Raw genomic sequence first — 53,531 nt, 5'->3', positions numbered from 1 at the left:
GGCAGGCCTGCAGCGGACTGGCAATCATTGACTATAAAGAAGTAGTACAAACACACTCTTGAGTTCTCAAACCACCACACACATCAACAAGCTGAATCACAATTCTTGATTTGAATCAGACCGCCGTGCTGAGTGGCAACAGATGAGTAACTTACACGCCTCGCCGCGATCATGCAAACCGGCATGCAAAAATGCGCCGTAAACCCTTGGAAATACAGCGTTCCATCGGCGTGTCGCAACGGCACCACATCGCCTCGCATTGCCCTGACGACGATCTGTCCGCGCGTCACTTCCTGTACCCAAGGATACGCTCGCCAGCATCACATGCAGGGAACCGAAAGTGACGAACAGTCGAACAAACGGAATTGCCGCGACTTCTTCCGGCGTACACCGCAGCGACACGCAGAGCGCGTATACCTGTAGCTATGACAAAGAAAATCGCAGTACTGACCGGCGCCGGCATCTCCACCTCCGCCGGAATCCCCGACTTCCGCGGCCCCGACGGCGTGTGGACCAAGCACCCCGATCAGATGAGCGTGTACGACATCGACGCGTTCCTCAACGACAAGGAGGCGCGCGAATACTCGTGGCGCTGGCAGAAGGAATCGCCCGTGTGGAACGCGCAACCCGGCGTCGCGCACAAGGCACTGGTCAAGCTCGAGAAGGCGGGCATGCTCACGCTGCTCGCCACGCAGAACTTCGACGCGCTGCATGAGAAGGCCGGCAACAACCCGGACATCATCGTCAACCTGCACGGCACGATCGGCACATCGCACTGCATGAAGTGCCACGCCGAATACAACACCGCTGACATCATGGCGAAGCTGGACGAGGAGCCGGATCCGCGCTGCCATCGCCTGCTCAAGTACAAGGGCGACATGCCCTGCAACGGCATGATCAAGACCGACGTCGTGTACTTCGGCGAAGCGCTGCCGGACGGCGCGATGGAGAAGTCGTACAGCCTCGCGACCAAGGCCGACGAACTGTGGGTCATCGGATCGACGCTCGAAGTGTTCCCGGCCGCCAGCATCGTGCCGGTCGCCGCTCAGGCCGGCGTTCCGATCACGATCATGAACATGGGCCGCACCCAGTACGATCGCCTCGCCACCCGCCTCATCCACGACGACATCGCCGTCGCCCTGCCGAAGCTCGTCGACGAAACCATCGCCGAGAACAGCTGACGCCCAGTCAGACACATTCCAGGGGGTTCCGCCGAAGACCAAGCCCGGCGGAACCCCCTACCTATTGCTCGCTGTTGGCTCATTTGCTACATATCATCAGTCGGCGCGCACTATCGGTTTTTGAAGTATGTGAACAACTGCCGTTCGTGAGTCAGAAGCACAGCGACAAGACCCCCGACAAGCAGACCGGCATAACCGGCTGCCGGTACGCGCAGCAGTGAATCATATAGCGCAGTCATATTCGACGCATCGACGGCCAACGTCACCCATACGATCAATGGCGTGCACAGCAGCATCGCTCCGACTGCCGCTGCAGACAATTCGATCAACACCTGCAGGATAAGTATTCCCTTGGGGACTCCCGCATGCAGCGCGGACGCAAATTCCAGTCGGCGCATGCGGATCATCACAAGACCAAGAATGAAAGCGACTACTAGCGCCACCCATGGAGCGAACGCGGTAAGACGTTCGCTGAACAGCGTTTGCGACGGCGGCGTACTGCCGAGTCGCGAATTGAGTTGGCTGATCTGTGGATGCTGGTCCTTGCCGGTGACACGTGCCGACAGGTACATGAGCATTTCGATGTCGTTCGGAACCGGCCATGTACGTACTAGACACGCATCGAACGGCCGATCTGAGTTGACCGGTTCAAGTACCGCATATGAGTACTGGCTGTCGCGTCCATCATCCGGGTATTGGTAGATTCCTCGCACACGAGCGTCTCCGGAATGGTTCATCGCGATTGTCCGGCCGATCTGCGCTCCAAGCGTGTCCGCCACCGTGGATGACAGTATGATGCCCATACCGTCAGCGTCCGTTCCATCGTCTGATAATGTCGGAGAAAACACGCGGACCGCTCCCGGCGTCACCTCGTACGTGGGGATGCCGGTGGATGGCAGCGTTGCAAAGGCGATCTTTCGATCCGACTGGCGTATCGCCCCAACCGCCTGCACACCATCGACACCGGACAGCCCTTCACACGCCACACCGTCAATGCCGTCTTGCAGGGAGATCGTGTACGTGGCGGCACCAGATTGCGCGTATTGTCGCGAATCATCGATCAATCGGTTGATCTGCATAAGATCCATGCCAAACAGCATCGCGATGCATACAGCCAAAGCGACAGTAACAGCGAAGGTATGACTGGTCCCGGAGACGATGCTACGGTGCGCTTCTCGCGCTGCAACGCGTATCTTTACTCGCGATATTTGCCGCAATGGTCGACCAGCATCACCATATCCACGGCACTCACGATGTTGATGCCTCATTGTCATTCACGCCCTACTTGCCCTACTGATAACGTTCTAGATCGATGACATCGGTGGCGGCGTCACGCGTGCGATGATCATGCGTGGCGACGACGACGATCGTTCCCGATCGAGACAGCGCCCCCAGATACTGGTCGACCGCATCAGCGGTACGCATGTCAAGCTGTGCAGTCGGCTCATCAACGAGCAGTAGATCCGCGTTTGATGCGACGCCACGCGCGAGCATCAGTCGTTGCGCCTCTCCGCCGGAAAGCTCACCGAATCGTTTGTCGGCCGCATCCCCCAACCCGAAACGTTCCAACTGCTCACGCGCCAAACGTTCGGCATCCGCGGCGGCATAGCCCTGGCCCAAATACGGGAGAGCGACATGATCAAGCGCAGTTCGACGTGCCACGCCAATCGGATTTTGGAACACCCAACTGGTCTTGCATATCCCGTGACGCACCACTTTGCCAGTACTTGGTTGCTGCCAACCAGCGATGATCGACAGCAACGTGCTTTTGCCTGAACCAGATGGTCCGACAAGCGCATATACTCGTTCCGGCAATAACGTCAATGAAATACCGTGGAACAGCTGTGTACGCTCATTAAATGCATGCCCGACATTGTCAAGTTCGACGCTCACCATAGTCATCACCGGCACTTCTGCGTACCGCTGGGCGCAATATTGACACGTCCGAGCGTATCTGATGCACCGGCGATCATCGTTTTCCCGAGTTCGGATGCAACGATGGTAATCACGACCGGTTTACCATCCGCCGCAATGCAGCCCTGATTACCGGCTACATCATATACCGCGGATGGCGGCACCTCCCATACGTTTATCGGTGTCTTCAACACCCATTTGAACGTAACTATCAACGCTTCATTCACACCACCGGTTGCGCTATCCAAACTTCCACCGGATACGGATCCGGCACCTGTGCCACCGGTCAACACACCCGTACCGGAAGCAGTCTGCGATTTTGCCGACTTGTACTCATTACTTGACATGATTGCATTAATCTCATCCGCATTCGTAATTTCTGCTGTACCTGCGGCCATGTCGAATCGTTTATTCCCAATAACCATCATGCGGTCACCGGCAATAATCTGCGTTTTCGGCAAACTGACCGTCATACTGGTAGGCAATGCCCCAGTACTCATCAGTTCCATGCCTTCGGTCACATTCTGTCCTGTCTCAGCCGCGCATGAGGCTATCGGAGCCGCGGTTTGGCTGAGCCATACGAAACTCGACGGCGTGATCTGCCAGCCATTATCACGAGTCAGCTGCTTTGCTCCAACCGAATGAGCAAGACCATTGAAGGCAACGACCGTCGCCCACGTCATCGTGTCACCATTGGGAGCAGCATACCCGAGTCGAATCAGTTCGGTGTTCAACGCGGCGATATCGCGCCCTCGCATACCCGACCTGAAAGCGCGATACATGGGAACATCCGTATGCAGCATAAGTTGTCCGACCTCGTTGATGGAGAACAGACTGGTGCCGGATTGCGCGGTCATGCCAGACACACAGGTAGTGCCGGTAACGGTGCCAGCCACTACAGAGGAAACCGACTGACTCACGCCGGATGGAATCGTGACGGAGATATCACGTGGATCATCATATCGACTGGATGCTGGCGCAATACTGCCACCTCTTGTTGTCGATACGAGAGTAGGTGGAATCATGCTTTTCGTAAGCAGAAAACCGACAGCAACACCGCACGATGCCACAATCAATCCGATAAGGACAATGACGGAAATCGATACTGACGTAATTCGTTTCGTCCTACCGTTGTCAAGCATCATCGTCACTTCCTTTATGATCTGGTTTACATAAGTGAATAGTTCAATTATGGGTCGGATCGGTCATGCAAGCCTGCCACTTTGCTCCATTGGAGTCGGTATAACGAGGATCCGACGCATCCTCATACTGCTTGAACTGTTTATCCCATGCTGTTTCGGAATTATCACCCTGCGATTTCTTGCCGATATTATCGGTAAAGAGGTCATCGAATTCCTCATATGCCATTTTCTTGTTTATGATATCAGCACGTTTCAAACATGCAAATATTGCTTTGCGAAATTCAGCATCGGAAAGATGTTGCGGATTAGAGCGAATTTCCTGATAATACATGTCAATCATGTCATACCCGGTAGAATCCCCACACTCACTTATATGCTGCTGAACGACAGCATTATCCATACTGGAATCATTCAACATTTTCGCACTACCATCGACGTTCCGCTTGAATGTAATATTTTGCTTGGCAAGACATTGGCTCATTCGTTCTGACACATCGTTCAATTCAGCATCCGAGATCTTCCCGTCTTTGAAGACTGATGCCACATAGGGATCAACCCCCGATTCCTCGGCTTTCTGCCGCAATGTTGACGACCAAGAGTCCTTCGCAGACGAGGAGCGCTTCGCATCCTGTTGTCCACCACAACCACCGAAAACGGATAACAGACACAAGCACATTGTGCACACAGCGATTCTTCGTATGAACGACATTGTCCGACTCATAATCCCCTCTTTCATCATCCATTCATTCATTGAATAGCGATTGCAATTTTACCGGCCTATGATTCATGCATCAAGCAGGTGTAACGCATCGACTCCGTTCAGGCATCTTATGGCTGCAATTCAGTGTTTTCCATATGATGAAATCGTTATTTGTCAGCGTATAATATGCTCGTAGGGGAAGGATAAGCAATGTACAGACGTTATATACAGCCGCTACTGAACGGCATACAGACATTCGCTCGCACGGCCTTTGCACGAACCTTTCCATCCATCGCAAGGCAGGCCGTGGCTATCATAGCCGGTCTGTTCGCCACGACCGTTCTGGCCAATGAGCTTCTGGCAATCACACAACCGCAGATGGCATACCACGGACACGTTGTAATGACAATGATCGAGCTTGTCCTCTGCGTTGTTCTCGCACTATGGCCTCGATCTGGAAGTTGGCTCATGCTGCTGCTGTATCTGACGGAACAATGGATGCCTTTCCCCGCGATACCCACCATGACCGCCATCCCGTCGTTCATACTACCCATCATCGGATATTATTCCCTTCCGATGGGCATATTCGCCGCACTGTTGACTGCGTTAGGCAATCATGGAGTAACACTTGCCGTAGTTCTTGGAGCGAACATAAGCCCCGCCCTGCCACTCATTCCATCAACGGCATCCAATGTTTCCATCCGCGAATTAGCACTCAATATTACAATCAACTGTTTTCAACTGGTGCCATTCGCCGTCGCCGGACGAATCATGCGCTGGGCAACACAGCAGATTATCAACAGATCTGTATTGCTCCAACGTATGGAACGCGAACAGACGGCGATGACCATACACAACGACATCTGCAATGCACTGTCGTATCTGCAATTACGAGTGGACCAGAAGATGATCGATGGCACAGTTTCCCAAGACACCGATCACGAACGGGATTACGCTGAATTCCGCGGTGTTCTGGAGACAACATTACGACAGGCACATCATGTAATCGCGGTTCTCGAACAACAAGATCACAATTCCAACAGTGCCGATATCTCTTTGGAAGACCGCGCTTGCACTTTTTTCAACGCTTCCGACAGCGCCGGCGACTCCATTGCCGCAACGTCAAACGTACATGACGCGATGGAGCAGTATCAATCCATCGTTAGATCAGAGGAAGATAAACTCCATCATCTTGGATTCCAGGGTATGACGATTCTCCCGACAGACGCCTCAACTCATTTGCCATTGAAATTGACACCTGCAACCACCGCCATCACGACCGAACTGCTCATGGAGCTATACGGCAATATTCAAAAGCATGCCGACCCCGCATTCCCTTATTGCATTACAATCGGCATCCAGGCCGACGCCATCAGCATCGACGCCAGTAACACACCCAATCTGAACGACCATCATTCGTCAATGGGAACAGGGCTCACTCGTTTTCGCAAAACGCTTGAACGTGATGGCGGAACACTGACCATCAGTGCAACCGACGACATATGGACGATTAGCGCACGCATTCCCCTCACCATGACCGCACGTATCGAAGGCATAAACGGCATCAACACATCGATGTATGAGTACAGGAGGCAGAGCAATGATCGCGAACGATGATCGGATATCCGTACTGGTATTGGACAATGACGTGCTGGCAGGGCAATACATAGCAAATTGGCTGGGACGATTCGCCGATTTTCGCACCGCATTCACTTCACATCCCTCACAGGCGCTGCTGCAGTGTTCTCTACCGGAACGCCAACCGGATGTGCTGATCGTCGACATCATGCTCGACGGTGTATCCGGCACGAGCATCTGCGCACGCATTCGCAAGGAGACATCGCAGATCGGATTGCTATGCATCACCGCTTACGATCCAAATCAGTACCGCGCCGAAGTCGCGGAATGCGGAGCGCAAGGCGTTATCGCGAAAAACCAGATTCTCACGCTCTTACCGGATGCCGTACGCAAGGCGGCCGCAGGGCAGCCCATCGAACCGGACACCTACGCCGATTCAGCGACTTCGCATGCCATTCTCGAATCAAGCGATTCGTCGTCCATCCAACCGCTTAACGCCAGCGAAAAGGAGATCCTGCGCCTCTACGCACGCAACATGACCACCGCACAGGTACTCGTCAGGCTCGGAATGAACCGCAACACCCTCAATACGCATCTCCATCGCGCCCTAGGCAAGCTTCACGCCCCGAGTCGAGCGGCAGCACTCATCACATGCAACCACTATTCGCTGCTTGGCTGATACAAAGCGCACGCCCACCAGTGGACGCACATCCGTCGGAACAGAGCTGAGGGGTGCCATATGACGTTCTCGACTGTAGGCTTGGCCAAACGGCCTTGAGTGTGTCGAGAACGTCATATGGTGCCCCTCTGCGGTCACCGCTGTAAACCTGTCTCAGGCAGCTCAGTAGATGCGCTTGGGCTGGAAGCCTTCGGCCTTGAGGGCGGCGAGGATGCGGTCGATGTGGTCGGGGCCGTTGGTCTCAACCGTGACGCCGAGCGACACCGCGTTCGTGTAGTGACCGGATGCCTTGAACTGATCGTGGTCGAGGGCGATCACGTTGGCGCGTTCGCGGGCGAGCAGCGACGCGACCTTGACGAGCTGACCCGGCGTATCGGGCAGCTCCACCTCGAAGTTCATGATGCGACCGCGGGCGATCATGCCCTTCTGGATGACCGCGCCCATCGTCACGGTGTCGATGTTGCCGCCGGACATGATCGGTACGACCACGTGCGGGCCGGGCGCGGACGCGAACTTGCGCGAGCGCAAGTTCAGGTGCTCGAGCGCGGCGAGCGAGACGGCGCCGGCGGCCTCGACAACCAGCTTGTGCTTTTCGAGCATGAGCAGGATCATCTCGTTGATGTCACGCTCGGTGACGGTGACGAGATCGTCGAGGAACTCGTTGAGCAGCGCGAAGGTGAGATCGCCCGGGTGCTTGACGGCGACGCCCTCGGCGGAGGTGACGACCTGATCGGCGGGCACGACGCGTCCGGCCGCAAGCGAGTTCTTCCACGCGGGCGAACCCTCCGGGATCGCGCCGATCACGCGCACCTCCGGCTTGAACGTCTTGATGGCGAGCGCGACGCCGGCGCCGAGTCCGCCGCCGCCGAGGGGCACGACCACGTCGGTGACGTTGGGCACGTCTTCGAGGATTTCGAGGGCGATGGTGCCCTGTCCGCAGATGACTTCGTAGTCGTCGAACGGCGGCACGTAGATCATGCCTTCCTTCTCGCTCAGTTCGGCGGCGTGGGCGGCGGATTCGTCGAAGACGTCGCCGTAGAGGACGACGTCGGCGCCGTACGCCTTGGTGGCGTCGACCTTGAGCGGCGGGGTGATGGTCGGCATGCAGATCGTGGCCTTGGCGCCGCGTTCGCGGGCGGCGTAGGCGACGCCCTGCGCGTGGTTGCCGGCGGAGGCGGTGACGATGCCGCGGGCGAGCTCCTCTTCGGACAGGGAGGCGATCTTGTTGTAGGCGCCGCGGATCTTGAAGGATCCGGTGACCTGAAGGTTTTCGGGCTTGAGGAGGATCTCGTGTCCGGTCATTTCGGACAGGGTCGGCGAGGGGATGATCTCCGTATGACGTGCGGTCCCCTTCAGCCGCTCGGCGGCTTTCTTGAGTTCGGCCGCATGGTCACGCTGCAATGCTTTGAGGACGTCTTTCTGTTCCATAATCGGCTATTTTATGCGGCGGGGTGCCGCAGACGCCCCGCCCGTCTCGCAGTGCAAGGCGGGCGGGCGGAATCGGGCTGAGACGTGCGTCACAGGCGCACGACGACGGCCTCCCAAGGGTCGAGCTCCTCGTTGGCGAGGGAGACGACAGCGTGGGACGCGCCGTACGTGCTGATCACGATGTCCCGTTCGGTGATGCCGCCGGCGAGCAGCGCGGCGGAGTCGGACGGCAGGTCGACGGTGCGTCCGGAGAGGTTCGCGACGATGAGCAGCGTGCCTTCGCCGGGCTGCGCGGTGGGATCCGGCTGCGTGTTGGTGTGGAACGATTCTACGTCGTCGAACACCGGGTACGTCGAGGCCGGAACGGACTTGGCGAGGGTGCGGGTGAAGGCGTAGACGTGCGGATCGGACGCGTCGATGAGCCGCCAGTCACCGGCCGAGACCACGGGATCCGTGTGGCGCAGGGCGATGAGTCGCTTGTAGAACGCGTACACGGAGTCGGGGTCGTCGAACTCGTTGGCCACGTTGATGTCCGTGTGGTTCGGGTTGACCGAGATCCACGGTTCGACGGCCGCGTCGGGTGCGGTGAATCCGGCGTAGCGGGAGGCGTCCCACTGCATCGGAGTGCGGGAGTTGTCGCGTCCGCGCGCGGCGATGCCGGCCATCATCGATTCGGCGCTCTGCACCTTGGCCTCCTCGACGCGCTGGCGGTAGGCGTTGAGCGATTCGAGATCGCGGTACTGGTCGAGGGAGGTGAAGTGCGCGTTGGTCATGCCGAGCTCCTCGCCCTGGTAGACGTACGGGGTGCCGCGGTGCATGTGCAGCACGAGTCCCCACGCCTTGGCGGAGCGGATGCGCGCCTCCTCGGTGGAGTCGTCGCCCCAGCGGGAGACGACGCGCGGCTGGTCGTGGTTGCCGGTGAACAGGCTCGCCCAGCCGGCCTTCGCGACGGCGGTCTGATAGCCGGACATGATGGACTTGAGCTTCGGCAGGTCGAGGGGCAGCGGCTTCCACTTGGCGCCTTCGCAGTCGAAGTCGACGTGTTCGAACAGGAAGAGCATGTCGAGCTCGCCGTTGGCGGGGTCGGTGATGTGCTCATTGCGCGCGGGCGTGATGCCGGGGGCCTCGCCCACGGTCATGAAACCGTCGCGACCGTCGAACACCTCGCGACGCATTTCGGCGAGGAACTCGTCCTGACGCGGGCCGTCGGCGCAGAACGGGTTCGGGTTGGAGTAGCCCTCCTCGCCGACGGGCAGGTCGTCGAGTTCGGATCCGGCCTCGCCGGGAAGCTTGCCGTTCGGATCGGTGCGCTTGGAGATCAGGGTGATGACGTCCATGCGGAATCCGTCGACGCCGCGATCGAGCCACCAGTTCATCATGTCGTACACGGCGCGGCGCACGGCCGGGTTCTCCCAGTTGAGGTCGGGCTGCTTCTTCGAGAACTGGTGCAGGAAGTATTCGCCGCGGGTTTCGTCGTACTGCCATGCGGAGCCGCCGAAGTAGGAGCCCCAGCGGTTCGGTTCGGCGCCGGGCGTGCCGGGCTCGTGACCGGGGCGTGCGGGACGCCACCAGTACCAGTCGGCGTGCGGATCGTCCTTGTGCTTCGACGCCTCGAACCATGCGTGCTCGTCGGACGTGTGGTTGACGACCAGATCCATCACGATCTTGAGGCCGCGCTTGTGCGCTTCGGCGAGGAGCTCGTCCATGTCGTCGAGCGTGCCGAACAGCGGGTCGATGTCCTGATAGTCGGAGATGTCGTAGCCGTTGTCATCCTGCGGGGACTTGTAGACGGGGCTGAGCCAGATGACGTCGACGCCGAGGTCGGCGAGGTAGTCGAGGCGGGAGGTGATGCCCTTGATATCGCCGAATCCGTCGCCGTTCGTGTCCTGGAAGGATCGCGGATAGACCTGATAGACGACGGCGTTCGTCCACCACGGGTTCGGGGTCGCGCCGTTCGTGCGGATGGCGTCGGGCAGTGGTTCGCGGTTGAAGGTGGTCATCGTTGGCTCCTTTGCAGCTGGTTTGATACGTTCTGCGATTTCGCGGGTTGCGGGGTTTCCCTCTGCGGACAGGATACGGCCATATGCCTTTTCATTCCCATTACGACGCGCGTATGGGCGAGCCGGAAAGAAAAAACGGGATGGCACGCAATCGCATGCCATCCCGTCGAGCTAGCGCTCCATCAAGGCCGAGAGGCCTCACGGAAGTCTCCTATGCCAACTACACCGACGCCATCAGGCCTTGGCCTTGGCTGCGGCCTTGTCCGAGACGCGGGCGGCGGCCTTCGCAGCCTTCTCCTCCGCCTTCACCTGCTGGATGAACTCGGCGTGCTTGGCGCCCGGAGTCCAACCGGAGTTGACGACCTTCACCTGCCAGATCCAAGCTGCGGCGAACAGTATGACGGCGAAGATCAGCAAGCTGATCGCTCCGCCCACCGGACCGAAGTGCGCGAGGTTGCCGACGATGGTGCCATACCAGCAGAAATCACCGTCACCGAAGGTGGAGTTGGCTAGACCGAAGCTGCCCATCACGGTCATCAGAGCGGCAGGGAGGAAGGTGATGAGCATGCCGTTGATGAACGATCCGACGATCGCGCCCGCACGGCCACCTGTGGCGTTGCCGAACACGCCGGCGCCACCGCCGTCGAAGAAGTGGGGCACCATGCCGGGCAGGATCAGCGCGACGCCCCAAACCGGCCCAAGCCACACGGCGATGATCGCGAGGGCAACCAGTCCGCCAACGAAGGAACCGAGGAAGCCGATGAGGGATGCGTTGGCACCGTACGGGAACACGATCGGGATGTCCAGCGCCGGACGTGCACCGGGCACGACCTTATTGGCGATGCCCTGGAAGGCGGGGACCAGCTCGCCGAGGATGATGCGCACGCCATACAGGATAATGCTCACGCCTATGCCGAACTGCAGCGCCTGGGCGAACGCGGCCATGAAGAAGGAGCCGTAGTTATCGGGATTGGAGGAGAAGATCTTGAATGCCGTCTCGGCAGGCAGGACGATGGCGGCCCACACGGAGAAGACCAGATACAGGATGACCATGAGCACGGTCGTGGACACCATGGAATCGCGCAGGAAGCTCAGCCCCTTCGGGAAGTTGATGTCCTCGGTGGACTTCGACTTCTTGCCGACGGCCGCACCAACCGAGCCGGAAATGATGTATCCAAGCGAGTTGAAGTGTCCGATGGACAACTTGTCGCTGTTAGTCACACGGTTCATGAACGGCTGCGTGAACGCCGGCATCACCACCATGACCACGGCCATCAGAATGGAGCCGATCACGATGACGAGCAGCTGGTTCTCGGCGCCGAAACCGACGGAGAGAACCACGGCCAGCATCGTGGACATGAACACCATGTGGTGGCCTGTCAGGAAGATGTACTTGAGCGGGGTGAACCGGGCAAGCAGCAGCATGACGATGAAGCTCAGCACGATGATGTATGCGGAGGCGGTGCCGAACTGGCTGGACGCCTGCGCGGTGATGACCTCATTGGTCGGCACCACTCCGTGCGCACCGGTGGATTTCAGTACCAGATCGCCGAAGGGAGACAGGGCGGCGGTCACCACGTTGGCGCCGGCACCCAGAATGAGATAACCCATTGCCGCCTTGAGCGCACCGGAGATGATCTGGCCGATGCTGCGCTTCAGCGCGATCAGGCCGATGGCGGCGATGATACCGATCAGATACGCCGGCACATTCAGGATCTCCTGGCTGATGAAATTCAGCACCTGAACGATAACGTTCATGTTGTCCTTCTATCCTCTGTTGTTCTCTTGCTCTGGGGACGCGTAGAATTCGGTCAGGCGTAGCGCTCCAGCGCGCCGCGGATCTCGCCAGTGTCCATGAAGTTGGTGATGATCTCGACCGGCGTCGTGGTGCCCTCCAGCTCCGGAGCCAGCTCGGCGGAGGTGAGCACCAGATCGTTCATGTTGGCGGTTCCCTTGGCACTGCCCGCATCGGAGGTGGTGACGTTCACATCAATGCCCAGATCGGCAGCGACCGACTCGACGTTGACCTTCAGCAGCACGGAGGTGCCGATGCCGTTGCCGCATACGCACAGAATGTTCATGATGATTCCTCTTTCGTTGATTGATGTTGGTTATGGATTGATGTTGGTTATGGATTAGTGAATGTCGATAACGATTGGTTGTGATAGTTGGAGGAGGTCCTTCATCGCTGAAGGATCGCGCGGATCTCACCCGGCGTGTCCGCATGCGTCAGATCGACGGTCTTCTTCGGATCGATCAGGGCTCCCGCGATGGCCGACATGACTCCGATATGCTCGTTCTCGTCGTGCCCCGCCAGACCGATCACCAATGACACGGGATCGTTGGACTTGCTGCCGAATTCGACAGGCGTACTGAGTCGCACCCAGCTCAGACCTGTCTTGAGCACCGCATCCGATGGACGGGAATGGGCCAAAGCCAGTCCCGGTGCGATCACGATATAGGGTCCCATCTTCTCGACGGTCTCGATCATCTGGTCCGTGTATGCATCAGTGGTGAAACCGGCGGCGACCAGACCATCACCGGCCAGCCGGATCGCGGCCTTCCAATCGTCCGCCGGAACATCCAGCAGAAACGCGGAATCAGGAAGGAATCCGTTGATGTCGTTTGCCATATGCCCTCCTTGGTGGCTCCCCCACCCGCTTGGTGGGATCTCAGGTTCCCTACATCATCGCCGGAACCTTGTTTCTGACAGAAGAAACTATACATCATGAAATACCGGAATTTCAACGGAAACCGATTTCTAGAAACAGTATCTACGTGATATAGTGCCACAATGCAAGCACTGAAGCCGAAACACGGCAATCACACGAATTCGGCGCAACGGCGTGTCGCGTCGCGCACAAATCGGAACCAGCCCGAATCGACGAACGCACGGGAACACATGCCGCAGAGTCACCCCGACCCGTTCCGCACATTCGACGCACTCGGCGAAGACCCGTCTCGTGTATCATTGAGCCGCATGTCTTCCAAGGGGTTCGCAGCATCACGCCTCTTGAATGTTCCTTTCGATTGCTGAGGTGGCGCATATGAGCTCGACGAGTTCCATCACCAACGTCGCCGCTCTGGCCCGCGTATCCAAGGCGACGGTATCCCGCGTCCTTTCCGGACAGCGCACCAAGGACGACGACATCGCGCGAAGGGTGAGAGACGCCGCGGAGAAACTGAACTACTCCGCCAATTCCGCAGCCAGCGCGCTGCGCAGCGACACCACCAACACCATCGGCCTCGTCATGCCGGATCCATCCTCTCCGATGGCCTCACGCATGCTCGCCGAACTGGACCCGATAGCAAACGGAGACAATAAGCAACTGCTCATCGGCATCGGAGATGACCTGAACACCCAAGAGGAACGAGTGTCGGCAATGCTGATGCGGCGAATCGACGGACTTATTCTCATTCCGCCTAGGGACGTCGATCCGGCTTTCCTCGACGCACATGCGGGGAGCATCCCCATCGTTCAGGTTTCAGGTCGTTCCTCATCGTTCCGAGTCAACTGGGTCGGAGTGGATGAGAACGCATCGATGAACCTGACCATGCATCATCTCGCCGACCACAACGCGACGTCGATCGCATATCTGAGCGGCAACATCGATTCATCCGAATCGGCGGACCTGTTCACTACGTTCCAGATAACGCTCTCGGCGATGAACCTCATGAGCGATCCTGACTGGACGACGTTCGGGGAATGCACCGCCGAACGCGGATATCGGGAAGCCATGGAGCTGTTCGAGGGCAAGGGCAGCAAGCCCGATGCCGTTGTATGCGCGTCCGACGAGATCGCCGTCGGAGTGCTGATGGCATTGTTCCAGCTGGGCATCAGCGTCCCCCATGACGTCATTGTCATAGGTTCGGGCGATTCCCCCATCGCCAATGCCATCTCTCCAACGCTGACCTCGCTACGCCCTCCGTACAGACTCCTTGCCAAGGAGACCATGCGTCTGCTCGGCGAGGAGAACGATGGACAGCACTGGATGCCTGCACGCGTCGCGTTCCCACCGCAATTGGTACGACGCGAATCCACCGACAGCCCACGCTTCGGGTCCAGCGATATGGCCACTCCACGCTCCGACGACGACTCCGACGACGAGTAGACGGGTGACGGATGTCTCGGCGTGAGAAAACGGGCCACACTTAGCAGAAACCTCTCACTTGCGGAGCCTTAGCGAGAGGGAATCGCCTATTCGTGTCGCGCATCTCTCGCGGAGAGGGGGTTGCGCGAGAGAAACCGGGGCATGAATAGCAGAAACCTCTCGCTGAGCCGTGGCCAGCGAGAGGTTTCTGATAGGAGGGGACGGAGATGGCTCGCAGGGGGCTATGCCAGCGAGAGGTTTCTGTCAGGAATGGGTGGGAGCGGCTCACAGAGGGCTATGCCAGCGAGAGGTTCCCGGTAGGAGGGGACGGAGATAGCCCGCAGAAGGCCGCATCAGCGAGAGGTTTCTGTCAGGGAGGGATGGGGATGGCTTGCAGAGGGCCGTATCAGCGAGAGGCTGGCGTCATACGGTGACGGAGACCTCTCGCCTAGGGCGGCGGACGAACCGATTCAGTGGCTTTACTTCACGGCGTCCTGCAATTAAGGACTCGCCTTGCGGCGAGGCTCAACCTGCCTCGCGGACTGCCGCCCGCTCGGAGCGGTCAACGGAAAGCCCACCGGGCTTTCCTTTACTTGACCGCTCCTCTCATTACGCCGCCGATGACCCACTTCTGGGCGAAGACGTAGACGATGAGGATCGGGGCCATGGCCATCAGGTAGCTGGAGAAGGCCATCGGGTAGTTGGTGGCGAACTGGGAGCTGAAGACGTACTGGGCGAGCGGGATCGTCTGGTTCGACTGGTCGGTCAGGACAATGAGCGGCAGGAGGAAGTCGTTCCACGCCCACAGCGCGGTCAGGATCGCGATGGTCGCGTTGATCGGGCTCATCAGCGGGAAGATGATCTGCCAGAAGATGCGCCAGGTCGACGCGCCGTCGATGCGCGCGGCCTCCTCGAGCGAGACCGGGATCGAACGGATGAATCCGGTGGCGATGAACAGGTTCGTGCCGAGGCCCAGCACCATGTACAGCAGGATCAGACCGACCTGGTTGTCGAGATGCCACGATCCCATCTGCTTGGCGATCGGCAGCATGACGACCGGGAACGGCACGAACATCGCGGCGATGAAGAAGTAGTACAGGAAGCGGAAGAACCGCTTGTCCATGTTGCGGGCCACCGCGTACGCGACGAACGTGTTGGTCAGCAGGGTCAGCACCACGGCGGCGACGGTGATGATCGCCGAGTTGAGCGCGGCCTTCGGATAGTTGACCTTGGCGGATGCGTCGGCGAAGTTGTGCCACTCCCACGTGGTCGGCAGGGCGAACGTGCCGGCTTCGGCGGGCGTCTTCAACGCGGTGACGATCGTGAAGTACAGGGGGATCAGGATCGTCAGGGACAGGACCGCGACGGCGGCGGTGAGCCACCAGTTGATGTTGTGGTCCCTGCGGAACTTCTCGGGCTTGCCCGTGGACTTGCTCGTGGACTTGCCGGCCGGATCGCCGGGCCGGGACTGCGGATTCTTGGTTTGCACTGACATTGCGGCACTCATGGCACTCACACCTTTTCCTTGCTGCCGAAGAACTTGAGCTGGATGAACGCGATGATCGCGAGGACGATGAAGAAGAGCACGGCATTGGCGGTCTGGTACGCGTACTCGCCGCCGGTCAGGCCGCCCTTCCAGATGAGGTAGGTCACGGTTTCCGTGGCGGAGTTCGGACCGCCGTCGGTCAGGGCGACGACCTGGTCGAACGTGCCGAGCGCGTTCTTCATGGAGAGCACGAGGTTGATCGTGAAGAACGGTCCGATGAGCGGGAACGTGATCTTCCAGAACTTCTGCCACGCGTTGACGCCGTCGAGCGCGGCGGCCTCGTAGATCTCGTCGTCGATGGTCTGCAGGCCCGCGAGGTAGAGCAGCACCGAGTAGGCGACGCCCTGCCACACGGCGAGGAACACGATCGGCACCCACGAGTACTGCTCGCTGGTGATGAGCGACTGGGACAGCCAGTCGATGCCGAGCGCCTTGCCGAGTTCGGGCAGCGGGTTCATGAAGATGTACTTGAACACGTAGCCGATGACCAGCACGGACAGGGTGTAAGGCACGAAGAAGATCGCGCGGAATCCGTTCTTGAACGCGATCTTGCCGTTCAGCGCGACGGCGATGAACATCGCGATCACGTTGATGAGCACGGTGATCGCGATGGCGATCAGGAACGTGAACAGGTAGGCGTGGCCCACACGGTCGTCCTGGAACAGGGCGATGTAGTTCTTGATGCCGATGAAGTCGTAGTCGCCGTAGCCCTGCGAGTTGGTGAACGAGTACATCACGCCCTGCAGGAACGGCACGTACAGGAAGATCGCGAAGATGATCGCGGCCGGTACTGCCATCCAGTAGAAGGCACGGTCGACCTTGCGGTCGGAGAATGCGGAGACGCGCTTCCTCGCGGCGCGCGCGGCGGGCTTCGTCGCCTTGGCGGAGGCCGCGGATGATGATGTCGTCATGATGCTCCTTCCTTTCCGTCTGTTTAGTTCGTGAAGGTCCTCGACTGGACCTTGTCCCATTCGGTCTGCATCTGGTCGAGGAAGCGATCGGTGTTGCCGCTGGTCACCATCGTCTGCAGGTAGCCGCCGATGTTGATCGAGGACGGGATGTAGTGATCGCAGAAGTCGGCCACCTTGTTCTTCTCGAAGAACGGGCGCACGGTCTCGAGCGCCTTGTTGCCGAAGTGCGTGTCCTTCAGCGGGGTGATCGCGGAGTTCGCGTCGGCGTAGTCGTTGAGGGTCTTCTCGCTCATGAGGAACTCGATGAACTTCATCGCCTCGGCCTTGTGCTTGGTGTTGGCGCCCATCGTGAGCATCACGTCGTCGCCGGCGGTGAGGATCTGCTCGTCCGCGTCATCGGAGGCGGGCATCTGCGCGAAGCCCAAGTCCGCGTCCTTGTTGATCATGAGGATCTGCGGGATGGCGTACGTGCCGAGCGGGATGATCGCGGCGGAGCCCTTGGCGAAGTTCTGCGTGCCCTGCTGGTAGGTGATGCCCTTGTCGCCGTCGGCGTACGTGAAGAGCTCCACCTCCTTGCTCACGGTGTCCTTCCACATGTCATGGAAGTTGGTCTCGCCGGTCTTGAGCTTCGTGTACTCGGTCTCGGGCACGAGCGTGCCGGCGAGGGATGCGAGCGGCGCCTGCGTGGTCCACGCGTCGGCGACCGTCGCCTCGACCGGGTTGATGCCCTGATCGCGGAACTTCTTGAGCATCGCGGTGAACTCGCTCCACGTCTTCGGCGGGTTCTCCGGGTCGACGCCGGCCTTGCGCCAGATCTCCTTGTTGTAGATGTATCCGGACGCGTTGCCGGCGAACGGCAGACCGTACAGACGCTTCTTCGACTGGTCGGTGGTCTGCACGAGGTTCTTCGCGATCTCGACCATGCCGGGGTTGAGCTCATCGACGATCGGCTCGTCGGTGAAGTCGTAGAAGACGCCGGATGCGGCGAAGTTGCCGAAGCTGATGTCGCCGTTGAACGTGATGACGTCCGGCACGCGGTTCTTGACGAATCGGGTGCGCAGGTCGGTCTGCGCGTTGGCGGAGTTGTTGATGTTGATCCTGATGGTCGGGTTTTCCTTCTCGAACTCGGCTGCGGCCTGCTTGAACCAATCGGCGGCCTCGGCCTTGAACTGGAAGAAATCAAGCGTGACGGTGCCGGCGGTGTTCGCGCCGCAGCCGGCCAGTCCGACGCCGACCGCGATCGCGCAGACGGCTGCCGCGACCCGTTTCATCCATGACTTGGGGGAATCGCACTGCATTCGTAGACTCCTTAGCTTTCTCCTTTCCGCAGCATCGGTGCCGCGGAACATGTTTCCACGATACGGGGCAGCCGTTTTCATTCCAAGCGTGAGCGAGCCTCGCAACGGTGGAAACTTAAGAGGCGCGAATTATGTATTCTAGGAATGGAATTCGTATGTATTCGCCGGCGAATGCGGGTGCGACAGGTGCGAGACAATGCGGGACGATGCGGCCATGGGAGGCACGATGAGAAGTTCAACGGAACGCGTGAACGGCAACGAGAGATCCGAAATCCTGACGGACGATGGATCGCCCGACGAACTGCCTGCCCTCCCGCACTGGTTCGAGGGATCGGAGTACATGCATCGCGTGGCGTGCGCGATCGCGAAGTACGGGCCGATCGCGCGCACGACGCTGGCGCAGCTGCTGGGCCTGTCGCAGGGCGCGCTGTCGCGCATCACCAGCGACCTGATCTACGCGGGCGTCATCGAAGAGCTGCCGGGCGATTCGGTCGCGCGCGGCCCGCTGCCGCAGGGGTTCACGCCGAAGGAGAGCTCGGACCGGCGCGGTCGCCCGCAGACCGCGCTGGTGCTGTGCGCGAACGCGCGCACGTTCGTCGGCGTGAAGGCGAACGGTACGTCCGCGGTCGCGGCGGCGGTCAACGCGCACGGCGAGGTCGTATCCGGACGGCATGAGGCAGCGTTCCCGGACCGGTCGCCCGAATCGGTCACGGCGACGATCGCGCGACTCGTGAACGAGTGCGTGGTCGACGTGACGGGTTCGGCGCTGCCCGCCCCGATCGCGGTCGGCGTGGCGATCGGCGGACACGTGGCGGACGACGATCGGACCGTCACGTTCGCACCGTTCCTACGCTGGGATCACGACGTGCCGCTGGCCGCAATGGTGACGCGCGCGACGAACCTGCCGTGCGGCGTGTACAACGACATCGACTCGCTGCTGGTGGACGCGAGCTGGTTCGGCCCGGGCGTGGGGCTCGAGGCGTTCGCGGTGCTGACGATCGGCATCGGCGTCGGCTATTCGCTGGCGATGCGCGGCCGGCCCGTCTCCAATCCGGACAAGAGCTACGGCCTGCTCGGACACGTGCTCGTCGACCCGGAGGGACCGCGCTGCACGGCCGGTCACATCGGCTGCGCGCAGTGCCTGACCGACGATTCGCTCGCCGACCAGTACTCGCAGATGATGGGCCGCGCGTGCACGTTCGACGATTTCGCACGCGACGCGCAGGCCGGTCTGCCGCAGGCCTCGCGACTGCTCGACAGGACATGCTTCCGACTGGGATCGCTGATTGCGACGGTCGCGAACATCGCGATGCCGTCGAAGGTGATGATCGCCGGCGAATCGGCGTTCCTCGCGAAGATGGCGATCGACCCGATCCGCGACGGCATCAACCGCTACCGGCACAGTCAGGCCTCGCCGGTGGAGTTCACCGTCGTGGACCACGACTGGCAGCTGTGGGCCAAAGCCGCCGCATCTCAGGTGATCGCGCGGTATCTGGAGTAAGTCACTCCCCTTCCCTCGGCTCCCCTTGTCAGGGGAGCTGGCCCGCGAAGCGGGTCTGAGGGGTAGTCAATGTGATGACGAACTCCTGACCAGCAGTGAGGTCACTGTCGAATGGCGGTGAACAGCACAGCCTGAGCAGGCTGAGCCGTTAAATGGGGAGTCCAGTGGACTCCCCATAGGCGAAGTGAGCGATTGCACCACAGGCAATCGCGAAGGCATCCTGCTCAGAGTGTGTTGTTCACTGTCGAATGACAGTAAACAACACACTCTGAGCAGGATGCAGGCTCGGCGGGCGCAGACCGTAGGTCTCGAGGGCGCGGCCGGTCATGAGCACGCCGTCCTTCGTCCACCAGCCGAGCGGAGACTGGCCGTTGCCGAGGCCGAGGCCCTCGAGATCGAGGTCAAGCCACAGCGGCTGGATGCGGTAGACGCCGTCCGGATCGAGGCCGGGTACGCGGATCGGCGCGGCCGGGTAGGTCTGGCCGGTGGTCAGCTGGGTGAAGCGGTAGAACGCGGCGGAACGGTCGGGCTTGATCATGCCGTCGAGTCGCACGGCCGGATCGACCGCGTCGGCGTGCACGCACGTGTCGACGGCGAACCATTCGCGATGCTTCTTGAACTCGGCGACCCATTCGGCGAGTTTCGCGACGTCCGCCTCCGGCTCCTTGAGCAGGTTCCATTCGATGCCCATGTGCCCGAAGAACGCCATCGCCATGCGCATCTCCTGGCTGGTCGCGCGATGCGTGGAATGCGCCGGGGAGGCGCCCACGTGCTCGCCCATCATGAACGGCGGCACGAGCAGCGACGTGTAGCGCTGGATGTCGGCGCGCTCGACCGGGTCGACGCAGTCGGACACCCAGATGCGATCGGCGAGCTCGAGGATGCCGAGATCCACGCGGCCGCCGCCGGAGGAGCAGCTTTCGATCTCGAGACCGGGATGTGCGGCCTTCAAATCACGGAAGATGCGGTAGACGGCGAGCGTCTGCTCGTGCACGGCCGGGCGGCCAGTACGCGGGGAGATGGCTTCGGTGACGAGCTTGTTGTGATCCCACTTGATGTAGTCGATGCCAAGCGACTCCACCAGCGCGTCCATCGCGTCGTACAGATAGGCGTACGCGTCCGGATTGGTCAGGTCGACGACCTGCTGGGAGCGGCCCTGCATCGGCAGACGATTCGCGGTGGGCTTCAGCACCCAGTCGGGGTGGGCGCGGAACATGTCGGAATCGGGGTTGACCATCTCCGGCTCGAACCACAGGCCGAACTCCATGCCTTTGTCATGCACGTAGTCGGCGAGCGCCTTGAGGCTCTTGTCGCCGTCGGGCCACACCTCCTTGGCGATGCTCCAGTCGCCGAGTCCGGAGGTGTCATCGCGGCGGGATCCGAACCAGCCGTCGTCGACGACGAAGCGTTCGACGCCGGTCGCGGCGGCCTTGTCGGCGAGCGCCTTCAGGGTGTCGAAGTCGTGCTGGAAGTAGACGGCCTCCCACGTGTTGAGGATCACCGGGCGCGGCTTGTCGGTGATGCCGAGCGCTCGGCGGGCGTCGTGGTGCACATGGCGCAGGTAGGCGTGGAATCGCGCGGCGATCTCGTTGAGGCCGTCGCCGTAGGAGCCGTGGACCCACGGGGTGGTGTAGGTGGCGGTGTCGGTGGCGGCATTTGTCTTGTCGAAGCGCGGCAGGGTGATCTCGCCGCCCATGAGCACTTCGCCGCCGCCGATCAGACCGGTCGTGTATGGCTGGCGTTCGGCGGACAGTACGCTGTTGCCGCTCCATCCGACGTGGACCGCGTATGCCTCGCCGTGTTCGAATCCGAATCCGGGGGTGCCGGCGGTGAGCAGGAGGCTCGCGTCGAAGTCGGGGCGTCCGGCCATCGAGACCTTTTCGAAACGGCCGACGGTGAGCGGCTGGCGCTGCGGGCTGCGCTCGCGCAGGTGGTGGCCGGTGGTGGTGAGGATTTCGCCGGCGAGCGCGGGAAGCGGGAAGCCGAGTTCGACCGTGCCGATCTCGAGGTCGCCGGCGGCCTCGCCTCCTTCGTTGGACACGTCGAGCTTCTGGCGGATCAGGCCGGATTCGTCGAGTTCGCACGTCCAGATGATGCCGACGCCCTGTTCGAGGTCGTGGGCCTCGACCGTAACGGTCGGTGCATCGGCCGTCACCGATTCGACGGTGAAGCGGCAGAACAGTTCGACGCCGTCGCGGCGCACGGAGAATCGGGGCGCGCCGATCCACGATTCGGCCTGCGTGGGCAGGATCGACGGCCATGCGGTCTCATCAAGGGCACCGGAGACGCGCTGCGGCTTCAGGGCGTCGTACTGGGCGATCAGGGTCTCGGGGTGCGCGATCGGACGCCCCCAGTGAACGAAGCGGGGCAGGTCGTCGTTCGGGAGCACCAGCGCGAACGCGACGTTCGCGTCCTGCTGCTCGGCGTAGACGACGTTGAGGCGCGTGCCGTCGGCGGCGACGCCGTGGAATTGCTCGATGCGCGACATTGCATATCTCCTTGGGATCTGGTTGGGTCTGGGGGCTGTTCCGTTCACCACGTTTTTCCGTTACCGATCGTAGGACAACCGACTTTCCTTGCCATCACCCCGTGTGTTTGCCGCGCCAGGAAACTAAATGCCAGGTCAGATGCCGGAATCGGCATCGACGAAACGGACTCGCCGTAGCCGGCGAGACCGACATGTGGCCTCGCCTACAGACACTCCACCGGACTGTCTGCTTAACGGCTCAGTGATGCAGGTCAGATGCCGGAATCGGCATCGACCTGCATGACATAGATGTTGCGGCGCAGGGCTCTGGCCTGGCTGCGGGAGATGTCGCCGGCCTCGAGCATGTCCTGCACGACGCCGAGCTCGATGCCGTAGCTCTCCTTCTTGACCTCCTCGGCCCTGCCGACGGCCGCCGCACTGCCCTGCACGTTCGGGCGGGCCTTGAGCGAGCCCTCCGCTCGACGGTAGTCGAGGATCAGGGCCGAGCAGAACTCCGTGTTGTACCGGTCGTAGGTCATCTCCTCCTCGAGCATCGCGATCACATGCTCGATGGCCTCGACCTGCAAAGTGCGCATGTGCGCGAAGATCTGGTCCTCGCTTACGAGCGGCGTGGTGCGCCGGATGCGGTTGATCGTGCGTTTGATGAGGTTCATCGTGCGATGCCTCCACCCGCGCATGCGCCCGCTGATCTGCCAGGCGAGTCCGCCGGCCTCCGGCCCTGCGGTGGCGTGACGCAGCGAGTTCATGATCTGGTCGAGCATGCGCTCGCACGCCTCGACGTTGAGCTCCTGCGCGGCCTTGTCCGCGTCCGGATGCGATTTCGCGTCGGCGAGACGGTCGCGCACGAACTCCTTCTCCCAGTTGAGCGCCCGGATCTGCAGCTCCCCGTAGCCCGCCGGGTCGAGCGCGCCGATGCGATGCTTGAGCCGGCTGATGCGCTTCGTGTACGAGTCGATGACCATGAGCACGGCGCGTCGGTTCTCCGGCGTGATGCGCCCGGTCAACTCTTCGACCGTGCGCCGCAGCACCTCGATCGTGATCTCCTCCAATTCGCCGCCGTCGTCCTTCGCGTGATACGGCGCGAGCAGCGGCAGCAGGAAGTTCGCCAGCAGCAGCGTGCTGATGATCACGCCGGAGGCGATGAAGATCAGTTCGTCGCGCATCGGGAACGGCGTGCCCGCGTCGATGTAGTAGGGGATCGTGAACATCAGGGACAGGGTGATGGTGCCCTTGGCGCCGCCGAAGGTCATGACCGCGGCCGATCGCCAACGGTCGGCGGTCATCGGACGACGCTTGCCGGTGTTCGCGTCGCGGGCGATGCGCAGCATGCCGGCCACCCAGATGAATCGCAGCGCGACCGATACGCCCGTGACCAGTGCGATCACGCCGAACAGCATGTTGTTGCTGACCCACGGGTCGACCCAGCTGGCGTGCATCGCGCCGGGCAGCAGCATGCCGAGAAGGATGAACACGGCGCCGTTCAACGTGAACGACAGCACGCCCCACACGCTGGAGGCGACGATGTTCGTGCGTGACACGTTCGGGCCGACGCCGGTGCGGTCGAATCGCACCAGAAGTCCGGCCGCGACGACCGACAGGATGCCGGAGACGTGGAACTCCTCGGCGCCCAGGTACAGCAGAAACGGCAGGAACAGCTCCATGAGGATGCGCGTGGTGGTGGTCTCCCAGCCGAGCGATCGGACGGTTTCGAACAGCCAGTTCGCGGCAAGTCCCACCGCCGTGCCGAACAGCGCGCCGCCGATGAACGAGACGATGAATTCGGTCGCGGCCTGACCGACGGCGAATTCGCCGGTGACGGCCGCCGCGATCGCGAACTGGAAGCCGACGATGCCGGACGCGTCGTTGAACAGCGATTCGCCCTTGAGCACGCCGCGTTGGCGCAGCGTGAGCGACGCCTCCTTGCCGAGCGAGGAGACCGCGACCGCGTCGGTGGGGCCGAGGGCCGCGCCGAGCGCGAGCGCCGCAGCCAGCGGGATGACCGGCCAGATCGCGTTCAGGGCGAATCCGACCGCCACCATCGTCGCGATCGCCAGTCCTATGGCGAGCGAGAGGCTCAGTTTCAACGATTTGAGCAGTGCCGACTTGTCGATCTCGTGGGCTTCCAGATACAGCAGCGGCGCGATGAACAGCACCATGAACAGTTCCGGGTTGAGGGTGACGTCGGGGAAGAACGGCAGCTGCGTGGCGGCCGCGCCGAGCGCGATCTGCACCAGCGGCGTCGAGACCTTCGGGATGAATCGGCTGAGGAACGACGACAGCACGACGGCCGCGATAATGCACAATATCAGCTCGACAACATTCATGGTTCTCTCTCGACTTCCCGCTTCCGGCCCTCGTCCCTCTTCTCCTCAGGCGCTGCTCAGATTATAGAAACACCGTTAGGAAATCGTTAAGCACGTGGCGATATGGGTGATCCGCAGCCTGTCCGTAGACTGGGGATTCATGATGTTCGATCACACGACGCTCGACGGGCTGATGGATGAGGCGCTCGCGCTGGCCAGGCGTGCCGCGGCCGCCGGCGATGTGCCGGTCGGCGCGCTCGTCGTCGATGACGAGTCCGGGGCGATTCTCGGCCGCGGATACAACACCCGCGAGGTCGACGGCGATCCGCTCGCCCACGCGGAGGTCGTCGCGATGCGCGAGGCGGCGGCTACACGCGGAGGCGATTGGAATCTCGCCGACTGCACGCTGGTCGTCACGTTGGAGCCGTGCCCGATGTGCGCGGGCGCGTGCCTGCAGACGCGCATCGGCCGGATCGTGTTCGGCGCGTGGGACGCCAAGCTGGGCGCATGCGGGTCGATCTGGGACATCCCGCGCGATCCGCACGTAGGGCACACGCCCGAAGTGTTCGGCGGCGTGCGCGAAGCCGAATGCGCGCGGATCCTGGGCGATTTCTTCGCCACCCGCCGTCAGTGATCCCGGCGCCGCATCGCCTTGAACGCCACGAACAGCGAGCGCACGAGCAGTGCGGACAGATACACGGTGAACATGATCGCGCCGGTGCGCGGCGTCACCGCACCGGCGATCCACGTGCCGAGCGGCGCGGTGATGGCCGCGACCACGCCGATGATGACCGCCGCCTTCACATGCACCATATGTCGTCTGACGTTCGCGACGGACGTGGTGATCGAGTTGGGGAACATCGCCAGCAGCGACGTGCCGCGCGCGATCAGGTCGCTCGCCCCGAAGATGATCGACAGCGCCGGCACGCAGATCGCGCCGCCGCCGATGCCGAGCAGTCCGGCGAGCACGCCCGCGATCACGCCGAACGCGATGAGTCCGAGCGCCATGATCGGGTGCATGTCGATGTGCGAGTCGCGCGACGGATTCGATATCGCCTGATTGATGATGACGAAGACGAGGAACGCGACGAACGCCCATCGCAGTGCGATTTCGGGCAGTTTCGACAGCAGCCACGAGCCGATCTGCCCGCCGACGAACATGCCGGCGAACACGAGGGCTGCGGCGATCCAGTCGACGTTGCCCTCGACGGCGTAGGAGATGACGCCGGAGATGGCGGTGGGCACGATCGCCATCATCGAGGTGGCGGCCGCATGGCGTTGGGTCAGGCCCAGCCAGACGAGGGCGGGGACGATGATGGTGCCACCGCCGATGCCGAACATGCCGGACAGGATGCCGACGAACACGCCCACGACGGCCATGATGGTCAGACCGCGCGGGGATTCGTCCAGATGATTCTCATCGATCGCTGCATTCACGCGGCCCAGTCTATATCTCGGAACATGAGTTCGGCATCACAGTGACTACCCCTCAGACCCGCTTCGCGGGCCAGCTCCCCTGGCAAGGGGAGCCCCTCCTTTATGCCCGCCTACAGGATCCCCGACGTGATGTCGTGGTCGAGCAGCCACTGGCGCAGGTCGGTGAGCTCCTCGAGACTGACGTTGTGGTCGAGCCCGTGGTAGCTCTTCGTCGTCAGCCACGTATGCTCGCCCAGCCATGCCTGCGCGGCGAAGAGCTCGTACTTGGGCATCACGTCGTCGTTCTTGCCGTACGTGTAGAAGACCGGCACGTTGTAGTTCTCGAGGATCCCGTCGGCCGGCGCGGTTCCGGGCACGATGCCGGGCGCGATGTATCCGGACAGCGAGACGACCGCGCGATACCGTTTCGGGTTGACGCGCAGCAGGTGCACGGCCAGCAGGCCGCCCTGCGAGAAGCCGAGCGGCACGACTTCGCGTTCGTTGGGCAGGTTGTTCGTCACCCACCGGTCGATCGAGATCGCGAGATCGTAGGCGGCGCGATCGAGGTCCTCCCCCACCGGCAGGCGCTCGCCGAACCAGGCGTACGCGCCGGGCGAGAACGCGTCGCCGCCGGCCAGCCGGACGGGGCCGCGCAGGGACGCGTAGTCGTTGTACGGCGCGATCTGGCGCATGAGATCGGCCATCTCCATCTCGTTCGACCCCCAGCCGTGCAGGCAGAGGAACATCGGATGCGTGGGATGCGTCGCTCCCCCGCCGCGCGAGTACTGCGCTTCGATCAGGTCAATGGTCATATGTCTCGCCTCTTCGCTCAACGGTGCTCGATGGTGCTTCATGATGTTCGCCGGCACAAACGGTTCCGCCTCTATTGTGCCTCATCCGCAGCGCTTCATCGCCAATCGACGTGCAGTTCACCCCTGTGAGTCGCGACACAGCTCCTATTCACGCTCGACCATCGGGCATCAGCGTGATGTGCCGATCGGTCAGGGAGACGATATTCGGGTTGTGCGTGGTCATGATGACCATGGCCCCCTGATCGGCGAGGCCGCGCAGCAGATTCATGACGCGCGTGACGTTGTTCGGGTCGAGGGCGGCGGTCGGTTCATCGGCAAGGACGATGCGCGGGCTGCGGGTGAGCAGTCGGGCGATGGCGACCCGCTGCTGTTCGCCGCCCGAGAGCGTGTACACCTTGGCGTCGCGCTTGTCTGTCAGCCCGACCTGAGCGAGGCTGCGTGAGGCGAGACGTGCACGGCGGGATCGCGGAACGCCCGCGCTGGACATGGCAAGCTCGAGGTTTCGGCCGACGGTCCACTGGTCGACAAGCGCATAATTTTGGAACAAGAAGCCGTACGTCTCGCGGTAAAGGCGGCGGACACTCCCGCGATTCAGCTGATCGAGACGTTGGTGACCATAGGTGATGGCGCCCCGATCGATTGGTTCGAGCAGACCGATCGCGTTGAGCAGGGTGGTCTTGCCCGCGCCGGATGGTCCGGTGATGGCGGTGATGGTGCCGGGTTCGATATGGAATCCGAGATCATGCCATAGGATGCGTCCGTCGATGCTTTTCGTCAGTCCTTGCGCGTCGAGCGCTGCAAGAGGATGCATCATTCCGGTTGCATCGGTTGCTGTTTGTGTTGGGTTGAAGACGTCAGCCATGATTGCTCCTTGGATGCGTGATATCGCGTGTCTGTTGATGCTCAGGATTGCTTGATGGTGTCGGCGCGCATTCGCCGATCCCATATGATCAGGGTGATGACGGTCGCCGTCATACCCGCCAGCATGATCAGAGCGGCGGGCAATGGCCATTGACCGCTGCTCTGCCACGGCTGCGCGGCGAGAATGCCGGCGATCAGGCAGACAAGAGTTGTGAGGATATGCGATCCGTATCGTCGCACGAAATCCGCCCCATGGATGTATTGGACGAACAGGCGCTGACGCTGACGCTGACAGTATCCGTCGCCTAGAGTCGCGGCCACGATGGCCAGACCCATGACGGTGGCCAAGGCCATGAGCCCGTATTCCAGAACCGCCTGTCTCGCCTGCGCGGCTTGAGAGCGTGCCTGTTCGACCGTGTTCTGTGCCGAGGCAACCAGCCCGGTCAGATTGTAGGTCTGCAGCCAGTCGGCAAGCTGCTTTGCCGTTTGAGCGGCGAACAGAACGCTTCCCTGACTGGCGTAGGAAAGCCTGTTCGACGGGGATATCGCGGTTGCCGGCATGACGATGATCATCGTCCCGCGCAGTTGCGTGGCATTGTTCTGGATTGCGGATGGCGTGTACAGGCGTACCGTCAGATCATCGCTCAGGTGACTACCGGGGATGCCGGACGCGATGGGGGTATCGGGCAGGTGAATGCCGTCGACCCTGTCGGCGAGGTCACGCTCCACATTGACGAGCCGTCTCAACGCATCCATCAGTCGGTTCCGTTCTCCTTGCATGCTAGCTGGCAGGATTAGTTGTGCTTTGTCCTCAGCGGCATGATCGTAGGGAATGCCAAGCTGTCGGGCGGCGGTCGGATTGACGGTCAGACAAGGTTGACTCGCCTCGAACGTGCGCCCGTTCAGCTGATCGAGCATGCAGTGTGGCTCATAGTCGACGAGCTCCAAATGACCTTGACGGTCGAGGCCATCAGTGAACGACCGCCAACGAGTCATATACTGGCCGGTCTCCTCGTCGGTCATATTCCAAAACGACAGCGCGTAGGCGTTCGGCGCTTCAGCCGCGAGTGCGGCCGCGTGGTGCGCCGCCGATGCCTGACTGATCGCATCCATGGCGATTGCCGACGTGGATGATGCGCCAACCGCGCATGCCAGCAACGCCACAACGGACACCGCCATGATCGCACGCAATGGACGTCTGCCCTTGACCTGATCCAGCACGCGCGGTACCAGCACGGCGACCGACAGCACCGCCAACAGGGATGCCAGCAGCATCACGGCAAGGAATCCGACGCTCGTGACGACAACGATCAGGAACGGCAGTCGGTTCGGCGCGAACCCCCAGACCACGCCCGATCCGATAATCCACAGGATCGCACCCATGGCCATGCCGGCACCTTCGACGAACCAATCGTCGCCAAGTTCACGGGTGACCGCCATCGCACGGGACATGCCATGGAACGACTGGATCGCACGACGTTTCATCATCGCCGAAGACGCCACCAGTCCGGCCGCCAAGGTCAAACAGAATACGAACAACGGTAACACCACCAACGGCGTCTGCATGAACTGTCCCAACAGGTAACGGGCCGATGCGATCTCCGGCAGGTCAGTCTTCAACCCCTTCACGCGCAGGGCGGCGGCGAACGCGCGCACGTCGCCCGCATCCCCATACATGATCCATCGGCCGGTCGGCGCGGTGAGCGCATCCGCCTCACGCACCACAATCCGATCGCCAAACACGTAGCTGCGTGCCGTCTCACCGGGCTTGGGCGCCGACGAAACGGAGCGGGCATCATGCTCATGCATGCCTGCGATCAGCAGCACATCGGCGCCATTGGCGTCCGCCGAATCAGAGATCAGCTTGGCCGCCACGACATGATGATCCTCAGCCACCGCTCCGATCACGGATACGTTCGCGTTCTGTGCGCTTGTCACCTGCACCGCACCCGCGCCACCCAGAGGGAACCACGATCCCACCATGCCCGCGAACAGCGCACCGGCCAGCACGGCCACCACCACATCCAACAGCACGGCGATCCTCAACAACCGATGCATCATGCTCCTTCATCGTTTTGATTACGCGATTGCGACTTCACGATATCCGTGGCGGTTCTTGCAGCAAAAGGCGTGTAATCGGAAACGATGACGTGAAGCGCTGGCCGTCATCGGTTTGGATGACAACTCCGAAGTCGGCTTCGATGACGGCGACGCAGGCCGGATATACTGCTCAACCATGGAGCACAAGCGGAATACGCTGCTGATCGTGGACAATGACCACATCACGCTGATGGCGTTGCATTCGTTTCTCGGCAAGGCTTTACCCGACTTTGACCTGCTGCCTCCCGCGGATAGCGGCGACAAGGCCATCCAACGATGCACAAACGCGTTCGACCCTCCGCGGGTACTACTTATCGACATGTCAATGAGCGGCATCAATGGCCCCATGGCCATCAGAGCCATCCGACGCGAGAACAGGGACATACGCATTCTGGCGATGACCTCGTTCACGCTTGAGGATTACGCACGCGAAGCCGCCGAGGCGGGCGCACAGGGCATCATCAGCAAGAACGACGTTCAGCACATGGCCGACGCCTTGCAGACCGTCGCCGACGATCGGCAGTGGGATGGCGGGTCCAAAGTCGCGTTCGACGATACCGCTATGGCATACGAACGAGTCAAGGCCGAAAGGAAAAACGATCTGTCCGCGCGTGAAATCGAAGCCGTGAACGCATGGTGCCGCGGCATGACCGCCGCACGCATCGCCAAAAGCATGGATGTGTCCGAAAACACCGTACGCACCTATCTCGCGCGCGCATCAGAGAAACTCGGATGCTCCAGCCGCAAGGAACTCATCAGCGCATGGCTGCGTCTTCGCAGCCGATGAAGAGGACGTACATGTCACCATGATGATGCAACGCTTACAATCAGCACTTCAGATTCCCCTCGACCATCTACGGAGCCATCCTGGGATCTCCATCACCGCCGCGATAGACGCCCTCATCCTCGTTCTGGAATGGCTATCCGCACCCCCGTCCGGAATGATCATGACCACCGTCTCCGCGCTTTTGGCGGCATGCATCATCGCCACTCCCGCGGCACCGCGCATGATGCAGTGGATAGCGGTCGCATGCTTCTGCGTGTCCTCGCTGCCGTTTGGACATTCCTGGGGATACACGGTCATTCAGGATTTCTCCATACTCATCGCCATCGGAATACTCACCTACCTTCATCCGTATCGGGATGGCATTGCCGCCGTCGCAATCTCAGCGATCGGAAACGCAATCAGCAATGGCATTGTCGACGATCAACTGGGTATCTCCGTGATCACCACCATCGTCAAACTGGCGCTGCCATCGGTTACCGCTTGGATCATCGGTTATGCGTTCAATCTTCATCAGAACAATCTTCGGATACAGAAGATCGCACAGGAGCATCTCGCCGCGGAACAGGAGAACGCCAGACTGCACGCCAATGCCAAAGTTGCCGTGCGCATGCACGATACGTTGACCAATGATCTGAGTTGCATCTCGGCCATTGCACATCAGCATCCCGATGATCCCGAATGGAATGTCGTGCTGCAACGCAGTCAATCCGCGTTCGTTCAGGCTCATGCCGTCATCGACTATCTGTCGGGACGTAACGTCAGCGCACAGCATACGTCGCCATTCATGGAACGGCTTCATGATCAGCTGTCCGAGACCAAGCATTATCTGGATTTCCTCGGATATCATGGCGAAGCGACGATACACGGCGAATCGCTTGTCACCACGCACGATGCCGAAGAGGAAACACTCGCCCTACTCAAGGAAATCGGCACCAACATCCAGCGGCATGCCGTGAAGGGCCGTGAGGCCTATATTCTCAGCATCGACGTCACACCCGATGGCGTTGAGATCTTCGAAACCAACGATGCCGGACAGACGACATTGGACGAGGCCGAACGCTCCGGACGTGGACTCGACATGCATCGCCGGCAGATCGAACGGCTTGGCGGAGTGCTGGATACCAATCTCGACGATCAGCTCTGGATCCTCCACGCCAATATCCCATGGAGGCCTTCACGGTCGTCATGATTTGCCGTCGGCATCTCCGGCGTCTCCCGCGGGGGTGATCGTGGTGAGTTCGCCGCCCCACTCGTGTTCGAGCGTGGTCATGCTGTCGGCCGGGCCGAAGGCGATCCACTCGTTGCCGGAGAGCAGCCGCCAATCGCCCTTCGTGGCCGGATCGTCGGCGTTCTGCGTGAGCATCTCCGAGATCTTGCCCTGCAGCGGGTTGTCGTACAGTCGTTTCGTGGTGTTCGAGTCGAACAGAACGTAGGCGACGCGCGTCTCGGCGCACAGCGACGCGTTCTTGACACCGGGATACGCCGCCACGTCGAGGTCGGTCCACCCGGCCTTGCATTCGCCGGTCGCGCGTTCGATGCCGAATCGCATCGACTCGCCGCTGTCCACCGGCGCCTCGTCGCGGATGGCCGGTTTGAACAGTCCGTCGGGGAACAGCACGCCGCACACGACGCCGAACGCAAGCAGGAGTCCGGCGACCAGCAGCGTGACGATGCCGCCCGCCGCGACCCGATGCCGACGGCTGTTGCGCGGCAGATTCGCCTTCGCGACGATCACGGCGATGAAGGCGATCGCGATGCAGATCGCACAGGTGAGGGCGATATAGCGTCCCGGCACCTTGCCGTCCGGGTCGACGAGGGCCGGCGCGGATTCGTGAGCGGCAGAGAGCGCGCCGAATACGACGGCGATGAGGCCGGCGATCAGTGCGATGATCGCGGCGGTCCTGCTGCGGCGGGCCGGCTCGGAGCCGAATCCGGCGCGATAGGTGGTGGTGCGGCCGGCACGCGGGCGGTGTCTGCGACGCGAGCCGTCGTCGCCGTCGTATTCGTCGTATCCGCCTGCGCTATCCGGACCGTTGCCGTTCGCGAAGAAGTCGTATTCGTTGTCGGCCATGGCGCTTTCCCTTCGCCTCCCCTTCGTCGGAGTCGCCAACATCACCGACCCCGTGCTGTGCTCTATGCTGCCTTCAGTCTACCGCCGCGAGCTCGCGCATTCGTCGGTCTCAGGGATGAATCAGGGTCACGTGTCCCCTGCAGAACGACAGGGAAAAGAAAACCCCGGTGGGGGTTCCACCGGGGCCAGAGAAAGGAGAGAAGAAGAAAGGTTCAATTGTCGGGGGCTCACGCTCCGGGTCGGCTCTTGCTGACGGTTTATAGATAACCACTTTTTTCTGAGCCACACGCGGTGTTTCGCTGTGAGTTTCCTGAAAAATGTCGATTTTTGGTGAATTATCCACAGTCTGAGCGCCTCGGAATAGCCACAACGGCGAAGTTATCCACAATAATACGACACATCGTCGCATTTGATTGACGAAAAAGCGGTTTCCTGCAACGGCCATCCTCGCACGGGACATGATCCAGCCCCGTATACCCGTCCTAGGACGGTTGACGCAGAACTCGATGCCGACGGCCGTCTCATGGCGCGCATCGCGGGCTGACACTAGACTTGGACGCAGTATTTTGACGATTCACCCGTGAGGAGCTTCCCATGCTGTTGTCCGACCGCGACATCCTGGCCGCGCAGGCGGAGGGACATATCTCGCTCGACCCGTGGACCCCGGAGATGGTCCAGCCCGCATCGATCGACGTCAGGCTCGACCGGTTCTTCCGACTGTTCAACAATCACGCGTACACGTACGTGGATCCGGCCGAGAATCAGGGCGCGCTCACCGAGCAGTTCGCCGTCGGCCCGGATGAGCCGTGGATCCTGCATCCGGGCGAGTTCGCGCTCGGATCGACGTGGGAGTACGTCAAACTCGATTCGACGATCGCGGCACGACTCGAAGGCAAGAGCTCGCTGGGTCGTCTCGGCATTCTCACGCATTCGACCGCGGGATTCATCGACCCGGGCTTCGAGGGGCATATCACGCTGGAGCTGTCGAACGTCTCGACCCTGCCGGTCAAGCTGTGGCCAGGCATGAAGATCGGCCAGATGTGCTTCTTCCAGCTGAGCTCGCCGGCCGAGCATCCGTACGGTTCGAAGGGCGTCGGATCGCATTATCAGGGGCAGCGCGGGCCGACGCCGAGTCGCTCGTACGAGAACTTCTATCGCGCGCACATCGACGACTGAGTCGTAAAAGCCAGGCGGCCGGCAACGGCAGTCTGGCTTCATCGTTAATTGGACAGGGACAGACAGGGGGACAAACATGACCGATCCAAGTGGCGAATTCCACTTCGATTTCCAGAACAAAGCCAAGCAGGGAGCGCAACAGCCGCAGGCGGACCAACCGGCCGCGACGCAGGCGTTTACACAGCCCGTTACCGGATATGAGCAGCCGACCGTCGCGGTGCCACAGGCGGCTCCCGCTCCGGAACCTCCAACCGAGCTGGAGACCACACAGGCGTTTGATCCGCTCGCGGACGAGGATCTCCCTCCGCTGCCCTCGCAGACCTACGCCCAGCTCGCGCAGCCGGCGCAGCAGCCCGCCGCTCAGCCGCAATCCGCACAGCCGACGCAGGCATTTACGCAACCCGTTACCGGACCGGTCACGCCTGTCGTGCCTTCCGTTCCTGCCTCCCAGCCGACGCAGGCGTTTGCACAGCCGTACGCCCCAGCCCAGCCGCAGGCGTTTCAGCCTCAGGCGGCACCGCGATCGACGCAATCCGCTGATCTGCGCGAGGAACGCACGCAGGTGTTCGACCCGAATGCGCTGAATCAGGCGGCGGCGCAGCCGTTCACGCAAGGTACCGGCATGGCCGCCGGCAATATCGCCGACAGCGGGCAGCCGACGCAGGTATTCGGACAGAACGCCCAGTTCCCGCCTGCACAGCCGTTCCCTGCAGCCCAATCGTTCCCGCCGGCGCAGCCGCTTGGACAAAATCAGCCGAATACGGCCGCAGCCGGGCAGCCGCCGGTCATGCCACCGTCGATCGCCCCGAACGACGGCGAGGACAACGAGGATAACAATAATGATCGCAGCTCCTCCAACGGCAACGGCGACAACGGCCGTAACTCGCGCCGCAGCAATCGCAGGAAGGGCCTGTCCGGCGGCGCGATCGCCGGCATCGTCGTGGGCGCGATCGTGGCGATCGCGCTGATCGGCGGCGGCGTGTGGCTCTTCGCCGCGGGCAGCGGCAAGGTCACGTACGCGGCGTGCACGGCCGCGGAGCTCCAGTACAAGGGGTCGGCGGCCGGTCTGAAGGCCTCGATCGCGAAGGGGCAGCAGACCGTCTCGTCGACGACCGCCGATCAGCTGTCCGACGCAACCGCGCTGGACACGCTCAATCAGGCGATCGCCGACGCGGGCAACAGCTCCACGAACGCGACCTGCAAGACGGACATGTCGAAGGACGACTTCAAGTCGAACGCGCAGCAGTTCACCATCGCGGCGCAGAACGCCGACTCGCTCAAGGAGAAGATCGACGACGCGATCGATGCGGTGAACGCGGCCAAGAAGTCGAAGACCTCCGATTCGCTGAAGTCGTCGCTGAACACGTCGATCTCGTCCGCACAGTCGTTGCTCAGCAGTTCGACCGGCAAGGTGGCCGACGAAAGCACGCGCACCGCGCTGCAGGATGCGATCACCAACGCGAACAGCGTGGCGTCGAAGTCGAATCCTTCGCAAAGCGAGGTCGACAGCGCGAATTCGGCGTTGCAGAAGGCGATGGAGAGCGTCAATGCGTCGATGGGCGCCAAGACGCAGGCCGATCAGAAGGCGCAGGCCGAGGCGCAGCAGAAGGCTCAGGAGGAGCAGCAGAAGCTCCAGCAACAGCAGGAGCAGCAGCGTCAGGATATGGAGGATCAACAGGCCGAGGAGCCCGAGCAGTCGCAGGGCGGTTCGGGATCGGGCGCCGGCACCGGCTCCGGCTCGACCGGCTCTGGTGCCGGGATGGGTTCCGGTTCGACCGGATCCGGCAGCTCCAACGATGCCGGCGGCACCTACTCAGGCTCCAATTGATTATGAGAAGGGCGGGCATCCTTGCGGAGGACGGACGTATATCGTCCGATTCCTGCAAGGATGCCCGCCTATTGATTAGCGCTTAGCGAATCAGAGCCGAGCAGATTCGTACCGGGTGACTACCCCTCAGTCCCGCTTCGCGGGCCAGCTCCCCTGACAAGGGGAGCCGAGCGCATGAGAGAGGTCAGCGCTTCTCCATGGCGCGCAGGACGCACTTGCGCAGTTCGGAGGCGACGAGCACGAACGCGGCCAGACCGATGCACTCGACCCATGCCAGCGCCGACAGCGGGGTCGTGCCGAACGCGGAGTTGAGGAACGGCACGTAGATCACGACGAGCTGCAGCACGATGGACAGGCCGATCGCACCCCACAGCCACTTGTTCGAGAACAGGCCGACGAACGCGGACTGCGCGTGGGAGCGCGAGGCGATCGCGTTGAACAGCTGCGCGAACACGAGGATCGTGAAGCCCATCGTGCGGGCCTCGGTCATCTGCGCGTCATGGCCGAGCGCGTCGACGGAACGGTCGGTGAACAGGCCGCCGGCCAGGTGCATGTCCATGCCGATCAGCGTCACGATGGCCATGATCACGCCGATGTAGATGATGTCGCCCCACATCGAGGCGTCGATCACACGATCGGTGACCTTGCGCGGACGACGGTTCATCACGTCCTCGGTCTGCGGGTCGACACCCATCGCGAGCGCCGGCGCGGCGTCGGTCAGGAGGTTGATCCACAGCAGCTGGGTGGCGAGCAGCGGCACGGTCACGCCCTGCGTGCCGGGCTGGGTGATGCCGAGGAATCCGGCGAACACGACGCCGAAGAACACGGTGAACACCTCGCCCACGTTCGAGCTCAGCAGGTAGCGCAGGAACTTGCGGATGTTGTCGAAGATCACGCGGCCCTCGCGCACGGCGGCCACGATGGTGGAGAAGTTGTCGTCGGCGAGGATCATCTTCGCGCTCTGCTTGGTGACCTCGGTGCCGGTGATGCCCATCGCCACGCCGATGTCGGCGGTCTTGACGGCCGGGGCGTCGTTGACGCCGTCGCCGGTCATCGCGACGATGTTGCCCTGACGCTGCAGCGATTCGACGATCTTGAGCTTGTGCTCCGGGGCGACTCGCGCGTACACGGACACCTCGGAGGTGGCCTTGTCGAACGCGGCCTGATCGGTGAGCGCGTCGAGCTGGTCGCCGGTGAGGGCCTTGCCGCCCTTGTCGATGATGCCGAGGTCGGAGGCGATGCGGGCCGCGGTCAGCGGGTGGTCGCCGGTGATCATGACGGCGCGGATGCCGGCGCGGTGCGCTTCGGCCACGGAGTCGCGCACCTCGGTGCGCGGCGGGTCGATGATGCCGACCATGCCGTTCCAGATGAGGTCGGTTTCGATCGCCTCGGACTGGTCGGCGATGTCGGTGACCTGTCCGGCGGCGTTGGCGCGCACGCCGGGCACTTCGGACAGGTTCGCGGTGCCGAGCGGACGATACGCCTGGCCGAGCGTGCGGTACGCCTCGGAGGAGAGGCGTTCGACGGTCGCGAGGATCGTCTGGCGATCGCCTTCGGTGAGCGGACGGACCTGTCCGCCGACGGCGATGCGCGAGCAGAAGCCGAGCAGCACGTCCGGCGCGCCCTTGGCGAAGACGGTGAGCTTGCCGCCCTCGGTCTCGTCCTTCGCGATGATCGACATGCGCTTGCGTTCGGAGGTAAACGGCACCTCGGCCACGCGGGTGAACTGCTCGTAGCCCTTCATCGCGCCGGTCTTGCGCGCGGCGACGATCAGGGAGACCTCGGTCGGATCGCCGACGATCTCCCACTTGCCGTTCTCCTTGCGCAGGTCGCCATCGTTCGCGAGCGTGCCGGCGGCGAGGGTCGCAATGACCTCGGCGCGCAGAGCCGGCGCATCGGCGAGCGACGAGCCGTCGGAGGCGACCATCTTGCCTTCCGGCGCGTAGCCGGTGCCGGTGATCTGCACCTCGCCGGACGGGGTGACGACGCGTTCGACGGTCATCTCGTTGCGCGTCAACGTACCGGTCTTGTCCGAGCAGATGACGGACGCGGAGCCGAGCGTCTCGACCGAATGCAGCTTCTTGACGATCGCATTGTGCATCGCCATGCGCTGCACGCCGAGCGCGAGCACGACGGTGAGGATCGCGGCCAGGCCCTCGGGCACGGCGGCCACGGCGAGCGAGACGGCGAGCAGCAGGGAGTCGATGATGTCCTGCGTGGTGTGGAAGCCTTCGAGGATCGCGAGCGCGGCGAGCACGATGGCCGCGATGATGCACACCGCTAGCCCAAGGATCTTGGAGACGTAGTCCATCTCCTTCTGCAGCGGCGTCTGCTCGTCCTCGGTGGCGGACAGGAGATCGGCGATCTTGCCCACCTGCGTGTTCATGCCGGTGCCGGTGACGATCGCGCGGCCGGTGCCCTGCGTGACGGAGGTGCCGTTGAAGATCATGTTGGCGCGGTCGCCCAGTGCCTTGGCTTCGGGCAGCGTGTCCGGCTTCTTGCCGACCGGCACGGATTCGCCGGTGAGCGACGCTTCGGCGATGCGCAGGCTGGCGGCCGTGAAGAGTCGGCCGTCGGCGGAGACGGAGTCGCCCTCCGCGAGAACGATCACGTCGCCGGGGACGACTTCAGCGGTGTTGATGCGCACGACCTTGCCGTCGCGCAGCACGGAAGTCTGCGGCGCGGTCATCTGGGCGAGCGCCTCGACCGCGGCCTCGGCCTTCGCCTCCTGGATGTAGCCGAGGACGGCGTTGACGATCAGGATGAGGACGATGACGATCGCATCGAACGGCAGCGCCTCGCCGCCTTCCGCGCCGGGGGCGGCGTGTCCGCGCTCGATGAACCATGCGATCACCGAGATGACGGTGGCGGCGATCAGCAGGTAGACGAGCGGGTCCTGGAACTGGGCCAGGAACTTCTTCCATTTCGGCACGGGCGGCGCGCTGGCCAGCTCGTTCGGGCCGAACTTCTCGAGTCGACGCTTGGCTTCGGCCTCGCTCAGGCCGACGTTCGGGTCAACGTTCAATGCTTTGGCGACCTCGGCCGCATCGGTCAGGCTCGGATCGACGTCGCCCATCAGCGCTTGCTGGGCGCGCACTTCCTCTGATACCGCGGGCGCGGTGGATTGACCTTTCTGATCAACCATGTGTTTCTCCTTGGTATAGCCGCGGAGTAGTCAGTCCGTGCGGCGGCCGGGTTGTCTCCCCCGACGCGCATCGGACTGCGCGGTTATGGGCACCGGCGCAAACCGACGCCGATGCATACGATTGCCATTATTCCATATGGGTGTGGAGCAGTCATCGCACGGCGTAAGGGGTGTTGCCTATTAGAGGGCTTTCGCGAGATTCCTACTCATCGCGCGGTCCCGCGACCCCTTGGTCGCGCTCATGCCGGCGGTCACGGCGATGAGGGCGATCGTGCAGGCGATCCACAGCGTCCGTCCGCCGAACCGGCTGATCACGCCGCCGCCGATCAGCGGCGCGAGCGCGATCGACAGCGACCACAGCACGTTGTACACGCCCTGATACGTGCCTCGCGCGGAGGCGGGAGCCATCGCGGCGACGATCGTCGTGGCGATCGGGAACGTGCCCAGCTCGCCGAGCGTCCACAGCACGACGGCGAGCGCGAACCCGCCCCACGATCCGGCCACGATCTGCACGGCGTAGCCGATGATGGTGACGGCGAGTCCGGCGACGAGCACGCGCGAGTTGCCCATGCGCGCGAACAGCTTCATCGCGGGGATCTGCAGCGCGCACAGCATGAACCCGTTGATGGTCAGGAGCACGGAGTATTCGCCGAGTCCCATGCCGAGGTTCGTCATCGCGATCGGCAGTCCGGAGGTCGACTGGAAGTAGACGAGGTAGTAGCCGAACATGAGCACGGAGAACGCGAGGAACGGCCAGTCGGTGAGGACCCTGTGCCAGTTGTCGCGCAGGGAGGTGGGGGCGACGTCGGAGTCGGCCCTGACGGCGGCGTCCCCCGGCTTGGGCACGGCGATGCCCAGATGCCGCACCTCGCGGAAGAATCCGACGAGCAGGATCGTCACGGCGAGCATCACGGCGGCCTCGACGTAGAACATCAGCGAATACGACACCTTGACCAGCTGGTTGGCGATGATAGGGCCGATCGCGTAGCCGAAGTTGATCGCCCACGATTGCAGGACGTACGCGCGCTGCTGGCGTTCGACCGGAACCACGTCCGCGATGTACGCGGCGATCGCGGGACTCGGCAGCGAGGCGAACGCGCCGTAGACGAACAGGGTCGCGCCGAGCGCGATCGGATCGGCGAGCGCGGAGACGACCAGCAGGGCGATGGCCGCGCCGATCTCGCCGATGATGATCATCGACTGTCGGCCGAACCTGTCGGAGAGCGTGCCGCCGAACAGGCATCCGATGATCGACCCGAAGCCGTACATCGCGACGACCGCGCCGACGACGCCTTCGTCGATGTGCAGCGCGGAGACCAGGTAGATCGACAGGAACGAGGTGACGAACCGTCCCATCCATAGGATCAGGATCGCCAGCCACAGGCCCCAGTACAGCAGGGGCAAACCGAACAATGTGCGCCGTTGTTTCACCCTCAATACCCTACTCGGGGGCGGCGGGGCGGCTTGCCGTCGGCGTCCGGCAGCTTCCCGACCGCACATGCAGACCGTTCGGTTGGGGCTTGTGAGACAATGACCGTTATGGTTATGAAGAAAGGACCGACCAAGGGGTCGGGTGGCAAGCATCGCAACGCGCTTCGCGGCAAGGGACCGACGCCCAAGGCCGAGGATCGCGTCTATCACAAGGCATACAAGGCGAAGAAGGTCGCCGATCGCCGCAAGTTGGCCGATCCCCGACTGGCCGCACGCCGCCGCGTCGACAAGTTCGCGTCGTCGGACACCACGGATCTGGTGTTCGGCCGCAACTCGGTGCTGGAGGCGCTGCGCGTGGGCGTGCCGAGCTCCACGCTGTACATCATGTCGCGCATCGAGCACGACGACCGCACGCGTGAGATCGTCAAGCTGGCCGGCACGCAGGGCCTGCACATGCTGGAGGCCGATCGACTGGAGATGGACCGCATCGCCCGCTCCGGCAACCATCAGGGCGTGATCCTCAAGGTCGATCCGTACCAGTACTCGTCGCTCGCCGAGCTCGCCGATCGCGCGGACAAGAAGTCGCGTGCGATGGAGGCGGCGAACTCCACGGCCGCGAAGCTGTCCGCGCGTCCGCTGTTCATCGCGCTCGACGGCGTGACCGACCCGCAGAACCTCGGCGCGGTCATCCGTTCGGCCGCCGCGTTCGGCGCGAACGGCGTGATCCTGCCCGAGCGTCGCTCCGCGTCGGTGAACGCCGCCGCGTGGAAGGTGTCGGCCGGCGCGGCCGCACACCTGCCGGTGTGCCGCGTGGTCAACCTGACCAAGGCGATCGAAAGCCTCAAGGAGCGCGGCTACTACGTCGTGGCTCTGGATGGCGGCGGCGACAAGACCGTGGGTGAAACCGGTTTTGAGACCGATCCGCTGGTCGTCGTGCTCGGGTCGGAAGGCAAGGGCGTGAGCCGTCTCGTGCGCGAGGCGTGCGACGCCGTGGCCGGCATCCCGATCTCCAGCCAGGTCGAATCACTCAACGCGTCCGTGGCGGCGGGCATCAGCCTGTACGCCGTGGCCAACGCGCGACGCAAGGCGGCCGAAGCGGCCGAATAAGCCGAATAAATAAGGCCGAATACACGTAGGAACGAGGCAAAGATGCAATCATCCATGAACCTGTCGGGACTCTCGCAGCTGGATCCGCGCGCGGCGAAGGCCACCAGCGTCAAGGCGGAGGACGACACCGCCGATACGCCGGAGCCGCAGGCGCTGAAGATCACCGCGGCCAGCTCGAACCCGAAGATGTTCACGCTGCCGTGGGAGCAGCCGCTGGCCACCTGGCCCGCCGAACTGCTCGCCAACCTGCCGCGAGGCATCTCCCGCCACGTCGTGCGCTTCGTCCACGTGGGCGACGAAGTGTACGCGATGAAGGAGATCACGCGTCAGATGGCCGAGCGCGAGTACGAGATCCTGCGCCGCCTGCAGAAGCTCGAACTGCCGGCCGTCCGCCCGATCGCGGTCGTCACCGGACGTCACAACCGCGAAGGAGAACCGCTCGAGGCGATCCTCGTGACCAAGCATCTCAAGTTCTCCCTGCCGTACCGCGCGCTCTTCGCCCGCAACCTGCAGCACGACACCGCCGAACGTCTGATCGACGCGCTCGCCGTGCTGCTCGTGCGTCTGCACCTGGCCGGCTTCTACTGGGGCGACGTCTCCCTGTCGAACATCCTGTTCCTGCGCGATGCCGACGCGTTCTCCGCGTTTCTCGTCGACGCCGAGACCGGTGACCTGCAGGTCAACCTGACCAACGGCCAGCGCGAATACGACATCGATCTGGCGCGCACGAACATCATCGGCGAACTGATGGATCTGAGCTCCGGCAAGCTGCTGCCTGACGACGTCGACGAGATCGAGGTCGGCAACCGTCTGGTCGACCGCTACCACTCGCTGTGGAGCGCCCTGACCGACACCGACAAGTTCGGTCCGGACGAGATGTGGAAGATCGAGAAGCGCGTCAACAAGCTCAACGAGCTCGGCTTCGACGTCGACGAGCTCGAGATGAAGACCGAGGAGGGCGGCAAGCGCGTGCTCGTGCGTCCGCGCGTCGTCGACGCCGGCTACGCGAACCGCAAGCTGCTGCGCCTGACCGGTCTCGACGTGCAGGAGAACCAGGCCCGTCGACTGCTCAACGACCTCGACGCCTACCGCGCCTCCACGTGGCGCGACGGTGAGGATCTCGAGATCGTCGCGACCGACTGGATGCGCGAGGTGTTCGAGCCGACCGTGCGCTCGATCCCGGCCAAGTACCGTTCGCAGATCGAACCGGCGCAGTTCTTCCACGAGGTGCTCGACCACCGTTGGTTCCTCGCGGAGAAGGCCGGTCACGACGTACCGATGAGCGAGGCCGTGACCAGCTACATCGAGAACGTGCTGCCGAAGCAGGTGCTCAACAAGAAGGACATCGACACGCTGCTCGAGGAGGCCGATGCCGGCGTCATCGACGACGAGTCGACGTACTACGAGAACAACTCCGGTGCTGACGGGGATGACGACGGGTACAACCCGGACTTCGACCCGGATGCGGCGGTGTGGTCGCACTGACGATCGGCTTTCCTGGTCTGCCTGTGTGTGGGGTTGGGCCGGCGTATGCGATACACGACACACTCAAGGCCGTTTGGCCAAGCCTACAGTCGTGTATCGCATACGCCGGCCCAACCCCGGTTCCAGCCAAAATCGTCCGGTTTCAGGTGCGAGACGTCAGTGCGAATTTGTTAGGGGACAAGGGGCAAGGGCTGGTGGCTAGAGGGAGACTATCCACCAGCCGGCGGCTACGCAGAGTAGGGGGATGATGATCGTGGCGGCGATGTAGGCGGCGCCGATCGCCCACTTGCGGGTGCGCAGCAGGAAGACCATTTCGTTGATGGCGGTGGAGAAGGTCGAGAATCCGCCGAGGAAACCGGTGACGAACAGCAGGTAGGTGCTGTGGTCGACGACACCGCCCTTCGCATAGGCGCCAGCGGCGATGCCGGCGCAGAACGTGGCGATCACGTTGATCACGAACGTGGACAACGGGAACGACCTGTTCCACCAACGCTGTATCGACGTGTTGACCACGAAACGGGTCATCGCGCCGAGTCCGCCGCATAGGCATACCAGAAGAAACGTCATCAGCGCCACTCCTCCGCGTCTCGGTACAGGAACGTGCGCTCGTTGCCGGCGGCAGCACCGTGGACACCGCTCTCGGGGTGCGATTCGCGTGTGCCTCCGGTGGCGGGATCACCCACCATCGGGATCTCGTCGGTGATCGGAGCGGGCTCGTATGACGGGATCGCCGTGGCATCCGGCATCGACTCCGGAACCCCGCCGGCCGCGCCCGCGCCCGTCTGCACGGTGCGTGCGGCGGGGACGGGCTGGCCGTAGTCACCCGCAGGCGGAGTGGAGGAGCGCACGTCGATGAACACGGACGACGTGTCATCCACGACGTGCACGACCGGATCGTCGGCGATGCGATCTCCCAGCCCGAAGAAGCGCTTCGACTTCGGCGCCTTGTGACCGGCGCGCGCATTGATCGCACCGGCCGCGATGCGCGCCGACCGACGCGAGGCGACGCTTGTGGCGAGCCATGCGCCGGCCGCGGCGACGAGCATGCCGACCGCGAAGCTGACGAACATGTAGAACAGGAATCCGCCGATCTGACTGCCGTGGATCGACGTCAGCTCCTCGATGACCATCGCGGACAGGGTGGAGAATCCGCCGCACATGCCCATGCCGATGCCGCGCGAGGTGAGCTGGCGCACACGCTTGCGGATCCACGACGCCTGCGACATGTACGCCGTCAGCGCGGCGAACATGAAGCAGGCCGCCATATTGGCGATGAACGTGGCCGTATGGAACGCGCTGAAGAACCCGGTTTCCGCCGCCGGAGCCGGCAATGCCAGCGACAGGCCGTACCGCATCGCCGTGCCGATCGCGCCGCCCAGGAACACGACCAGATAGATCATGCCGTCGGCGAGTGGATTGAACTGCGCCTGCACGCGTTTGACCGGCGCGAGCGGAATCTGCGGAGGTCGCTCGGCCGCGGCCGCCCCTTTGGGATGCGGTGCGGCCACCGCGTACGAGCGCGCGTGCGCGGCGGTCATCTCCTGCGTGGAGGGATCCGGTTCGGCGAAATATTCGGGCATGTGACTCACGTCCAGTCGGCGATCGGCCGCGGCCTGCGCAGTCGAATCAGTCGATCAGCGAGTGGATGGAGATGATGTGATCGCGCTGCGGACCGGTGCCGATCGCGGAGATACGGCAGTTGGACAGCTCCTCGAGGCGCTTGACGTACGCCTGGCAGGTGGCCGGCAGCTCGTCGAAGCTGTGGCAGTTGGAGATGTCCTCGGTCCAGCCCGGCATCGTCTCGTAGATCGGCTTGGCGGCGGCGAACGCGGCCTGATCAGTCGGCATGTCGTCGTGACGCTCGCCGTTGACGTCGTATGCGACGCAGATCGGGATCTCCTTCAGACCGGTGAGCACGTCCAGCTTGGTCAGGACCAGATCGGTCAGGCCGTTGACCTGGCTGGCGTAGCGGTTGACGACCGCATCGAACCAGCCGCAGCGACGCGGACGGCCGGTGGTCACGCCGAACTCGTGGCCCTGCTGACGCAGCCACTCGCCGGACTCGTCGAACAGCTCGGTCGGGAACGGGCCCTCGCCCACGCGGGTGACGTACGCCTTGGAGACGCCGACCACGCGATTGATCTTGGTCGGGCCGACGCCGGTACCGGTGCATGCGCCGCCGGCGGTCGGGTTGGAGGAGGTGACGAACGGGTAGGTGCCGTGATCGACGTCCAGCATCGTGGCCTGCGCGCCTTCGAACAGTACGGTCTTGCCCTCGTCGAGCGCCTTGTTGAGGATCAGGCCGGTGTTGGCGACGTACGGCTTGAGACGCTCGCCGAGCTTCAGGAGCTCGTCGGTGGTCTGGTCGACGTCGATCGCGCGGCGGTTGTACAGCTTGACGAGGATCTGGTTCTTCTGGTGCAGGCTCGCCTCGACCTTGTCGTGCAGGTGCTCGGCGTTGAACAGGTCGTGCACGCGGATGCCGACGCGGTTGATCTTGTCCGCGTAGGCCGGGCCGATGCCGCGACCGGTGGTGCCGATCTTGTGCTTGCCGAGGAAGCGCTCGGTGACCTTGTCGAGCGTGCGATGATACGGCGCGATGATGTGCGCGGCCTCGCTCACCTTGAGGTGGGAGCAGTCGATGCCGCGGGCCTCGAGGCCGTCGATCTCCTGGAACAGGACCTCAGGATCGACGACGACGCCGTTGCCGATCACCGGGGTGAGGTTCGGGTTGATGATGCCGGAGGGCAGCAGATGCAGCGCGTAGGACTCATCGCCCACAACCACGCTGTGGCCGGCGTTGTTGCCGCCGTTGAAACGCGCGACATAGTCGACCTTCGTGCCGATCAGATCGGTTGCCTTACCCTTACCTTCGTCTCCCCACTGGGCACCGATCAACACAATTCCAGGCATAACGCACCTCCGCATACGCTCGATTCCGCCGCGAAACAGCCTACCGTACGCCCTCTACCCGCCCCCGACGCAGTCTCACTTGAGACGCTACTTGAGGGCGCGGCCGGCGGAGCCGAGCTCCTGGCATGCCTCGACGACGCGCTGCGCCATCGATGACTCGGCCTTCTTGCCCCACGAGCGCGGGTCGTAGAACTTCTTCTTGCCGACCTCGCCATCGACCTTCAGGACCGCATCGTAGTGTTCGAACATGTGACCGGCGATCGCGCGCGTGAACGCGTACTGGGTGTCCGTGTCGACGTTCATCTTCACGACGCCGTACGAGACCGCGGCGGCGATCTCCTCGGGCGTCGAGCCGGAGCCGCCGTGGAAGACGAGCTCGAACGGCTTGCCGGCCGGGAAGTCGACGGCACCCGCGGCGGACGCCACGCGACCGTCGAGCACCGCCTGCGCGACCTCGTTCTGGATCTCGCCGAGCAGCGCCGGACGCAGCTTGACCATGCCCGGCTTGTACGAGCCGTGCACGTTGCCGAACGTGAACGCGGCCATGTAGCGACCACGCTCGCCCAATCCCAGACGCTGTGCGACCTTCACGCCGTCCTCCGGCGTCGAGTACAGCTTGTCATCGATCGCGGCGGACTGACCGTCCTCCTCGCCACCGACCGCGCCGATCTCGATCTCCAGCACGGTGTGCGCGGCCTGCGACTTGTCGAGCAGCTCCTCGGCGATGTCGAGGTTGCGCTCCAGCGGCACCGTCGAGCCATCCCACATGTGCGACTGGAAGGTCGGCTCCTTGCCGTGCGCGACCTCGTCGGCCTCGTACGCAAGCAGCGGGCGGACCCATTCGTCGAGGTACTGCTCGGCGCAGTGGTCGGTGTGCAGCGCGACGGTGATGTTCGGGTACTGCTTGGCCACCTCGTGCGCGAACGCCGCGAACGCAAGGGATCCGGTGACGCGGTTCTTGACCGCCTGTCCGGAGAAGTATGCGGAACCGCCGACCGACACCTGGATGATGCCGTCCGATTCGGCCTCGGCGAAGCCCTGAAGAGCGGCGTTCAGGGTCTGCGTGCTCGTCACGTTGATCGCGGGGTAGGCATAGCCGCCGCGACGGGCGGCATCCAGCATCTCTGCATAGCGTTCTGGCGTTGCGATAGTCATGATTACATTATCCCGCGTCGCGGTGACGCGGCTTCACGCGTCGCTCACAAATCATATGTGCGTTGCCTCACAGACACTTTGCGAAGCGGGGATTGCCCCATAGTGCGCGTAATGATCGATCATCTTTATCTCTCCCCCAGTCAGCTTCGCTGCCAGCCCATCCTGCAATTGCTGACACGCTGCGCGCGCAGTCTGCTGGCTCGCCTGTCGGCTCGCACGTTGCCTACAAACAACTTCGTTGTTTGCTTCACGGCAACGTCCCGTCAGAGGGGGCCAATGCATGGTGTGGCGTCGGCCACGCCGTCCGCCGATCACATAGTGATCACCGACGCGTTCATTAGATGACGATCGCCATGCATCGACAGCCATCCGCCGTATTACTAGTGAAATCCTAGTGAACGCTCACACCACTGTCATCCCTCGATTTCGGCTTCATACCGCCGTTTTGCGCGATCACACAGCCTTACGAATCTACGCAAAAGCATTACTTTCGGATTACCTGCGCACGCCAATCAACCATAGAATGAGCGACGGTAATAAGCATGGTTAAGGAGAGTGTCATGCACGATTCGCACGATCCCAACGCATGGGATGGGCCGACCCGCAACACGCGGGATTCCCGTGGCGCGCAGATCCCCGAAGGCGTCCCCTCCGTCGGAGACGCCGGCACTCCCGGAACCCCCGGCGCCCCGGAGGAGTTGTCATTCGGCACCGCGGTCCGCATTCGCCGTCGCATGCCGTTGTGGATGCGCACCATGTTCGTCATTCTCGCACTCGGACTGATCGCGGGGCTCGCCGCCGGATTCTCCTGGATGTGGGACGACCACTGGCGTCCGATCAACGTGACCGTCAACAATCAGGTCGTCCGCACGCGCGTCGACACGACGCTCGACAAGCTGCTCAAGAAGAACGATGATTTCGGCGCCAAACGCGGCCGCCTGCTCGCCATCGACGGCTCGGTGCTTGACGAGCACGGCGGCAAGGCGGTCGTGCCGGCCATCGGAGGCCAGGCCATCCCCGAATCGGACTGGTCGAAGATGGTCGTGCCGGATCACGCGGACGTGACCGTTGACTCGGGCGCGGACGTGACCGAGGCGCACACCGTCATCAAACGCGCCGAACCGTACGGTGCCGACGTCGATCTCAGGGGCGGCACGATCCAGGTGCGGCTGCGTCACGGCAAGGACGGCGTCGCCGAAACATGGGTCGGCAAGAAATCCGGCAAGAAGGTCGACAAGGGCGTGACGACGAAGCCCGAAGACATGATCGTGCGCTCGTACAGTCCGCGTCCGGAAGGCAAGAAGGTGATCGCGCTGACGTTCGACGACGGACCGAGCCAGTACAGCGCGCCGATGCTCGACATCCTCAAGTCGAAGGGCGTCAAGGCCACGTTCTTCGATCTTGGTCAGCAGTCGAAGGAGTTCGCCTCGGCCGAGAAGCGCATGATCGCCGACGGACATGAGGTGGCGAGCCACAGCTACGACCATCCGAACATGCCGAAACTGAATCGCGATGCACTGCGTGACAACATCACGAAGGGATTCGAGGCGACCAAGGAGGCCTCGGGCGTCGACACGAAGGTGCTGCGCTCCCCCTACGGCGCGTTCGGCGTGCAGCAGTGGAAGGATGCGGGCGATCTGATCGACATGAACGTGCTGTGGGATATCGACACGCTCGACTGGAAGCGGCCGGGCGCGAACGCGATCCACGACAACATCATGCAGCATGCGCACAACGGCGCGATCGTGCTCATGCACGACGGCGGCGGCGACCGCACGCAGGACATCGAGGCGCTGCCGCGCATCATTGATGATCTGCGTGCACAGGGCTATGAGTTCGTGACGGTCAAGCAGCTCATCGAGATGAGCCCTAAGCTCGAGCTGAAGAACTGACCTGAAACTGAAGAACTGAGGGCGTCCCGCTTAATGAGACGGCCGGTACCGCGGCTCACCGCCGTGGTACACTAGTGGCTCGCGTCCAAAAGACGCACCCTTCGCGAATGTAGTTCATCGGTAGAACGACAGCTTCCCAAGCTGTAGAGGCGGGTTCGACTCCCGTCATTCGCTCCATTCGAGACCGTTGGAATTCCAACGGTCTTCGTCATTGTTGAGGCGTTTTAATGGCTTCCGTGGACACACAGTGGACAACGCAGTTGACAGTTGACGCTGTAATTAGTCACCTAGTAGCGCACCTGAGGCGCGGCTCCCATGCCGCCTCCCATGCCGCCGTAGACCTGTCCGGCCTGCGCGGCGCGCATCTCCTGCGCCATCTGCATGAGGCGATTGATGCGATCCTCGGTGGGCGGGTGCGTGGAGAACAGCTTGGAGAAACCGGCAGCGGAGAACGGGTTCGCGATCATCATCGCGGACACCGACTGCGTGCCGGCGGTCTTGCGCATCGGCGTGGTCTGCGCGCCGTAGGAGATCTTGTTGAGCGCGGAGGCGAGCGCCTCGGGATCGCCGGTCAGCACGCTGCCGTCCTCGTCAGCATCGTATTCACGTGTGCGGGAGATCGCCATCTGGATGAGCGATGCCGCGACCGGCGCGAGGATCATGCTCAGCAGAACGCCGATCAGCCCGAGTCCGCCGGAGGAGTTCTCGCGATCGTCGCGCGAGGTGCCGCCGCCGAAGTACATGAGGGAGTAGCCGAGATACGTGATGACGGTGGCCATCGCCGAGGCGATCGCGGAGGTGAGGATGTCGTGGTTGTACACGTGCATGAGCTCGTGGCCGAGTACGCCACGGATCTCACGCTCGTTGAGGATTCTGAGGATGCCCTGCGTGCAGCAGACCGCCGCGTGGCGCTCGTTGCGCCCGGTGGCGAATGCGTTCGGGCTCATCGTCGGCGCGATGTAGATGCGCGGCATCGGCTTTCCAGCCCTGGCCGACAGCTCCCGAACGATCTTGTACAGGGTGGGGGCCTCCGCCTCGCTGACCTCGCGTGCGCCCATCGAGGCGATGGCGAGTTTGTCGGAGAACCAATAGGAGCCGAATGTGGTGACCAGTCCGATGACGATGTAGATGCCGAGGGTGCCTCGTGAGCCGCCGGTGGCCCACCAGATGAGCATGATGACGCCCCACATCAACCCGAACAGGAGGGTCGTCTTCAGGCCATTGAAATGGCCGTGCACTCGCAATTTGCCGTCCATAAGGCACACACTAAATTCACGAGCTGAGTTTTAGCTGGACGTACGCCGGACGTGAAACGACCAAACTACGCCACACTGACGGGGAACAAAACGTCCGATCCTACAGGATCCACCGCACCAAGCAGCCACAGGGGCACACCATCGGCGGATCCTATAGGATCAGAGCGAACAGATCAGGCGAGGGCGAGCTCGCGCATCTGGTCGGGTTCGACGACCTTCTTGTGCTCGCGACCCTCCTTGGCGCCCTCGGCGCGTTCGAAGGCGTCGACCTTCTTCCAGCCGGCGAAGTCGATCGGCTTGATGCCGCGCTCGGCGAGCAGTCGATCGATCGACTCGGGGTCGCGATCGGCGGCCACGCGACCACCCTCCGCGGCCTTGGCGAGGTCCTCGAGCATGTTCGTGACGATCGCGAGCGCGTCGGACTTGGTCGAGCCGATCAGGCCAACCGGTCCGCGCTTGGCCCAACCGGTGGCGTACAGGCGCTCGCGCACCTCTCCCCCATCGGCCTCGGTGGTGATGCGGCCGTCGCCATTCGCGTTGGCGAGGTGCGCGCCGTGCTCGTCGTAGGCGATGCCGGGCGCCTCGGCCGGCTTGTAGCCGATCGCGTGGTACACGGCCTCGACCGGGTAGTCGGTGAACTCTCCGGTGCGGTGCATCTTGCCGTCGGCGCCGGTTTCGGTGCGCTCGACACGGATCGCCTTGACCTTGCCGTCAGACCCAAGGATCTCGGTGGGGGCGGAGTTGAAGTGGACGTAGTACTTGCGGTCGGCCGGGTTGCCTTCGAAGTCGACGTCGCCGTCGTCCTCCATGTCCTCGGCCATCTCGCGGATGGCGAACAGCTCCTCGACCATCTGGCGGGTGAGCTTGTCCTGACCGGCGACCTCGATGGTCTCGTCGTCCAGTTCGAAGTCGTCCTCGTTGATGATGAGCTGCACGCCGGGCAGCTTCTCCATCTCGCGCAGCTCCTGCACGCTGAACTTGGCCTGGGCCACGCCACGGCGGATGAACAGGTGCAGCACCTTGGCCTTGTTGTTCTGAATGCCTTCGTAGACGTTGTCCGGAATGTCGGTCTTGGCCTTCAGGTCGTCGGCATTGCGCATGAGCTCACGCGCGACGTCCATCGCGACGTTGCCGCCGCCGATCACGGCGACGTTCTCGGCCGTCAGCGGCCATTCGCGCGCACCCGTGGGGTAGCCGTCATACCATTCGACGAACTTGGCCGCGCCGTACACGCCGTCGAGGTCGGCGCCAGGGATCGTGAGCGGCTTGTCCTTGACCGCGCCGGTAGCGAAGAGCACGGCGTCGTAGCGCGCGAGCAGGTCGTCGAGCGTCACGTCCTTGCCGAATTCGACGTCGCAGTACAGGTGGATGTCCGGGTTGTCGAGGGTCTTCTCAAGTGCGGACGCGATGAACTTGATGGACGGATGGTCGGGGGCCACGCCGTAGCGGACCAGGCCGAACGGCACCGGCAGCTTCTCGAACAGGTCGATGCGGGCCTCGGTACCGAGACCGAGTTCCGTGCCGAGCTTCTTGAGCTGGCGAAGGAAGATGTCGGAGGAGTAGACGCCGGCGGGGCCGGCGCCGATCACGGCGATGCGCAGTTCGTTCGCAGTGTTCGCGGTGTTTTCAGCAGTATTCGAAGATTCAGTCACGCCTTACAGGGTATCGCAGGCCGGCGAATCGCGGAAGAGCCGTCTTCCTCACATTTCTTAGGCACTTTCTGCATTTCTTAGGCAGGTCATTCAACGAATCAATCGGATGCCACCTTGGAAAATGGCCACTTTAAGCCGACACTTGACCGCCAGCACAACGGCCACCTGCCTAAGAAATGCAAAATATGCCTAAGAAATGAGCCGCGAAGGTGCGGACACGGCCCAAAGGCGATCACGCGAGGATGCGGTCGATGAGCAGCCGCCATTCCTCGACCAGATCGATGTGCTCGAGGTCATGCAGCCATCGCATCTGGATGCCGTCCATCGCGGCAAGCGCCTGACGCATGACGCACGTATCCTATGGCTGATGTTGGGCGGCGAAACCGAATGCCGGATGGGTGCCGATTCATCAGTCGCGATCGATGACGGCGGTCAGGGCCCAGAGAATGCTCACCACGTCGATGCCCTCCTGCAGGAAGGCGCCGACGACGACCGGGATCAGGTCGAACGCGGCCGCGACCATGCCGACGACGGCGAGCGCGAGACCGAGGATCACGGCCTGAAGCATCACGCGCCTGGTGCGCCGTGCGATGGCGATCGCACGCGGCACGGCGGCGATGTCGTCGTTCATGATGATGACCTGAGCCGATTCGGACGCGGCGGTGGACGTGCCGTCGGTCATCGCGACGCCGAGGTCGGCGACGGCGAGCACCGGCGCGTCGTTCACGCCGTCGCCGACCATCATCGTGACAGGCGAGTGGGCGTCATGCACCGCGGCGACCTTGTCCTCGGGGAACAGTTCGGCGTGGACCTCGTCGATGCCGACCTCGCGGGCGATGATCTCGGCGGAGGCGCGCTTGTCGCCGGTGAGCATCGTCAGCTTCTCGACCCCCAGCGCGTGCAGACCGGAGAGCGTCTCACGCGCGTTGGCGCGCGGCACGTCTCGCAGCACGATGCGTCCGATGAGATACCCGTCGACAGACACGTACGAGGCCATCTCGTCCGCCGCGAGCGTGCCGAAGCGAGTACGGCGCAGGCCGGCTTGGGCATCGGCCGAGGCGTCGGACGGGCCAGCCGCGGCGAGTGCTGACGGCTGCTGCACCCCCAAACCAAGACCCGAACCAAGACCGGCCCCAGACCCGGTGGACAGGAAGCCATCGTCGCCGGCGGCCGCGAAGGAGAGTCGTCCGACGCGCACCGCATGGCCGTTGACCTCGGCGGCGATGCCCTTGCCCGCGATCTCCTCAACGTGCTTGACGACCGGATAATCACGGCCATGCCCCGCCCAGCTCGCCTCCGGTTCCGGGCAGTTGCGCTGTCCGGCGGCGTAGCGGGCGTGGAGGCGTTCGATCGCGTCGCGTCCGGCTGCGGCGATGCCCTTGGCGAGCACGTGCACCGAGTAGCTTTCGACCACGCCGGCGAACATCAGGACGTGGTCCTCGTCCAGTCGCGGGCGATGCCTTGCTGCGGGTTCATCGTCGTTGCCGGTGACCGAAGCGTGCACGGCGGCAGGCGTCGCCGGTGTCCCGGTGGCGACCTTCGTGCCATCGCCGTCGCCCTTCAGCAGTTCGACGCGCACGACCTGCGGCTGCTTGACGGTCAGCGTGCCGGTCTTGTCGAAGAAGATCTGCGTGACGCGCCCCAGCGATTCGAGGACATCCTGCGTTTTGATGAGGATGCCGGC

General features: G+C 62.7%; 41 protein-coding genes and 1 tRNA gene (1 of these 42 cut by a window edge). 14 read left to right on the top strand and 28 right to left on the bottom strand.

What is annotated here, in order from left to right; genetic code table 11:
- Positions 1-425 precede the first annotated feature (425 nt).
- Positions 426-1,181 carry a Sir2 family NAD-dependent protein deacetylase gene (locus tag EMB92_RS07115; protein ID WP_150394277.1) on the top strand — a complete coding sequence of 252 codons (756 nt, stop codon included), beginning with the start codon at positions 426-428 and terminating at the stop codon, positions 1,179-1,181.
- Positions 1,182-1,291: 110 nt separating this feature from the next.
- Here the strand turns inward: EMB92_RS07115 and EMB92_RS07110 are convergent, their stop codons facing one another.
- The 4 genes from EMB92_RS07110 to EMB92_RS07095 form a co-directional block, all read right to left on the bottom strand.
- Entirely contained in the window at positions 1,292-2,269 is a 978-nt protein-coding gene (locus tag EMB92_RS07110) for a hypothetical protein (RefSeq protein WP_150394276.1), read from the bottom strand.
- Between the two features lie 202 nt (positions 2,270-2,471).
- Positions 2,472-3,077 (bottom strand): ATP-binding cassette domain-containing protein, encoded by a 606-nt coding sequence (locus EMB92_RS07105; protein ID WP_150394324.1) that lies wholly within the window; start codon positions 3,075-3,077, stop codon positions 2,472-2,474.
- Between the two features lie 5 nt (positions 3,078-3,082).
- On the bottom strand, positions 3,083-4,240 hold the full coding sequence (locus EMB92_RS07100; RefSeq protein WP_150394275.1) for a hypothetical protein: 1,158 nt from the start codon (positions 4,238-4,240) through the stop codon (positions 3,083-3,085).
- 40 nt (positions 4,241-4,280) lie between these two features.
- Positions 4,281-4,988, bottom strand: coding sequence for a hypothetical protein (locus tag EMB92_RS07095; protein WP_150394274.1), 708 nt, complete (start codon positions 4,986-4,988; stop codon positions 4,281-4,283).
- 159 nt (positions 4,989-5,147) lie between these two features.
- On the opposite strand from EMB92_RS07095, the gene EMB92_RS07090 reads away from it, so the two are divergent.
- Both EMB92_RS07090 and EMB92_RS07085 read left to right on the top strand, forming a co-directional pair.
- Entirely contained in the window at positions 5,148-6,554 is a 1,407-nt protein-coding gene (locus tag EMB92_RS07090; protein WP_150394273.1) for a hypothetical protein, read from the top strand.
- Positions 6,538-7,194 carry a response regulator transcription factor gene (locus EMB92_RS07085; RefSeq protein ID WP_190973598.1) on the top strand — a complete coding sequence of 219 codons (657 nt, stop codon included), beginning with the start codon at positions 6,538-6,540 and terminating at the stop codon, positions 7,192-7,194. Before EMB92_RS07090 ends, EMB92_RS07085 begins: the two co-directional genes overlap by 17 nt.
- 162 nt (positions 7,195-7,356) lie before the next feature.
- Here EMB92_RS07085 and ilvA read toward each other — a convergent pair whose 3' ends face one another.
- The 5 genes from ilvA to EMB92_RS07060 all read right to left on the bottom strand — a co-directional run bounded on the left by ilvA (position 7,357) and on the right by EMB92_RS07060 (position 13,254).
- Complete coding sequence (gene ilvA, locus EMB92_RS07080; RefSeq protein ID WP_150394271.1) at positions 7,357-8,622, bottom strand: threonine ammonia-lyase; 1,266 nt, start codon at positions 8,620-8,622, stop codon at positions 7,357-7,359.
- A gap of 89 nt (positions 8,623-8,711) precedes the next feature.
- A complete protein-coding gene (locus EMB92_RS07075; protein ID WP_150394270.1) occupies positions 8,712-10,622 on the bottom strand; it encodes an alpha-glucosidase in 1,911 nt (636 codons plus the stop codon).
- Positions 10,623-10,856: 234 nt separating this feature from the next.
- On the bottom strand, positions 10,857-12,380 hold the full coding sequence (locus EMB92_RS07070) for a PTS ascorbate transporter subunit IIC (RefSeq protein WP_150394269.1): 1,524 nt from the start codon (positions 12,378-12,380) through the stop codon (positions 10,857-10,859).
- Between the two features lie 53 nt (positions 12,381-12,433).
- Positions 12,434-12,703 carry a PTS sugar transporter subunit IIB gene (locus EMB92_RS07065; RefSeq protein ID WP_150394268.1) on the bottom strand — a complete coding sequence of 90 codons (270 nt, stop codon included), beginning with the start codon at positions 12,701-12,703 and terminating at the stop codon, positions 12,434-12,436.
- A 101-nt stretch (positions 12,704-12,804) separates the two neighbouring features.
- A complete protein-coding gene (locus tag EMB92_RS07060) occupies positions 12,805-13,254 on the bottom strand; it encodes a PTS sugar transporter subunit IIA (RefSeq protein WP_150394267.1) in 450 nt (149 codons plus the stop codon).
- 415 nt (positions 13,255-13,669) lie between these two features.
- Between EMB92_RS07060 and EMB92_RS07055 the strand changes: the two genes are divergently transcribed.
- Positions 13,670-14,734, top strand: a complete 1,065-nt coding sequence (locus tag EMB92_RS07055) for a LacI family DNA-binding transcriptional regulator (protein WP_150394266.1) — start codon at positions 13,670-13,672, stop codon at positions 14,732-14,734.
- Positions 14,735-15,302: 568 nt separating this feature from the next.
- Here the strand turns inward: EMB92_RS07055 and EMB92_RS07050 are convergent.
- From EMB92_RS07050 to EMB92_RS07040, 3 genes are read right to left on the bottom strand one after another with little or no spacing between them, the layout of a single operon-like run.
- Positions 15,303-16,208 carry a carbohydrate ABC transporter permease gene (locus tag EMB92_RS07050; RefSeq protein WP_150394265.1) on the bottom strand — a complete coding sequence of 302 codons (906 nt, stop codon included), beginning with the start codon at positions 16,206-16,208 and terminating at the stop codon, positions 15,303-15,305.
- 17 nt (positions 16,209-16,225) lie between these two features.
- Positions 16,226-17,170, bottom strand: coding sequence for a carbohydrate ABC transporter permease (locus EMB92_RS07045; RefSeq protein WP_150394264.1), 945 nt, complete (start codon positions 17,168-17,170; stop codon positions 16,226-16,228).
- A gap of 23 nt (positions 17,171-17,193) precedes the next feature.
- Entirely contained in the window at positions 17,194-18,468 is a 1,275-nt protein-coding gene (locus EMB92_RS07040; protein WP_150394263.1) for an ABC transporter substrate-binding protein, read from the bottom strand.
- Between the two features lie 340 nt (positions 18,469-18,808).
- Between EMB92_RS07040 and EMB92_RS07035 the strand changes: the two genes are divergently transcribed.
- Positions 18,809-19,969 carry an ROK family protein gene (locus EMB92_RS07035; RefSeq protein WP_223847626.1) on the top strand — a complete coding sequence of 387 codons (1,161 nt, stop codon included), beginning with the start codon at positions 18,809-18,811 and terminating at the stop codon, positions 19,967-19,969.
- Positions 19,970-20,207: 238 nt separating this feature from the next.
- Here the strand turns inward: EMB92_RS07035 and EMB92_RS07030 are convergent, their stop codons facing one another.
- Together EMB92_RS07030 and EMB92_RS07025 are read right to left on the bottom strand one after the other, a co-directional pair.
- Entirely contained in the window at positions 20,208-22,457 is a 2,250-nt protein-coding gene (locus EMB92_RS07030; RefSeq protein ID WP_150394261.1) for an alpha-galactosidase, read from the bottom strand.
- A 251-nt stretch (positions 22,458-22,708) separates the two neighbouring features.
- Positions 22,709-24,781 (bottom strand): cation:proton antiporter, encoded by a 2,073-nt coding sequence (locus tag EMB92_RS07025; RefSeq protein ID WP_150394260.1) that lies wholly within the window; start codon positions 24,779-24,781, stop codon positions 22,709-22,711.
- 139 nt (positions 24,782-24,920) lie between these two features.
- Here EMB92_RS07025 and EMB92_RS07020 point away from each other — a divergent pair, with 139 nt between their 5' ends.
- Complete coding sequence (locus EMB92_RS07020; protein WP_223847614.1) at positions 24,921-25,394, top strand: nucleoside deaminase; 474 nt, start codon at positions 24,921-24,923, stop codon at positions 25,392-25,394.
- Here EMB92_RS07020 and EMB92_RS07015 read toward each other — a convergent pair.
- The 4 genes from EMB92_RS07015 to EMB92_RS07000 all read right to left on the bottom strand — a co-directional run bounded on the left by EMB92_RS07015 (position 25,388) and on the right by EMB92_RS07000 (position 29,910).
- Positions 25,388-26,140: a sulfite exporter TauE/SafE family protein gene (locus tag EMB92_RS07015; RefSeq protein WP_395951908.1), complete on the bottom strand. Its 753-nt coding sequence runs from the start codon at positions 26,138-26,140 to the stop codon at positions 25,388-25,390. The two genes, EMB92_RS07020 and EMB92_RS07015, sit on opposite strands and share 7 nt — an antisense overlap.
- A gap of 167 nt (positions 26,141-26,307) precedes the next feature.
- Positions 26,308-26,988, bottom strand: coding sequence for an alpha/beta hydrolase (locus tag EMB92_RS07010; protein ID WP_223847613.1), 681 nt, complete (start codon positions 26,986-26,988; stop codon positions 26,308-26,310).
- Positions 26,989-27,136: 148 nt separating this feature from the next.
- Positions 27,137-27,802 carry an ATP-binding cassette domain-containing protein gene (locus EMB92_RS07005; protein WP_223847612.1) on the bottom strand — a complete coding sequence of 222 codons (666 nt, stop codon included), beginning with the start codon at positions 27,800-27,802 and terminating at the stop codon, positions 27,137-27,139.
- A gap of 89 nt (positions 27,803-27,891) precedes the next feature.
- Positions 27,892-29,910, bottom strand: coding sequence for a bacteriocin-associated integral membrane family protein (locus EMB92_RS07000; protein WP_150394257.1), 2,019 nt, complete (start codon positions 29,908-29,910; stop codon positions 27,892-27,894).
- Positions 29,911-30,085: 175 nt separating this feature from the next.
- Between EMB92_RS07000 and EMB92_RS06995 the strand changes: the two genes are divergently transcribed.
- Together EMB92_RS06995 and EMB92_RS06990 are read left to right on the top strand one after the other, a co-directional pair.
- Positions 30,086-30,736, top strand: coding sequence for a response regulator transcription factor (locus tag EMB92_RS06995; RefSeq protein WP_150394256.1), 651 nt, complete (start codon positions 30,086-30,088; stop codon positions 30,734-30,736).
- A 19-nt stretch (positions 30,737-30,755) separates the two neighbouring features.
- On the top strand, positions 30,756-31,925 hold the full coding sequence (locus tag EMB92_RS06990; RefSeq protein ID WP_150394255.1) for a sensor histidine kinase: 1,170 nt from the start codon (positions 30,756-30,758) through the stop codon (positions 31,923-31,925).
- Here EMB92_RS06990 and EMB92_RS06985 read toward each other — a convergent pair.
- On the bottom strand, positions 31,920-32,807 hold the full coding sequence (locus tag EMB92_RS06985; RefSeq protein WP_150394254.1) for a hypothetical protein: 888 nt from the start codon (positions 32,805-32,807) through the stop codon (positions 31,920-31,922). The genes EMB92_RS06990 and EMB92_RS06985 overlap by 6 nt on opposite strands.
- A 594-nt stretch (positions 32,808-33,401) precedes the next feature.
- Here EMB92_RS06985 and dcd point away from each other — a divergent pair.
- The gene (gene dcd, locus EMB92_RS06980; protein ID WP_043166187.1) at positions 33,402-33,983 is read left to right on the top strand and encodes a dCTP deaminase; all 582 of its coding nucleotides are present in this window, start codon (positions 33,402-33,404) and stop codon (positions 33,981-33,983) included.
- Positions 33,984-34,059: 76 nt separating this feature from the next.
- Positions 34,060-35,811, top strand: a complete 1,752-nt coding sequence (locus EMB92_RS06975; protein WP_150394253.1) for an FIVAR domain-containing protein — start codon at positions 34,060-34,062, stop codon at positions 35,809-35,811.
- A gap of 184 nt (positions 35,812-35,995) precedes the next feature.
- On the opposite strand, the gene EMB92_RS06970 is transcribed toward EMB92_RS06975, so the two are convergent.
- Complete coding sequence (locus EMB92_RS06970; protein WP_150394252.1) at positions 35,996-38,956, bottom strand: cation-translocating P-type ATPase; 2,961 nt, start codon at positions 38,954-38,956, stop codon at positions 35,996-35,998.
- A gap of 180 nt (positions 38,957-39,136) precedes the next feature.
- On the bottom strand, positions 39,137-40,387 hold the full coding sequence (locus EMB92_RS06965; RefSeq protein ID WP_190973597.1) for an MFS transporter: 1,251 nt from the start codon (positions 40,385-40,387) through the stop codon (positions 39,137-39,139).
- Positions 40,388-40,495: 108 nt separating this feature from the next.
- Between EMB92_RS06965 and rlmB the strand changes: the two genes are divergently transcribed.
- Together rlmB and EMB92_RS06955 are read left to right on the top strand one after the other, a co-directional pair.
- Positions 40,496-41,494: a 23S rRNA (guanosine(2251)-2'-O)-methyltransferase RlmB gene (gene rlmB, locus EMB92_RS06960; protein ID WP_150394250.1), complete on the top strand. Its 999-nt coding sequence runs from the start codon at positions 40,496-40,498 to the stop codon at positions 41,492-41,494.
- Between the two features lie 54 nt (positions 41,495-41,548).
- On the top strand, positions 41,549-42,979 hold the full coding sequence (locus EMB92_RS06955) for a DUF4032 domain-containing protein (protein ID WP_150394321.1): 1,431 nt from the start codon (positions 41,549-41,551) through the stop codon (positions 42,977-42,979).
- Between the two features lie 198 nt (positions 42,980-43,177).
- Here EMB92_RS06955 and EMB92_RS06950 read toward each other — a convergent pair whose 3' ends face one another.
- From EMB92_RS06950 to fbaA, 4 genes are all read right to left on the bottom strand, one after another.
- On the bottom strand, positions 43,178-43,546 hold the full coding sequence (locus tag EMB92_RS06950; protein WP_043166192.1) for a fluoride efflux transporter FluC: 369 nt from the start codon (positions 43,544-43,546) through the stop codon (positions 43,178-43,180).
- The gene (locus tag EMB92_RS06945; RefSeq protein WP_150394249.1) at positions 43,546-44,559 is read right to left on the bottom strand and encodes a fluoride efflux transporter FluC; all 1,014 of its coding nucleotides are present in this window, start codon (positions 44,557-44,559) and stop codon (positions 43,546-43,548) included. The genes EMB92_RS06950 and EMB92_RS06945 overlap by 1 nt, the downstream gene beginning before the upstream one ends.
- A 46-nt stretch (positions 44,560-44,605) precedes the next feature.
- Positions 44,606-45,892: an adenylosuccinate synthase gene (locus EMB92_RS06940; protein ID WP_043166193.1), complete on the bottom strand. Its 1,287-nt coding sequence runs from the start codon at positions 45,890-45,892 to the stop codon at positions 44,606-44,608.
- Positions 45,893-45,979: 87 nt separating this feature from the next.
- On the bottom strand, positions 45,980-47,050 hold the full coding sequence (gene fbaA / locus EMB92_RS06935; RefSeq protein WP_263390626.1) for a class II fructose-bisphosphate aldolase: 1,071 nt from the start codon (positions 47,048-47,050) through the stop codon (positions 45,980-45,982).
- Positions 47,051-47,781: 731 nt separating this feature from the next.
- On the opposite strand from fbaA, the gene EMB92_RS06930 reads away from it, so the two are divergent.
- Together EMB92_RS06930 and EMB92_RS06925 are read left to right on the top strand one after the other, a co-directional pair.
- A complete protein-coding gene (locus EMB92_RS06930) occupies positions 47,782-48,939 on the top strand; it encodes a polysaccharide deacetylase family protein (RefSeq protein WP_150394319.1) in 1,158 nt (385 codons plus the stop codon).
- A gap of 103 nt (positions 48,940-49,042) precedes the next feature.
- A tRNA-Gly gene (locus EMB92_RS06925) sits at positions 49,043-49,116 on the top strand.
- Positions 49,117-49,226: 110 nt separating this feature from the next.
- Here the strand turns inward: EMB92_RS06925 and htpX are convergent.
- The 3 genes from htpX to EMB92_RS06910 form a co-directional block, all read right to left on the bottom strand.
- Positions 49,227-50,195 carry a zinc metalloprotease HtpX gene (gene htpX / locus EMB92_RS06920; protein ID WP_150394248.1) on the bottom strand — a complete coding sequence of 323 codons (969 nt, stop codon included), beginning with the start codon at positions 50,193-50,195 and terminating at the stop codon, positions 49,227-49,229.
- 173 nt (positions 50,196-50,368) lie between these two features.
- Positions 50,369-51,847, bottom strand: coding sequence for an FAD-dependent oxidoreductase (locus EMB92_RS06915; RefSeq protein WP_190973596.1), 1,479 nt, complete (start codon positions 51,845-51,847; stop codon positions 50,369-50,371).
- Positions 51,848-52,256: 409 nt separating this feature from the next.
- Positions 52,257-53,531: the 3' portion of an HAD-IC family P-type ATPase gene (locus EMB92_RS06910; RefSeq protein ID WP_150394317.1), read on the bottom strand. The gene runs 951 nt beyond the window's last position; 1,275 of the gene's 2,226 nt are visible here — the last part of the coding sequence; its start codon lies off the right edge, out of view; it ends in the stop codon at positions 52,257-52,259.

Origin of the sequence: Bifidobacterium callitrichos (assembly GCF_008698085.1) — a bacterium.
In the GTDB taxonomy this organism is placed as follows: Bacteria; Actinomycetota; Actinomycetes; order Actinomycetales; family Bifidobacteriaceae; genus Bifidobacterium; species Bifidobacterium callitrichos.
This window is presented reverse-complemented; position numbering and strand designations above follow the sequence as displayed.

Bases quoted from the DNA above. Each gene is read 5' to 3' on its own strand.
- EMB92_RS07085 (WP_190973598.1), top strand. From the start codon at position 6,538: ATGATCGCGAACGATGATCGGATATCCGTACTGGTATTGGACAATGAC.
- EMB92_RS07055 (WP_150394266.1), top strand. From the start codon at position 13,670: ATGAGCTCGACGAGTTCCATCACCAACGTCGCCGCTCTGGCCCGCGTA.
- EMB92_RS07070 (WP_150394269.1), bottom strand. From the start codon at position 12,380: ATGAACGTTATCGTTCAGGTGCTGAATTTCATCAGCCAGGAGATCCTG.
- EMB92_RS07105 (WP_150394324.1), bottom strand. From the start codon at position 3,077: ATGGTGAGCGTCGAACTTGACAATGTCGGGCATGCATTTAATGAGCGT.
- EMB92_RS07005 (WP_223847612.1), bottom strand. From the start codon at position 27,802: ATGATGCATCCTCTTGCAGCGCTCGACGCGCAAGGACTGACGAAAAGC.
- EMB92_RS07015 (WP_395951908.1), bottom strand. From the start codon at position 26,140: ATGGCCGTCGTGGGCGTGTTCGTCGGCATCCTGTCCGGCATGTTCGGC.
- EMB92_RS07000 (WP_150394257.1), bottom strand. From the start codon at position 29,910: ATGATGCATCGGTTGTTGAGGATCGCCGTGCTGTTGGATGTGGTGGTG.
- EMB92_RS06970 (WP_150394252.1), bottom strand. From the start codon at position 38,956: ATGGTTGATCAGAAAGGTCAATCCACCGCGCCCGCGGTATCAGAGGAA.
- EMB92_RS07035 (WP_223847626.1), top strand. From the start codon at position 18,809: ATGCATCGCGTGGCGTGCGCGATCGCGAAGTACGGGCCGATCGCGCGC.
- EMB92_RS07040 (WP_150394263.1), bottom strand. From the start codon at position 18,468: ATGCAGTGCGATTCCCCCAAGTCATGGATGAAACGGGTCGCGGCAGCC.
- rlmB (WP_150394250.1), top strand. From the start codon at position 40,496: ATGGTTATGAAGAAAGGACCGACCAAGGGGTCGGGTGGCAAGCATCGC.
- EMB92_RS07115 (WP_150394277.1), top strand. From the start codon at position 426: ATGACAAAGAAAATCGCAGTACTGACCGGCGCCGGCATCTCCACCTCC.
- EMB92_RS07075 (WP_150394270.1), bottom strand. From the start codon at position 10,622: ATGACCACCTTCAACCGCGAACCACTGCCCGACGCCATCCGCACGAAC.
- EMB92_RS06990 (WP_150394255.1), top strand. From the start codon at position 30,756: ATGATGATGCAACGCTTACAATCAGCACTTCAGATTCCCCTCGACCAT.
- EMB92_RS07045 (WP_150394264.1), bottom strand. From the start codon at position 17,170: ATGACGACATCATCATCCGCGGCCTCCGCCAAGGCGACGAAGCCCGCC.
- EMB92_RS07010 (WP_223847613.1), bottom strand. From the start codon at position 26,988: ATGACCATTGACCTGATCGAAGCGCAGTACTCGCGCGGCGGGGGAGCG.
- EMB92_RS06950 (WP_043166192.1), bottom strand. From the start codon at position 43,546: ATGACGTTTCTTCTGGTATGCCTATGCGGCGGACTCGGCGCGATGACC.
- EMB92_RS07100 (WP_150394275.1), bottom strand. From the start codon at position 4,240: ATGATGCTTGACAACGGTAGGACGAAACGAATTACGTCAGTATCGATT.
- EMB92_RS07050 (WP_150394265.1), bottom strand. From the start codon at position 16,208: ATGTCAGTGCAAACCAAGAATCCGCAGTCCCGGCCCGGCGATCCGGCC.
- EMB92_RS06995 (WP_150394256.1), top strand. From the start codon at position 30,086: ATGGAGCACAAGCGGAATACGCTGCTGATCGTGGACAATGACCACATC.
- htpX (WP_150394248.1), bottom strand. From the start codon at position 50,195: ATGGACGGCAAATTGCGAGTGCACGGCCATTTCAATGGCCTGAAGACG.
- EMB92_RS07020 (WP_223847614.1), top strand. From the start codon at position 24,921: ATGATGTTCGATCACACGACGCTCGACGGGCTGATGGATGAGGCGCTC.
- EMB92_RS07065 (WP_150394268.1), bottom strand. From the start codon at position 12,703: ATGAACATTCTGTGCGTATGCGGCAACGGCATCGGCACCTCCGTGCTG.
- EMB92_RS06985 (WP_150394254.1), bottom strand. From the start codon at position 32,807: ATGGCCGACAACGAATACGACTTCTTCGCGAACGGCAACGGTCCGGAT.
- EMB92_RS07090 (WP_150394273.1), top strand. From the start codon at position 5,148: ATGTACAGACGTTATATACAGCCGCTACTGAACGGCATACAGACATTC.
- EMB92_RS06955 (WP_150394321.1), top strand. From the start codon at position 41,549: ATGAACCTGTCGGGACTCTCGCAGCTGGATCCGCGCGCGGCGAAGGCC.
- EMB92_RS06940 (WP_043166193.1), bottom strand. From the start codon at position 45,892: ATGCCTGGAATTGTGTTGATCGGTGCCCAGTGGGGAGACGAAGGTAAG.
- EMB92_RS07060 (WP_150394267.1), bottom strand. From the start codon at position 13,254: ATGGCAAACGACATCAACGGATTCCTTCCTGATTCCGCGTTTCTGCTG.
- EMB92_RS07110 (WP_150394276.1), bottom strand. From the start codon at position 2,269: ATGGATCTTATGCAGATCAACCGATTGATCGATGATTCGCGACAATAC.
- EMB92_RS07095 (WP_150394274.1), bottom strand. From the start codon at position 4,988: ATGAATGAATGGATGATGAAAGAGGGGATTATGAGTCGGACAATGTCG.
- EMB92_RS07025 (WP_150394260.1), bottom strand. From the start codon at position 24,781: ATGAATGTTGTCGAGCTGATATTGTGCATTATCGCGGCCGTCGTGCTG.
- dcd (WP_043166187.1), top strand. From the start codon at position 33,402: ATGCTGTTGTCCGACCGCGACATCCTGGCCGCGCAGGCGGAGGGACAT.
- EMB92_RS06945 (WP_150394249.1), bottom strand. From the start codon at position 44,559: ATGCCCGAATATTTCGCCGAACCGGATCCCTCCACGCAGGAGATGACC.
- ilvA (WP_150394271.1), bottom strand. From the start codon at position 8,622: ATGGAACAGAAAGACGTCCTCAAAGCATTGCAGCGTGACCATGCGGCC.
- EMB92_RS06975 (WP_150394253.1), top strand. From the start codon at position 34,060: ATGACCGATCCAAGTGGCGAATTCCACTTCGATTTCCAGAACAAAGCC.
- EMB92_RS07030 (WP_150394261.1), bottom strand. From the start codon at position 22,457: ATGTCGCGCATCGAGCAATTCCACGGCGTCGCCGCCGACGGCACGCGC.
- EMB92_RS06930 (WP_150394319.1), top strand. From the start codon at position 47,782: ATGCCGTTGTGGATGCGCACCATGTTCGTCATTCTCGCACTCGGACTG.